Origin of the sequence: Nocardia noduli, assembly GCF_019038455.1 — a bacterium.
In the GTDB taxonomy this organism is placed as follows: domain Bacteria; phylum Actinomycetota; class Actinomycetes; order Mycobacteriales; family Mycobacteriaceae; genus Nocardia; species Nocardia noduli.
Genome location: NZ_JAFMPL010000056.1, coordinates 1 through 48805, shown reverse-complemented (window position 1 = coordinate 48805; position 48805 = coordinate 1). Strand labels below are relative to the sequence as shown.

General features: G+C 67.1%; 44 protein-coding genes, 2 tRNA genes and 2 pseudogenes. 27 read left to right on the top strand and 21 right to left on the bottom strand.

The genetic code is table 11. The features are described 5' to 3' along the window. The first annotated feature begins 13 nt into the window (after positions 1-13). The 3 genes from JZ792_RS25350 to JZ792_RS25345 are packed head-to-tail and all read left to right on the top strand — an operon-like array spanning position 14 to position 1274. The gene (locus JZ792_RS25350) at positions 14-160 is read left to right on the top strand and encodes a hypothetical protein (RefSeq protein ID WP_438804381.1); all 147 of its coding nucleotides are present in this window, start codon (positions 14-16) and stop codon (positions 158-160) included. Continuing rightward, a complete protein-coding gene (locus tag JZ792_RS43250) occupies positions 145-456 on the top strand; it encodes a DUF5919 domain-containing protein (protein ID WP_368858166.1) in 312 nt (103 codons plus the stop codon). Before JZ792_RS25350 ends, JZ792_RS43250 begins: the two co-directional genes overlap by 16 nt. After that, positions 453-1274, top strand: a complete 822-nt coding sequence (locus tag JZ792_RS25345) for an inositol monophosphatase family protein (protein WP_216914099.1) — start codon at positions 453-455, stop codon at positions 1272-1274. Before JZ792_RS43250 ends, JZ792_RS25345 begins: the two co-directional genes overlap by 4 nt. A 221-nt stretch (positions 1275-1495) precedes the next feature. On the opposite strand, the gene JZ792_RS25340 is transcribed toward JZ792_RS25345, so the two are convergent. After that, positions 1496-1888, bottom strand: a complete 393-nt coding sequence (locus tag JZ792_RS25340; RefSeq protein WP_216914097.1) for a PPOX class F420-dependent oxidoreductase — start codon at positions 1886-1888, stop codon at positions 1496-1498. Between the two features lie 525 nt (positions 1889-2413). On the opposite strand from JZ792_RS25340, the gene JZ792_RS25335 reads away from it, so the two are divergent. The 3 genes from JZ792_RS25335 to JZ792_RS25325 are packed head-to-tail and all read left to right on the top strand — an operon-like array spanning position 2414 to position 4649. After that, the gene (locus JZ792_RS25335) at positions 2414-3046 is read left to right on the top strand and encodes a sigma-70 family RNA polymerase sigma factor (protein ID WP_216914095.1); all 633 of its coding nucleotides are present in this window, start codon (positions 2414-2416) and stop codon (positions 3044-3046) included. A gap of 23 nt (positions 3047-3069) precedes the next feature. Further along, entirely contained in the window at positions 3070-3783 is a 714-nt protein-coding gene (locus JZ792_RS25330; RefSeq protein WP_216914093.1) for a FadR/GntR family transcriptional regulator, read from the top strand. Between the two features lie 2 nt (positions 3784-3785). Beyond that, entirely contained in the window at positions 3786-4649 is an 864-nt protein-coding gene (locus tag JZ792_RS25325) for a sterol desaturase family protein (RefSeq protein WP_216914091.1), read from the top strand. An 11-nt stretch (positions 4650-4660) separates the two neighbouring features. Here the strand turns inward: JZ792_RS25325 and JZ792_RS25320 are convergent, their stop codons facing one another. Next, positions 4661-4888, bottom strand: coding sequence for a hypothetical protein (locus JZ792_RS25320; RefSeq protein WP_216914089.1), 228 nt, complete (start codon positions 4886-4888; stop codon positions 4661-4663). 230 nt (positions 4889-5118) lie between these two features. On the opposite strand from JZ792_RS25320, the gene JZ792_RS25315 reads away from it, so the two are divergent. From JZ792_RS25315 to JZ792_RS25300, 4 genes are all read left to right on the top strand, one after another. After that, complete coding sequence (locus JZ792_RS25315; RefSeq protein WP_216914087.1) at positions 5119-7188, top strand: acyltransferase family protein; 2070 nt, start codon at positions 5119-5121, stop codon at positions 7186-7188. A 68-nt stretch (positions 7189-7256) separates the two neighbouring features. After that, positions 7257-8843 (top strand): bifunctional phosphatase PAP2/diacylglycerol kinase family protein, encoded by a 1587-nt coding sequence (locus tag JZ792_RS25310; RefSeq protein ID WP_308165451.1) that lies wholly within the window; start codon positions 7257-7259, stop codon positions 8841-8843. A gap of 105 nt (positions 8844-8948) precedes the next feature. Continuing rightward, positions 8949-9623, top strand: coding sequence for a L,D-transpeptidase family protein (locus tag JZ792_RS25305; RefSeq protein WP_216914083.1), 675 nt, complete (start codon positions 8949-8951; stop codon positions 9621-9623). Between the two features lie 70 nt (positions 9624-9693). Next, positions 9694-10038: a hypothetical protein gene (locus JZ792_RS25300; protein WP_216914081.1), complete on the top strand. Its 345-nt coding sequence runs from the start codon at positions 9694-9696 to the stop codon at positions 10036-10038. On the opposite strand, the gene JZ792_RS25295 is transcribed toward JZ792_RS25300, so the two are convergent. From JZ792_RS25295 to JZ792_RS25280, 4 genes are all read right to left on the bottom strand, one after another. Continuing rightward, positions 10039-11232, bottom strand: coding sequence for an AI-2E family transporter (locus JZ792_RS25295; RefSeq protein ID WP_308165450.1), 1194 nt, complete (start codon positions 11230-11232; stop codon positions 10039-10041). It lies immediately after the preceding gene. An 80-nt stretch (positions 11233-11312) separates the two neighbouring features. Beyond that, positions 11313-13148: a TerD family protein gene (locus tag JZ792_RS25290; protein ID WP_254190318.1), complete on the bottom strand. Its 1836-nt coding sequence runs from the start codon at positions 13146-13148 to the stop codon at positions 11313-11315. 72 nt (positions 13149-13220) lie between these two features. Continuing rightward, positions 13221-14396, bottom strand: coding sequence for an ABC transporter permease (locus tag JZ792_RS25285; protein ID WP_216914079.1), 1176 nt, complete (start codon positions 14394-14396; stop codon positions 13221-13223). Beyond that, the gene (locus JZ792_RS25280; RefSeq protein WP_216914077.1) at positions 14393-15271 is read right to left on the bottom strand and encodes an ABC transporter ATP-binding protein; all 879 of its coding nucleotides are present in this window, start codon (positions 15269-15271) and stop codon (positions 14393-14395) included. The genes JZ792_RS25285 and JZ792_RS25280 overlap by 4 nt, the downstream gene beginning before the upstream one ends. A gap of 143 nt (positions 15272-15414) precedes the next feature. On the opposite strand from JZ792_RS25280, the gene JZ792_RS25275 reads away from it, so the two are divergent. From JZ792_RS25275 to JZ792_RS25265, 3 genes are all read left to right on the top strand, one after another. Beyond that, on the top strand, positions 15415-15897 hold the full coding sequence (locus JZ792_RS25275; RefSeq protein ID WP_216914075.1) for a cation:proton antiporter regulatory subunit: 483 nt from the start codon (positions 15415-15417) through the stop codon (positions 15895-15897). 13 nt (positions 15898-15910) lie between these two features. Beyond that, positions 15911-17104 (top strand): cation:proton antiporter, encoded by a 1194-nt coding sequence (locus JZ792_RS25270; protein WP_216914105.1) that lies wholly within the window; start codon positions 15911-15913, stop codon positions 17102-17104. Between the two features lie 104 nt (positions 17105-17208). Then, positions 17209-18066, top strand: coding sequence for an alpha/beta fold hydrolase (locus tag JZ792_RS25265; RefSeq protein ID WP_216914073.1), 858 nt, complete (start codon positions 17209-17211; stop codon positions 18064-18066). 51 nt (positions 18067-18117) lie between these two features. Here the strand turns inward: JZ792_RS25265 and JZ792_RS25260 are convergent, their stop codons facing one another. From JZ792_RS25260 to JZ792_RS25240, 5 genes are all read right to left on the bottom strand, one after another. Beyond that, entirely contained in the window at positions 18118-18759 is a 642-nt protein-coding gene (locus JZ792_RS25260; RefSeq protein ID WP_216914071.1) for a CatB-related O-acetyltransferase, read from the bottom strand. Between the two features lie 70 nt (positions 18760-18829). Beyond that, positions 18830-19837 (bottom strand): DUF8176 domain-containing protein, encoded by a 1008-nt coding sequence (locus JZ792_RS25255; protein WP_216914069.1) that lies wholly within the window; start codon positions 19835-19837, stop codon positions 18830-18832. Continuing rightward, complete coding sequence (locus JZ792_RS25250; RefSeq protein ID WP_216914067.1) at positions 19824-21176, bottom strand: hypothetical protein; 1353 nt, start codon at positions 21174-21176, stop codon at positions 19824-19826. Before JZ792_RS25250 ends, JZ792_RS25255 begins: the two co-directional genes overlap by 14 nt. Beyond that, on the bottom strand, positions 21173-21496 hold the full coding sequence (locus JZ792_RS25245; RefSeq protein ID WP_216914065.1) for a hypothetical protein: 324 nt from the start codon (positions 21494-21496) through the stop codon (positions 21173-21175). The genes JZ792_RS25250 and JZ792_RS25245 overlap by 4 nt, the downstream gene beginning before the upstream one ends. Positions 21497-21946: 450 nt before the next feature. Next, positions 21947-22846, bottom strand: a complete 900-nt coding sequence (locus JZ792_RS25240) for an NAD-dependent protein deacetylase (RefSeq protein WP_216914063.1) — start codon at positions 22844-22846, stop codon at positions 21947-21949. 287 nt (positions 22847-23133) lie between these two features. On the opposite strand from JZ792_RS25240, the gene JZ792_RS25235 reads away from it, so the two are divergent. Beyond that, positions 23134-26601 (top strand): indolepyruvate ferredoxin oxidoreductase family protein, encoded by a 3468-nt coding sequence (locus JZ792_RS25235; RefSeq protein WP_216914061.1) that lies wholly within the window; start codon positions 23134-23136, stop codon positions 26599-26601. Positions 26602-26613: 12 nt separating this feature from the next. On the opposite strand, the gene ectB is transcribed toward JZ792_RS25235, so the two are convergent. Further along, a complete protein-coding gene (gene ectB / locus JZ792_RS25230) occupies positions 26614-27873 on the bottom strand; it encodes a diaminobutyrate--2-oxoglutarate transaminase (protein WP_216914059.1) in 1260 nt (419 codons plus the stop codon). A 190-nt stretch (positions 27874-28063) separates the two neighbouring features. On the opposite strand from ectB, the gene JZ792_RS25225 reads away from it, so the two are divergent. The 3 genes from JZ792_RS25225 to JZ792_RS25215 all read left to right on the top strand — a co-directional run bounded on the left by JZ792_RS25225 (position 28064) and on the right by JZ792_RS25215 (position 30718). Further along, positions 28064-28897, top strand: coding sequence for an ABC transporter permease (locus JZ792_RS25225; RefSeq protein WP_308165449.1), 834 nt, complete (start codon positions 28064-28066; stop codon positions 28895-28897). Between the two features lie 67 nt (positions 28898-28964). Next, complete coding sequence (locus JZ792_RS25220; protein WP_216914101.1) at positions 28965-29723, top strand: ABC transporter permease; 759 nt, start codon at positions 28965-28967, stop codon at positions 29721-29723. A gap of 2 nt (positions 29724-29725) precedes the next feature. Further along, positions 29726-30718, top strand: a complete 993-nt coding sequence (locus JZ792_RS25215) for an ABC transporter ATP-binding protein (RefSeq protein WP_232839570.1) — start codon at positions 29726-29728, stop codon at positions 30716-30718. 44 nt (positions 30719-30762) lie between these two features. On the opposite strand, the pseudogene JZ792_RS25210 reads toward JZ792_RS25215, so the two are convergent. Together JZ792_RS25210 and JZ792_RS25205 are read right to left on the bottom strand one after the other, a co-directional pair. Further along, positions 30763-30861: pseudogene (locus JZ792_RS25210) on the bottom strand (DUF4389 domain-containing protein); the annotation flags it as partial. Between the two features lie 209 nt (positions 30862-31070). Then, positions 31071-31391 (bottom strand): hypothetical protein, encoded by a 321-nt coding sequence (locus JZ792_RS25205; protein ID WP_216914057.1) that lies wholly within the window; start codon positions 31389-31391, stop codon positions 31071-31073. 405 nt (positions 31392-31796) lie between these two features. Between JZ792_RS25205 and JZ792_RS25200 the strand changes: the two genes are divergently transcribed. Beyond that, entirely contained in the window at positions 31797-32333 is a 537-nt protein-coding gene (locus tag JZ792_RS25200; protein ID WP_216914055.1) for a DUF4254 domain-containing protein, read from the top strand. Between the two features lie 19 nt (positions 32334-32352). On the opposite strand, the gene JZ792_RS42195 is transcribed toward JZ792_RS25200, so the two are convergent. The 3 genes from JZ792_RS42195 to JZ792_RS25185 are packed head-to-tail and all read right to left on the bottom strand — an operon-like array spanning position 32353 to position 35032. Beyond that, positions 32353-32709 (bottom strand): hypothetical protein, encoded by a 357-nt coding sequence (locus JZ792_RS42195; protein WP_254190317.1) that lies wholly within the window; start codon positions 32707-32709, stop codon positions 32353-32355. Beyond that, entirely contained in the window at positions 32710-33894 is a 1185-nt protein-coding gene (locus tag JZ792_RS25190; protein WP_216914053.1) for a fatty acid desaturase family protein, read from the bottom strand. 25 nt (positions 33895-33919) lie between these two features. Next, a complete protein-coding gene (locus JZ792_RS25185) occupies positions 33920-35032 on the bottom strand; it encodes a ferredoxin reductase (RefSeq protein WP_216914052.1) in 1113 nt (370 codons plus the stop codon). Between the two features lie 171 nt (positions 35033-35203). Between JZ792_RS25185 and JZ792_RS25180 the strand changes: the two genes are divergently transcribed. Continuing rightward, positions 35204-35824 carry a TetR family transcriptional regulator gene (locus JZ792_RS25180; RefSeq protein ID WP_254190316.1) on the top strand — a complete coding sequence of 207 codons (621 nt, stop codon included), beginning with the start codon at positions 35204-35206 and terminating at the stop codon, positions 35822-35824. A gap of 157 nt (positions 35825-35981) precedes the next feature. On the opposite strand, the gene JZ792_RS25175 is transcribed toward JZ792_RS25180, so the two are convergent. Further along, positions 35982-37328 carry an MFS transporter gene (locus JZ792_RS25175; protein WP_216914048.1) on the bottom strand — a complete coding sequence of 449 codons (1347 nt, stop codon included), beginning with the start codon at positions 37326-37328 and terminating at the stop codon, positions 35982-35984. Between the two features lie 111 nt (positions 37329-37439). On the opposite strand from JZ792_RS25175, the gene JZ792_RS25170 reads away from it, so the two are divergent. From JZ792_RS25170 to cmrA, 3 genes are all read left to right on the top strand, one after another. Beyond that, positions 37440-37997 (top strand): PadR family transcriptional regulator, encoded by a 558-nt coding sequence (locus JZ792_RS25170; protein WP_216914045.1) that lies wholly within the window; start codon positions 37440-37442, stop codon positions 37995-37997. A gap of 15 nt (positions 37998-38012) precedes the next feature. After that, entirely contained in the window at positions 38013-40043 is a 2031-nt protein-coding gene (locus JZ792_RS25165) for an NADPH-dependent 2,4-dienoyl-CoA reductase (RefSeq protein ID WP_216914044.1), read from the top strand. Between the two features lie 73 nt (positions 40044-40116). Then, on the top strand, positions 40117-40920 hold the full coding sequence (gene cmrA, locus JZ792_RS25160; RefSeq protein WP_109523926.1) for a mycolate reductase: 804 nt from the start codon (positions 40117-40119) through the stop codon (positions 40918-40920). Positions 40921-40956: 36 nt separating this feature from the next. Here the strand turns inward: cmrA and JZ792_RS25155 are convergent, their stop codons facing one another. Both JZ792_RS25155 and JZ792_RS25150 read right to left on the bottom strand, forming a co-directional pair. After that, positions 40957-42609: a S8 family peptidase gene (locus JZ792_RS25155; protein WP_216914042.1), complete on the bottom strand. Its 1653-nt coding sequence runs from the start codon at positions 42607-42609 to the stop codon at positions 40957-40959. Between the two features lie 90 nt (positions 42610-42699). Continuing rightward, complete coding sequence (locus JZ792_RS25150) at positions 42700-44523, bottom strand: helicase HerA-like domain-containing protein (protein WP_216914040.1); 1824 nt, start codon at positions 44521-44523, stop codon at positions 42700-42702. Between the two features lie 189 nt (positions 44524-44712). Here JZ792_RS25150 and orn point away from each other — a divergent pair, with 189 nt between their 5' ends. The 3 genes from orn (at position 44713) to JZ792_RS25135 (ending at position 46031) form a co-directional block, all read left to right on the top strand. Next, positions 44713-45360: an oligoribonuclease gene (gene orn / locus JZ792_RS25145; RefSeq protein ID WP_216914038.1), complete on the top strand. Its 648-nt coding sequence runs from the start codon at positions 44713-44715 to the stop codon at positions 45358-45360. Between the two features lie 55 nt (positions 45361-45415). After that, positions 45416-45488, top strand: a tRNA-His gene (locus JZ792_RS25140). Positions 45489-45746: 258 nt separating this feature from the next. After that, positions 45747-46031, top strand: a complete 285-nt coding sequence (locus JZ792_RS25135) for a hypothetical protein (RefSeq protein ID WP_216914036.1) — start codon at positions 45747-45749, stop codon at positions 46029-46031. 87 nt (positions 46032-46118) lie between these two features. Here the strand turns inward: JZ792_RS25135 and JZ792_RS25130 are convergent, their stop codons facing one another. Next, a complete protein-coding gene (locus JZ792_RS25130) occupies positions 46119-47336 on the bottom strand; it encodes a L,D-transpeptidase (protein WP_216914034.1) in 1218 nt (405 codons plus the stop codon). A gap of 309 nt (positions 47337-47645) precedes the next feature. Between JZ792_RS25130 and JZ792_RS25125 the strand changes: the two genes are divergently transcribed. Both JZ792_RS25125 and JZ792_RS25120 read left to right on the top strand, forming a co-directional pair. After that, positions 47646-47718, top strand: a tRNA-Lys gene (locus JZ792_RS25125). 855 nt (positions 47719-48573) lie between these two features. After that, positions 48574-48805 (top strand): annotated as a pseudogene (locus JZ792_RS25120) (transglycosylase SLT domain-containing protein); the annotation flags it as partial.

Below are 48805 nucleotides of genomic sequence, written 5' to 3'. Positions count from 1 at the left end.
CCACTGGACCAGCCTGCTCGAGGCCCGGGTGGTGATCGGAGATTTCAAGACCGACCACAACCGGCGGCACCGGCATTCGGCGCTGGGCTACCGGACACCGGCCGAGTACGCTGCGGCCTGCACCCACTCCCACCACCCGGTGGGATGCGGAACCAACTGAACACCGCACCAATATCACCTGACTCTATTCCCGGGTGGTCGCGTTATCGGGGACTGCTCACTACCTCTGATATGCCGGGCACGATCGAGATTCGGACCTACGACGCGCCGGTTCGGTTCAACATCACGATCGTGGATAGCGACCTGTGTGTAATGCAGCCTTACCTTCCGCAGGCCCGCGGAGTCGAGTCACCGACCTTCGTAGCACGCCGATCAAACGAGGCAGGTATCTTCGAGACATTCGCAACTGTTTTCGAGAGCATGTGGGCCGACGGAAGAGAGAGAGCATCCGAGTGACCGACAATGCCGCGCTACTCGATATCGCTCGCGCGGCAGCAGCACAAGGCGCAGACCTGCTCGCTACCGCCGACCCCGGCGCAGTCCACACCAAGGGCGAACGCGACTTCGTGACCGAACTCGACATAAAAATAGAGACCCTGCTGCGCGGACGTCTCAAGGAGGAAACGCCTGACGTCGGCTTCTTGGGTGAAGAGTCGACATCACCAGCCACCGCCGAAGGGCACGGCCTCGAGTGGGTGCTCGACCCTATCGACGGCACCTCGAACTTCATCCATGGGCTTCCTCTGTGTGCCGTGTCCCTCGCACTTGTTCGTGGCGGGACGCCGGTAATCGGCGTCGTTCACGCGCCACTGCTGGGACTGGAGTACTACGCCGCCGAAGGACAAGGCGCATTCGTAAACGGCGCTCCGATCGCGGCCGGACGTGCGTCACGGCTTCAGGACGCCATCATCTCGATAGGCGACTACGCGGTAGGGCATGACGCGTCGGCGAAGAACACCGAGCGACTCGCGATCACAGCCGCACTCGCGGCGACCGTCGAGCGAGTCCGGATGTTCGGGTCCGCGGCACTCGATCTGGTCTGGGTTGCTGATGGTCGGACCGACGGATGCGTCATCATGTCGAACAAGCCATGGGATACAGCCGCTGGTGTACTGATCGCCCGCGAGGGCGGCGCCATCGTCACAGATTCGGATGGCAGCCCCCACAGTCTCGACGCCGGCCACACCATCGCCGCGAATCCGGCAATCGCGCGGGAGATGGTGCAGTTGCTCACTAACGCCACTTCCAACACCAAGATCAACAGCGCACGCTAGTCGCAGCTAGGGATTTTCACCGTTCGCTTCGCGCTGAGCTGCAAACATGCAGGTTAGCACAGCGATTGAGGCTCGGGAACTTCTAATCCCTAGGTCGCAGGTTCGATTCCTGCCGGGGGCGCAACACCGGGTTGACCTGGACCTATTCCAGGTCAACCCGGGATTACCCACACAGCACAACGCTCAAACAGCCGGAAATCCCGACGTCGAATTCCGGAGCGTCAGGTTCCGAAGCCGGTGATCCGTTCCGGAACGACACGCACGATCCACCGTCGAACGTTCGCGGGCTCCGGCGGCGGTAACTCCCCCACGTATTTCAGGGACAACCGCGCCGGAAGTCGCTTGTCCGGATCCGGCAGCAGCTCGGCGGTTCCCGCGATATCGATCGTCCGGTAGGGATTCTCGGAGTCGAGCACGGTCACGCTGACCCGGGGGTCGCGGGCGAGATTGCGCCCTTTCCGACGTCGCGCGGTCGTCGTGAACACCAGGGCGTCGTCATCCCTGTCCACCCACACCACCGACGTGTGCGGTGAGCCGTCCTCGTTCACCGTGGCGACCACCGCAAAGTTGTTGTCGTCCAGCATGTTTCGTATGTGATCAGGAAGTTCGGTCATCACACGAAAACTACCCGTGTGGGGTATCCGGGAACATGGCCGGACGACTCATCCCCATATCCCGATCGCTCATCGAGCCCGCGACGGCGTCCGGAGTGAGGTTCGTCACCGAACGGTCGCCCGCTCCCTACTCTCAGGCGTCCGGACCACGCCCGCGATCACACGGAACGTGGCCGAAGCGTGATATTTCCGCAGGTCGGCTCCATTTTCGTACCGAAAGTCGGTATACGCAGACTTCGCAGGTTGCGAATCCCCCAATCTGGCGCAAATCGGGTGCGGGTGGGGGCGATACGTCATACAGTGCGCAGTATCTCGATCGCAGCAACATTCGAGCGGCGCTCATCGGCGAGCGGATCGCTCGGTCGATCGACTGACTGCGGTACGCGACATAGCGTGCCGCATTCGGGGCCGAAATGCGGGGGAACAGGGATTTCATAGCGTATGGCCGCGTCCCGGCCCCTGCCGATCCGACTGATCTCGGCACCGTACAGCGATCTCTCAGCCTTACCGGATGTGGAGCAAGCGATGACAGTCACCACACAGCAACGGGACGAAGCGGCGTCTTCTCTCGAGCTGGAATTTCCTCGCCATCACCTCGGCGACCTGCTGACCGCCACCGCCGCGGGGGACGAAAACGCCTTCGCCGAGTTCTATCGGGCGACCAACCGGCGGGTGTTCGGACTCGCGGTGCGCATCGTGCGGAGCCCGACCATGGCCGAGGAGATCATGCAGGAGGTCTACCTCCAGGCATGGAACAGCGCGGATCGATACGATCGCTCCCGCTCGGCCCCGCTGACCTGGTTGATGATGCTCACGCACCGGCGCGCGGTGGATCTGGTCCGGGCCGAACAGGCCAGTACGGACCGCGACAACGCTTACGGCAGTGCCGATTTCCGTCCGGGGCACGACACGGTCACCGAACAGGTCGATCTGCGTTTCGACCATCAGTCGGTGCGCGACCATCTCGGTCGACTGACCGCGCTGGAACGTGAGTCGATCGCACTCGCCTTCTACGGCGACCGCACCTATCGGGAGGTCGCGGAATTGCTCGGCATCCCGTTGCCGACCGTCAAGAGCCGCATCCGCTGCGGCCTGAAGCAGTTGGAAGTGCGGCTGAACAGCGAATGGAATGACTGGTCCAACCAGTTGACCAATTGACCTGAGGGTTGCACACTGGTCACGTGGAATTCATCGTTGTCACGCGCACCGCCGTCTCCGACGAGGTCTTCGGTCAACTCGTCGACGCGATCCTGGCCGGACGTATCGCCCCGGAAGACGCGCTGCCGGGCGAACGGGAACTGGCCGAGAACTTCCAGGTGAATCGGCACGCGGTGCGCGAGGCGGTGAAGCGGCTCCAGCAGAGCGGGCTGGTCCGGGTGACGCAGGGCGGAAAGACGCGAGTACTGGACTGGCGCACGAACGCCGGGCTCGACATCCTGTCGTCGCTCGCGCGCTCGGGCGCGGTCCCCGCGCAGCGGATTCTGCGCGATATCGCGGTGATGCGACGCTCGATCGCGGCCGACGCGGCGCGGCTGTGCGCGCAGCGCGCCGATGACGTCCAACTCGAAGCGGTGCGGGCCGCCGCCGACGCCTACCCCGATCCGACCGAGGAATTCGACACCGTCGTCGCCGCCGATATCGCGTTCTGGGTGGCGATCCTGGACGGCTCGGGCAACCTGGCCTACCGGCTCGGGCTGAATACCCTGGTCGCCGGTTATTTCGGCATCGGCATGGAACGGATCGCCGAACTAGGACTCGGCAAGGAATACGTCGATCGCGACGCCCATCAGCGGTTGGCCGGACACATCACCGCCCGCGCGGCGGACGCGGCCTACGACCTCGCGTACACGTTGCTGAGCGGTTTGGTTGACGCCCAGGAAGAACCGAGCGAGTAGCCGTGTTCGACCTGATCGCCCACGCCATACCGGTTTTCGTGCTCTGTCTCGCGCTGGAGGCGATCTCGTTCGCGGTGCGGCCCGACGACGAGAAACTCGGCTACCGGTTCGACGACGCGCGCACCAGCGTGCTGATGGGCCTCGGCAACGTGGTGATCAATCTCGGGTGGAAACTCGTGGTGGTCGCGGTCTATGCCGCGGTGTATCTGGCCTCGCCCCTGCACCTGCCGACGAACAACCCGCTGACCTGGATCGCCCTGTTCTTCGCCGACGAGATCGCCTTCTACTGGTATCACCGCACGCACCACACGATCCGGGTGCTGTGGGCCAGTCACGTCGTGCATCACAGCAGCCGGTTCTACAACCTCTCCACCGCGTTGCGACAGCCGTGGACGCCGTTCACCGCCCTGCCCTACTGGCTGCCGCTGGCCCTGCTGGGATTCCCGCCGTGGATGATCCTGCTCCAGCAGTCGATCAGCCTGCTCTACCAGTTCTTCATCCATACCGAACGGGTCTCGACGCTGTGGCGGCCCATCGAATTCGTGTTCAACACGCCGTCGCACCATCGCGTCCATCACGGGTCCAACGAGCAGTACCTCGACACCAACTACGGCGGGATACTGATCGTCTGGGACCGGATCTTCGGCAGCTTCCGACCGGAACGCGAGAAGGTCCGCTACGGGCTCACGAAGAATATCGACACCTTCAACCCGGTACGGGTCGCCACCCACGAATTCGCGGCGATCCTGCGTGATCTACACACCGCGCGCGGCTGGCGCGAACGGGCGGGATACGTGTTGCGCGGGCCCGGCTGGAAACCGGCCGACACCTCCGCGCCAGGACCGGGCCTCGCGGAACCGGCCTGATGTCGGCTTCGTCACGTCGAACCGCGTCTGCGCGTCAATAATCCGGCGGCCCAGCCGATCAGGAACATCACCAGCAGGATGAGCCACATCGGCGCCGTGATGTCGACGAGCAGGATCTCGATGGACACCTTCGCGCGGTTCTCCACCACGAAAATCACAGCGAGCACGGTGAGTCCGAGCGCCAGCCACTGGGTCGGCGAGATCCGGGAGAACAACGAGCGTTTCTTCGTCTCGGCCATATCCGCTCCCTTCGTCGCCACGGGTCCGACCTCCAGGTTCGTCGCGGGCGAAGTGGGGTACCTCACCCGCGAGGGGTGATCCGTGCCGCGTCGGCAACCTCGCGTACGCTCCCGATATATCTGCGGTTTGCCTGAAGTGTGCCCGGTACGGCATCGTTTTCTTGGTTCGTCGGAAATTCGGCAAACCCGGCTCCGGAATCGGGTCGGGTGCTTACGGCGGGGAGTCCTGGGTGTTCACACAGACATCGACGGTGACGCGGCGGTCCGACGCGACCCACCGACACGATCTGGATGGGCTGCGCGGTGTCGCGATCGCGCTGGTCGTGGGTTTCCACATCTGGATGGGCCGGGTCTCCGGCGGCGTCGACATCTTCCTCGTCCTGTCGGGCTTCTTCTTCACCGGCATGCTGTTGCGCCGGGTCGACGCCTCCGACCGGGTCGCGGTGTGGCAGACGCTGCGCCGTACCGCGCGCAGGTTGTTGCCGACGCTGGTGGTGGTACTCGCGGCCGTCATCGCGGGCACGGTCTTGGCGCGGCCCTACACCCAGTGGGGTGACATTTCCGCGCAGACGCTGGCTTCGGTCTTCTACTACCAGAATTGGTATCTCGCGCACGCCGAATTGAGCTACGCCGCCGCGGACCCGTCGGTGAGTCCGCTGCAACATCTGTGGTCGATGGCGATCCAGGGCCAGTTCTACCTCGCCATGGCGCTGCTGGCCGCGGTGTGGGCGTGGCTGAGCCGGGGACGCGGGCCCGGACCGCGTCGGGCGAGCCTGCTCCTGGTGATCACGGCGCTCGGCGCGGTGTCGTTCTGGTACGCGGCACAGGGGTCGGGACGTCACCAGGCCTGGAACTACTACGATTCCGGCGCGCGCGCCTGGGAGTTGCTCGTCGGCGCGGCGCTGGCGGTGGCCCTGCCGTGGATCCGGCTCTCGATGCCGATCCGCGTGCTGGCGGCCGCGCTCGGCGCGGCCGCGGTCCTGTCGTGCGGACTGTTGATCGACGGCGCCGACCTGTTCCCCGGTCCCGCCGCGCTCTTCCCGGTGGGGGCGGCGGTCGCGCTGATCCTAGCGGGCGCCGGTCTGCCGCCGGGCGAGCAGCCCTGGCCCAACCGGCTGCTGGCGAGCCGGGCCTGTGTCGAACTCGGCAGCCTCGCCTACGCGCTGTATCTGTGGCACTGGCCGCTGCTCATCTTCTATCTCGTCGAAAACGGCAAGGCGACACCGGGTCCCGGCGGCGGACTGTTGATCCTCGCCTGTTCGGTGATCCTCGCGGTCCTCACCCAGCGACTGGTGGAGTCGCCGCTGCGGACGCGCGCGAACAGCGAGGTGAAGACCGAAGGGTCGCCGAGGTACCGCCGCGCGGTCGGCGTCACCGTCGTCGTCACCGGCGTGGCCGTTTTCGCGGGCGCCGTCGGCTGGCAGATGATGTTGCGCGCCAACCCGGCCCATCCGCCGCAGGCACTCGACGCGATCAGTTATCCCGGCGCCGCGACCCTGCTCAGCGACAGCGTCGAGCAGAAGCCAGCGGCCATGCGCCCGACCGTCTTCGAAGCGGAGGCGGACGCGCCCGCGCCCACCTATGACGGCTGCATCACCCCGAATCGTGAAGTCCGCGTGTGCACCTACGGCGACCCCGATGCCGCGCGCGCCATCGCCATCGTCGGCGGTTCGCATTCCGAACATTGGCTGCCCGCCTTCGAAATGCTCGGTAGCGAACACGGTTTCCGCGTGGTGACCTATCTGAAGGAGGGTTGTCCGCTGACGCTGTCGGATCAACCGTCCTACGCCGAATTCCCCTTCCCCGAATGCCGGGAATGGACCGAGGAAGTCCTCGACCGGCTCGCCGAGACCCGACCGGAATGGGTTTTCGCCCCGGGCACCCGCTATCGCATGCACGCCGACGGCGACGAGGTTCCCCCGGAATTCCTCGACATCTGGACGGCGCTGTCGGACCGGGGACTGCGGGTACTCGCGATCAGGGACACCCCTCGGTTGCGCCGCGACGGCATCATGTACCGGGCCATCGACTGTCTCGCGCATCGCGGGACCGCGTTCAGTTGCGGTGTCGAACGCACGACGGCCCTGGATCCGCAGAATCCCGCGGAACAACCCGCCTCGGCCTATCCCAATGTCTTCCCCTTCGACCTGTCCGACTCGATATGCAGACCCGACCGTTGCCAGGTGGTCGAGGGCAATATCCTCATCTATCGCGACGAGCACCACCTGACCGCCAGTTACTCGCGATCGCTCGCACCCGAACTCGGCAGGCAACTCGGCGCGCTGACCCAATGGTGGTGACCGTGCGCGGCATCGTGACTTCGGTCGCCGGGCGAATACCCGGCGCCTCGCTGGGTACTGTCGATCCCGTGAATGTGTGGTTGGGCCGGAAGTTCCACCGGGTGGGTCGATTCGACAGGGCGGTGAGCCGGGCGGTGGCCGGGATCCCGGTTTCCGCCGTCGACAGCGGCCTGCTGCGCCTGACCCGATCGGCGAACTACAGCCTGCTGTGGACCGGTGTCGCGGCCGCGCTCGCCGTCCAGCCGGGCGCCACGCGCCGGGCCGCGTTGCGCGGCATGGTGTCGGTGGGCGGCGCGAGTTTCGTCGTCAACGTGGTGCTCAAATCACTTGTCGCGCGACGCAGGCCCGCCGCCGAACTGCTGCCGCTGCCGCGCAGGCTGATCAACGCACCGACCTCGTCCTCGTTCCCGTCCGGGCACAGCGCGGCCGCCGCCGCCTTCGCGACCGCGGTCGCGCTGGAGAGTCCGCGCACCGCGCTCGCGGTGGCTCCGCTGGCCGCCACCGTCGCGTATTCACGGGTGCACACGGGGGTGCACTGGAGTTCCGATGTGGTCGTCGGCGCCGCGGTCGGCAGCCTGGTTGCCCTCGCCACCAGGCGCTGGTGGCCGGTGCGCGAATCCGATGAGGCGCAGGCCCGCATCGTCGCCGAGGTGCCGCGGCTCACCGAAGGCAAAGGTCTTGTGCTGCTTGTCAATCCGGTCTCCGGCGCACCGGGCTACGATCCCACCGAGGATGTGAAGGCCGCCCTGCCCGCGGCGACGGTACTGCGCACCGAGATCGGCCGCGATTGCGTCGAGCAGTTGGAGGAGGCGCTCGGCGCGCAGCCGGACAAGGCGCTGGCCGTGGGCGCGGCGGGCGGTGACGGCACCATCGCCGCCGCAGCCACCGTCGCCTTGCGCCACGCCCTGCCGCTGGTGGTGATCCCGACCGGAACACTGAATCATTTCGCCCGCGATCTGGGCGTCTACGACCTGCTCGAGGTCGTGGACGCGACGGGCGCGGGTGAGGCCGTCGGCGTCGATATCGCCGGGGTCGAACTGGAGACGGACGAGGGGACTCGCACGTTCCACTGGATCAACACCGCCAGTCTCGGCGCGTATCCGGATCTGGTGCGGCGGCGCGAACAGTGGCAGGACCGGTGGGGCAAGTGGCCCGCTTTCACCGCGGCGCTCATCGTCACCTTGCGCAAGTCCGAACCGATCCGCGTGCGCCTGAACGGGCAGTGGCACGACCTGTGGTTCGTCTTCGTCGGCAACAGCGCCTACCACCCGCACGGCGCGGTCCCCGCCTTCCGCTCACGCCTCGACGACGGATTGCTCGATGTGCGCTGGCTGCGCGCCGATCTGAAATTCTCTCGCACCCGCGCGGTGCTCGCGCTCATGCTCGCCGCCATCGGCCGCAGCAAGGTCTACAGCGAGAAACAGGTGAACGAACTGATCGTGCACCTGAATGCCCCCGAGTCCGTCGCCGCCGACGGCGAGGTCCTCGGCGAGGCGAGCCGACTGCGATTCACCGTGGCGGGGCAGGTCGCGACCTATCGACGTGACGAGGACAATCCGCGCTGGGCGACGCGCGCGCGTCCGCATCATCGCAGGCCGCTGGCTCGGCTCTGGGATTTCCGACGCGGAAGGCCGCAGAACCGGGACCTCGATTAGGCGGCGGATCGCCGCCCCGACCTCTCCGCCCTTGCGCGGGTGCTTACATCATGATCAGCTATCTTTCAGCTATCGGCAGATCCACCCGACGCGGGGAGTTGCCAGATGTCCAAACGGAAGATCCTGATCATCGCGGCGCTGGCCGCCACCACGCTGGGCGCGAGGGAGAACGTGGCGGCCGATCTGCCACTGCCCTATTTCGGCACCGCGGGCCAGGTCATCACCGTGGTCGCCGACTCGCCCGGTGCCACGACCGCGACACTGACCGCCTGGCAGCGACGTCCGGACGGCTGGCATACCGAGATCGGCCCGGTCCGGGCCTTCGTCGGTAGCGCCGGGGTCGGACTGACCGCCGACAACATCCCGCGCACACCGGTCGGGGTGTGGTCGCTGACCGAAGCCTTCGGCATCGAACCCGATCCCGGCACCGCGTTGCCCTACCGGCATGTCGACACCTCGGACTGGTGGGTTTCCGACGCACGCGCCCCGCAGTACAACAAGCACGCGCGCTGCTCGGCGGGTGGCTGCCCCTTCGACGAGGCCATCGGCGAGAACCTGGGCGAGATGGGACCGGTCTACGACTACGCCGTGGTGATGGACTACAACCGCAACCCCGTCGTCCCGGGTCTCGGCTCCGCGTTCTTCCTGCACGTCACCGACGGAACGCCGACCCTGGGATGTGTGGCGATCGGCGTGGACGAACTGCGCGACATCATGCGATGGCTGGATCCGGCCCAGCGTCCGGTCATCGACATCGGGATCGCGCGACGTCTATGGTGAGCGGACCGCGGGCGCATCGGTCCCGCGCAGCGCGTTTCCCGAGGCCCCGCCCCGCTCTACACTGAGCGGCGTGCGTTGTCGAAGACTGATCACCCTCGCCCTGTTCGCCCTGCTCGCCGTCTCGGGAGGGGCCGCGTGCACCGTCGAGGGACCGGGAAGCAGCGCCGACTGTCATGTCAGCGGGTGCACCGTCACCTTCACCCGCGGTGTGGACGCCAAGGCCAGTGTGCTCGGCATCGACGCCGAACTCGTTGCGGTGAACGGTAATACGGTCACCTTGAAGATCGCGGGCCAGCAGGTTCTCGTCCCGGTCGGCGAGACACAGCCCGCGCAGGGGCTCGATGTCACCGTGCAGGAAGTCACCGACGAGAAGGTCGTGATCAAGCTGTCGACGGGTATCACCACCACCGGCTGATCACCGCGCGGGGATATCGTCTTCTCCCGCGTCGGCGCTCTTGTCGGACAACGCTTCCCGCGCGGTGTGGTCGATGCGCGGATCGTCGGGCACGTCGTAGCGACGGATGTAGAGACTCAGGAACGCTTGGACGGTGGCCGTCGCCGGAATCGCGAGCAGCGCGCCGACCGCGCCCAACAGCGCGCCGCCGCCGAGTACCGCGAGCAGCGCGACCGCCGGGTTGACGTCCACCGTGCGGGCGGTCAGGCGCGGTTGCAGGATGTAATCCTGGAACAGCTGGTAGACCACGACGAAGATCAGGATCCATACCGCGTCGATCGGGGATACGGTGAGCGCGACCAGCACCGGCAGGATTCCGGCGATATAGGTGCCGACGGTGGGGACGAACGAGGCGATCACCCCGAACCAGATGCCCAGCGCGACGGCGTCGGGAATGCCGAGTAGCGCCAGGAAGAACCCGTGCGCGATCGCCGAGATCGCGGCGAGCAGCGCGCGGCTGTACAGGTAGCCGCCGGTCTTCTCGATGGCCAGATCCCAGGCGCGCAGCACCGCGTCGTGACGCCGGGGAGGCAGCAGCGAACAGATCGCGCGGCGCATCCGGGGACCGTAGGCGGTCAGGTAGATGCTGAACAGCGCGATCATCAGGAATCGGACGAGTCCGCCGAGAATCGTATTCGACAGTCCCCAGGCATTGTTCGCCGCGCGTTCGGCATACGCGCTGATGACATCGGAATCCTTCAGCAGCCGTTCCCGCAATTGGGTCACGGTGAAATCCTGATCGAAGGTCCTGTTGATCCATTCGACCGATTCGTTGAGCAACCGCGGCGTTTCCCCGACCACATTGTCGACGGTCTCCACGAGCAGGATGCCCAACGCGGCGCTGAATCCCACCAGGCAGGCGAACAGCACCACGAAAACCAGTCCGGTCGCGAGACCGCGCGGCATGCCACGCGCCGCCAGACCGTCCACCGCGGGTTCCATCGCCAGCGAGACGAAGAAGGCGACGAGCACGACGACGAACAATCCCAGCAGCCGGTGCACGGCCCAGGTACCGAGTTCGTAGGCACCGAGCAGTACGAAGGCCAGCGCCATCGCCCTCGGCAACCAGGGCGGCATCCGACGCGCTCGATCCGCCGTCCGGGACGCGGACGGGCTAACGACGACGGATTCCTCGTCGGCAGGCGGATCGACCACGCAGCCCAGTGTCGTCCAGTGACCTGCGAATTCCCGGTTACGACTCGCGTCGGACCGCTATCGCCGACCTACGCCCGCGGTCACTGCGCCACGTCGACGCCGTACCCGCGTGCCAGTGCCGCCAAGCCGTCGGCGTAGCCCTGCCCGAAGGCGCGCAGCCGCCAGCTGTCACCTCGCACGTAGATCTCCGCGAGCAGCAGCGTGCGTTCCTCGGTGGCCGCGTCGAGGGTCGCCCGCGCCACCGTGCCGACGTCGGCACCGGGGGCGAACTCGATCTCGATCGCACCGATATCGCCGAAGGTGACCCCGGCACCGTCGAGCGCGGCGGCGAGAACGACCCGCACACAATGCTCGGGCAGGCGATCCAGCGACACGTCGACGGATTGTTCACTCGGCCCGTCGGCGTTGAGGCGGATGCCCACGGCCTCGGGTTGGTTGTAGAAGACGAAATCATCGTCACCCGATACCTTTTCGTGGCCGTCGAGCAGAAAGGCGACCACATCCACCTCCCAGTTCCGGCCCTGGATCCACGACGCGCGCACCGTCCAGGTGTCACCGTGCACGACTGTCGGAAGATCCATCACATGTCCGGGCCCGAGTACCACCGGCGGAGGCGAATCGGATACGGCGGACCGTCGCGGCGGTTCGAACGGCATCGCGCCGGAGAGCTCTCCATCCTCTCCGGGCGGTGGCGACGGTTCGGGCAGCTGCGGGGTCGGAGCCAGCGCGAGCAGTTCGGGGCCGTGCACGGGCAGGCCGAGTTCGACAGCCTTCGCCAGCCGGTGATCGGATTCCGCACCGGGCAGGGTCAGCACATCGGTGACCCGGGCGGACATATTCACCGCGGCCGAACCACCCAGCTCGCCTATGCGCGCGCGGATCGCCGCCGCCTGCGTATGGGATCCGCCCAGGACCAGGAAACGGCGGCCCGATAACGGTGCGTCCGCTCGGTCCTCCCGGCCGCGCCGTGAGGCCGCGGCGGGATCGTCCTTGCCCCGACCGGGCCGGACCTTCTCCAGCAGCGTGCGGAATTGTCGTTCGGTCAGCACCGGCGTCGCGTATTCGACGGCTCGGCGTGCCTTGCCGGTCCCGGAATGTGGCGTGTTCGTGACGAGCGCGCTCGTCTGTCTGCTGACCGCGCCGGTGACGTCGAGTCCCGCCGCTTCCGCCTCGGCGACGAGGATTTCGCGATCGACGCTCGTCTCACCGGTGAACGCGATCTTCATGCCCTGCACCAGAGGTTCACCGGCACCCAGTCGACCCGGATAGGTGTAGAGGCAGGGTTGTTTCGGCCCGGTGCGCGATGTTCGGCGGCTCCAACTGTCCCGGTAGTTCTCCTTGGGCGGGCAGGCCAACAGGGGCGGCGCGACACCCAATCGCGCGGCGTCGGCCACCAGTGCGCGCAGCACACCCGCCAGCACGCGGGTGTCGTCGAGGGCGTCGTGCGCCCGTGTCTGCGCGATGCCGTAATAGGACGCGAGTGTCGCGAGTTTGCAGTCCGGGACGGGCAGACAGACTCGCCGTGCGAGCGCCAGGGTGCACAGCCGACGACCCACCGGCAGGACGTCGCCCGTGAGATCGAATTCCCTGGCGAGGAATCCGTAGTCGAACCGGGCATTGTGCGCCACCATGACCCGGCCGGTGAGCAGTTCCGAGAGTTCTTCACGCACTTCGGCGAACGCGGGCGCGCCGCGTAAGACCTCGCGGGTGAGGCCGTGTATGTGCACGGGTCCCGGATCGCATCCAGGATCGAGCAGGGTGTGGAATTCGCGGGTCACCCGTCCCGCGGTGTCGAGGGTCAACGCCGCGACCGAGAGGACGCGGTGCTGCGCGGCCCGCAATCCGCTGGTCTCCACATCGACCACGGTGAAAGACCCGAATCCCGCGTCGAGGGACACCTCACCAACATTCGCCATCGGCTGCATGAGCATCGCATCGCGCGGGCACCCGAAAATGTTGCACCGCACGGTGTGTCACTCGACCGATGGTCAATCCTGTATCGCGAGCGCCTGTCTGATCGTCAGCCTGCCCTGGGTCTGCATGAGTGAGCGGCGGTAGATCTTCTCCGCGACGACGACGATGCCGTAGGCCGCGACAGCCATCAACGCCAAGGCCACCAACGGTTCCCACCACGCGGCGGTGCCGTCGGCGAGCCTGCTCGGCATGGCGACGATCGACACGACCGGGACGTAGGAGGCGACCACTCGGCCGGTGCCGGTGAGGAATATGCCCGCGAACAACACAATCATGATCAGGATCGACAGCGGTGTCGCGGTGGAGTTGAGGTCCTCGCTGCGCGTCGCGAGTGATCCGGCCACGGCCCACATTCCGGCCAGTGCCAGGAATCCGACGACGAAGAAGACGATGAACCAGCCCGCGGCGCCGCCGATCCGGCCTACCTGGTCGGCGCGTCCGGTGGCGGCCAGGCCGACGAGTCCCGCGCCGACGAACAGCGTCAGCTGCGCGAACGCCATCGCGGTATTGCCCGCGACCTTGCCGATGAGCAACTGCCGCAGCGGAATCGCGCTGGCGAGGATTTCCACGATGCGATTCTGCTTCTCCTCGATGACGCTCTGCGCGATCGACATGCCGAACAGCACCGACGCCATGTAGAACAGCAGGGCGAAGACGAAGGCGACGATGCGTGCCAGCGCCGGGTCGACCGCGCTCTCGTCCAGCAGGTCGTAGGTCACCCCGCCGCCGCGGCCGAGTTGTTCGAGCGAGGTGCCGGAGGCCTCGGCATTGCGCTGCAACGCGATCTGCTGTGCGGCCGCGCCGAGATAGGTGGCGGCATTGTCGTCCTCGGCGGATTTCCCGATGAGCCGCCAGCCCGAATCCGTCGGCACCAGCCCGACGTCGACCTGCTCGTCGCGTACCTGTTGTTCGGCCGCGGCGATATCGGCGACCGGGCGGGCGGTGAAGGCGACGTTCTTGTCGGCGCGATCGGCGAGCGTGTCGGCGGTGCGCAGCACCTGCTCGGTGTCGGCGCCGACCACCGCGACCTCGATCGTGTCGGTACGTCCGGTCACCAGGGTGCTGATCACCAGCGAGGCGACGATCGCCGCGATCGTGACGAGCGTGGAGATCAGGAAATTCCGATCGCGCAGTTTCACCGCGATCTCCCGCGCGGCGACGATCCGCCACACTCCGCGCGGGGCGCTCACGCGGTCACCTCGCGGTAGATATCGGAGACCGATTGGCGCACCTCGGCCAGTTCGCGCACCGAACCGCGGGCGAGCGCCGCGGTGAGCAGGTCGTCGGTACTCGCTCCGGTCAGTTCGAGCAGCGCGGTCGCACCGTCGACCTCGAGCACCCGCACCCCGGCGAAATCCTCCAGCCAGCCCGCGTCACCACCGAGCGCGAGCCGATACCTGGTCGTGCCACGCGCGCGCAGATCCGCCACCGATCCCCGCCCGACCACCCGGCCCGAGGCGAGAATCACCAGCTGATCGCACAGCCGCTCGACCAGATCGAGCTGATGCGACGAGAACAGCACCGGAACCCCCTGCCGCGCATAATCTCTCAGCAGCTCGGCCATGGCGTCGACGGCGCCGGGATCGAGACCGGAGAACGGTTCGTCCAGGATCAACAGGCTCGGCTCGGCCATGACGGAAGCGGCGATCTGCACTCGTTGCTGATTGCCGAGCGACAGGGATTCGAGTTTGTCCCCGCCCCGGTCGCCGAGGGCGAAACGTCGCAACAGCTCATCGGCCCGGCGTCCGGCATCGTCGGCGCGGACGCCGCGCAACCGAGCCAGGTACACCAGTTGATCGCGGACGGGCTGCTTCGGATACAGACCGCGCTCCTCCGGCATGTAGCCGAACGAGCGACGATCATCGACGGTCACCGGCCTTCCCCGCCACCGCACCTCACCCCCGTGGGTGGCGAGTACGCCCATGATCATCCGCATGGTGGTCGTCTTACCCGCCCCGTTGCCGCCGACGAATCCGGTGAGCGCTCCCCCCGGCACCTCGAACGACACATCATCGACCGCCACCTGTTCGCCGAACCGGCGAACCAGGTTCGCGACTTCCAGCATCGAGTCCCCTATCCGCGTCGATACACTCCACCCTACCGAGCGTCGGCGTCGTCGCGGCCCGCTGCCACGGGCCCCTCACAGGCGACGCGTCGAGAAAGTAAGGTAAAGTAAAGGTAATGTGGAGTTAAGCGTTAGGGCGTGGGGTGAACGTTGAAGTGACACCGCTGCCGGGAATCGGTGTGCGTAAAGACTTTTCATTGAAGGGCGTTCGTCGCCGGGTCGGGGTGGTCGACCACAAGGACGGCACCATAGATCTGATCTTCACCACCGAAGCGGATCCGGATACGACGGTGCAGATCCCGCTGTCGGGCAACGAGGCCAGGGTGCTCGCCAATCTGCTCGGCGCACCCCAGCTGGTCGCCCAGCTCCGCGAGGAACACCGGGATATCGAAGGCGTGAACACCAGGACGCTGCCGGTCCTCCAGGGTTCGCCCTACGACGGGCGCACGCTCGGTGAGACCGAGATGCGGACCAGGACCAGCGTCTCCATCGTCGCGGTGATGCGCGCCGGTCAGGTACATCCCTCCCCCGGACCCGATTTCGTGTTCACCGCCGGTGATCTGCTGATCGCCGTCGGCACCGCGTCGGGCCTGGACGCCGCCGCCGAACTCCTCGCGGACGGCTGAGCCGCCGATGGTACTGGAAGGAACCACGCTGGCACTGATCCAGTTGGGCGCGGTCTTCTTCGGGTTGGGCGTTCTGGGCCGCGTCGCGGCGAAAATCGGGTTGTCGCCGATTCCGTTGTATCTGGTCGGCGGACTCGTGTTCGGCACCGGCGGCCTGATCGAACTGCACGAAGTCGACGAATTCATCCATATCGCCAGCGAAATCGGCGTCGTCCTCCTTCTGTTACTCCTCGGCCTGGAATACACCGCGGCCGAATTGGTCACGGGGATGCGAAGATCGTGGCCGGCCGGTCTGCTCGATATCGCGTTGAACGCCACGCCGGGCGTCATCGTGGCCCTGATGCTCGGGCTCGGATTCACCGGCGCGATCGCCCTCGCCGGGGTCACCTACATCTCCTCCTCCGGCATCGTCGCGAAGGTGCTCAACGATCTCGGCAGACTGGGCAACCGCGAAACCCCGGTCATCCTGTCCATCCTGGTCTTCGAGGACCTCGCGATGGCCGCGTATCTGCCCGCGCTCACGGCCGTGCTCGCCGGGGTCGGTTTCGTCGCGGGACTCACCACGCTCGGTATCGCGCTGGTCGCGGTGACCGTGGTGCTCGTGGTCGCGTTGCGCTACGGCAAATACGTCTCGGCCGTCGTCGCCAGTGACGACCGCGAGATCTTCCTGCTCAAACTGCTCGGCGCGGCGTTGCTCGTCGCGGGTCTGGCATCGGCGGTGCAGGTGTCGGCGGCGGTCGGCGCGTTCCTGCTCGGTATCGCCATCTCCGATTCCACCGCGCACAACGCGACGAAAATCCTCGAACCGCTGCGCGACCTGTTCGCCGCGATGTTCTTCGTACTGTTCGGGCTCAGTACCGATCCGTCCAGTATCCCGCCGGTGCTCGGCTGGGCGATCCTGCTCGCGGTCGTCACGACGGCGACCAAGATCGGCACCGGGTGGTGGGCCGCCAAACGCACGGGCGCGAGTCCGCTGGGCCGGGCCCGCGCGGGCACGGCGCTGGTCGCGCGTGGCGAATTCTCCATCGTCATCGCGGGTCTCGCCGTCACCGCGGGCGCGCTGCCCGCCGAATTCGCCGCGCTGGCGACCACGTATGTGCTGCTCATGGCGATTCTCGGACCGATCGCGGCGAGGGTGGTCGAACCGATCACACGGTGGCTGCTCGACCTGGCCGCGCGACGTCGGACCGACCCCGTTCCGGACTGACCGAACACCGTGCCGCCCGGCCCCGATGAATATCGGGTCCGGGGTCCGTCTTCACCTGCGACCCCACCGGATACCGGTGGCGCACGCAGTGAGAGGCGGCAAGCATGGAGACGATCACCACCCCGGCCGGAATCGAGATCGCGTTCGATCGGTACCCCGGCGACGACGCGGGAACGGTCATCATGATCGGCGGCGCGTTCAGCTTCCGGAAGTTCCCGAAGATGGAAGAGATCTCGCGCGCGCTCGCCGACGAACACGGGCTGACCGTCCTCAACTACGACCGTCGCGGTCGCGGTGACAGCACCGACTCGCCGGGGGTGTACGACGTCGACAACGAGATCGACGATCTCGCCGCACTCGTCGAGGCGGCCGGTGGCTCGGCATCGCTGTTCGGATGGTCGTCGGGGGCGGGCCTGGCATTGCGCGCGGCGGCATCGGGGCGGGTGCCAGGTATCACGCACGTGGTCGCCTTCGAGCCGCCGTTCGTCGTCGATCACGACAATTTCGTGCCGGGGGCCGAGGTCGGCGCGCGCTTGCGCGAGTTGATCGCCGACGGCCGTCGCGCCGAGGTCGTGCGCTTTTTCATGACCCGGGCCATGGGGATGCCGCGCTGGGTCGTGGCGCTGATGCGGGTCACGCCGATGTGGAAGGATCTGCTCGCCACGTCGGGCGCGACCGCGCACGATTGGGCGATCATGGAGCCCTTCATGCGGGGTGAGGCGCTGGTGGCCGCCGACTGGGCGGGAGTCACCGTACCGACGCTGGTCATCTCCGGCGCGAAGAGCGACGCGCTGCTGCGCACCGCCGCCCGCGCGATCACCGCGGCGCTCCCGAATGCCACCCACCTGGAAATCGCCGGGTTGAGCCACAACCCGAAGGTGAAGCTCATCGCGCCACACGCGGGCGCTTTCCTGACGGGGACGACAGCACACGGGGATTCGGTCGCCCCCGAGCACGCCTGACCGACCGATCGGCCACAACGACGATGCCAAGGTCCACCTCGAGCAACAGGGCTAGGACCGTTGCGGCGCCGCGGCGGCCAGCTCGTCGACGGTCCCGGACATGATCGTGCGGATGTGGGCGGTCAGGTGCTCGAGGGGCCAGTCCCACCAGGCCAGCGCGAGCAGGCGGTCCACCTCGGCATCGCTGTAGCGGCGGCGCAGCAGCCGCGCCGGATTGCCGCCGACGATCCCGTAATCGGGTACGTCGTCGACGACGACCGCGCCGGACGCGACGATCGCGCCGGAGCCGATGCGCACTCCCGGCATGACGGTGGTCCCGTTGCCGAACCACACGTCGTGGCCGACGACGGTGTCCCCGCGCACCGGGAGATCCACCAGCAGGTCGGTGTGTTCGGCCCACGATCCGCCCATGATGGGGAACGGGAAGGTCGACGGACCGTCCATCCGATGGTTGGCACCGTTCATGATGAAACGGGTGCCGGTCCCCAGCGCACAGAATCTGCCGATGACCAGCCGCTCGGGTCCGTAGTGGTACAGCACGTTGCGCGCTTCGAACGCTGCCGGATCGTCCGGGTCGTCGTAGTAGGTGAACTCCCCCACCTCGATCAACGGCGAGGTGATCAGTGGCCGCAACAGGATGACGCGCGGCTGGTCCGGGATCGGGTGCAGGACGGTCGGATCGGCGGATGGCACCGGGCGGCTCCTCACTTCACGTGCGACGACTGTCGGGTCATCATGGCCGATCGCGGCCGCGCACCCCGTCTCAGCCCGGCGCGATCGCCGTGATCAGCGTGCGGTTGGCGGAGGTGCGGGTGGTGATCAGCTGGGTGAAGGTGTTCGCCTCCTCGCCGGGAACCTGCTGCGTGAGGCGGACCCGCCACCGGGTCTGACCTTCGGTCCCCTCGGCGGGGGTGATCTCCACGCAGTACAGGGTGCCCATCGGCACCTGGTTGATACCGCGCTGGATCTGTTCGGCGAGCGGGACGAGGGAATTCTCCGCCACCACCGCGCGCGCGGCGAAACCGGAACGCTGGACGTAGTAGGCACGTTCGAAGGCGAGGATCGCCGAGGGTCCGTCGGTGGTGCCGCCGGGATCGGTGCCGGAGACGATGCCGGGGGCGCGGCGCTGTTCGCATCCGGGGGTCGCGATGACGGCGGGTTCGCCCGGCGCCGGGCCGGTTCTGGCGGCGACCGTCGACGACGGCCGCGCGCGAGCACTTTCGGTTGCGGCCGGTCGCTTCTTGTCCGAACCGTGCAGCGCGATCAGGACAACGGCGCCCAGCGCGACGACGATGCCGACCCCGATCAACGCACCGAGCCATCGACTGCCGCCGCTACCCTGCTCCTGAGTGGTGCGACGCGGACGGCGCAGGGCGACACCGGGATTGCCCCCGGTGCGATCGACGATCGACGGGACGCGAATCTCCGGATCGTCGTCGGGCGGCGGTTCGACGTCCTCGTGACGGGCGCGCGGTGGCGGCTCGACGATCGGTTCCGGCACGGGCCTGGTCCGCGCGACGGGTTCGAGCCATTGCTCCCAATCCCCCGAACGCCCCGTGTGATCGGAGGCCGGACCGGGATCGGGCAGCGGCGGTTCCGCCGGATAGTCGGGCGTTTCCGCGAGCGGATCCGCGGCCGCCGGACCGGTGCGAACCGGCGGCCTGCGTCGCTTCTTGGGCTGTTTCTTCACCGGCTGGCGCAGCATGGGCAAGCCGGTGTCGAACGGGTTGTCCGGACCGGGGCCCGGACTGCCGGAATCAGACGAAGTCATCGCCGAAATCGCCGATGACGGCGGCCGGGACCGTCACGGGTTCGAGATCGAGCCCGCCGGCCGGAACCGTCACGCCGAGCTGGCCGTCCTTCGGTTTGTGTTCCTGGTCGTTGCCGCCGGATTGCGGCGGCATGGCGACACCGCCGGTCGGCCCGTGCTGTTGCGTGGGTTCGGGCACGGACGGGCGCGGCGTCGCGCCGCCGTTGTTCTGCGGACTGTTCGCGCCGAAAGGCGCCTGCGACAACGGCGCGGGCCTCGGATCGTCGGCGACGGAGGGATCGTCGCGGCCCGGCTGGACCAGGGTGCTGCGATTGTTCGGGGTGCCCGCCGGACCCGTTCCGCCGAAATCGAATTGGCCACCACCGGGTTTTGACCCGGTTCCGGTTCCGGTCCCCGCACCGTTGCCATCACCAGTGGTGCTGCCGGGATGGATCAGCTCGGGAATCGCCTTGTCGATGACCTTGTCCACCGAGGCCGCGACGGTATCCATCGCGTGGGTACCGACCTCGACGATCTTGTCGATGAGGTGGGTGCCGATATCCACGCCCGCGCTGATGCCCGCGGTCCCCAACTGCACGCCCGCCGAGATCAGCTGCTGCTGCAATTGCAGCCGCGCCGCGAGCACCGGATCCATCTGCTGCACATTGACGTTCTGCGTGCTGCCGCCGGTGGCGCCGCCGGGGACGTATTGCAGCGTGCCCTGGGTCTGGGACCGGTTGTCGTAGGTGGTCTGGTTCGTGTCGAAACCTGCGGGCGCCGACACCGTGACCGGCCCGGTACTGCCGAGCTGCCCGGTGAGATTGTCCATCTGCGAACGGGTGGACTGCACGGTCTCGATGGCATCGCGCAACGCCTGCGCACCGCGCTCGACCACCGCGTCGGTATCCGGCGACGCCGTGGCGACGCTGAGGATGCGGCGGGCGTCCCTGCGGAAATCGGCGATGATCTCGTCGACCTTCGCCGCCCCGCGCGAGGTGGTGGTCTGCGCGTCGGAAAGCACCGCGAGATAGGCCGGTCCGCGATCGGAGATCTCACCGAGTTCGGTCTGGGTCGTCCGCAGATTCGGGATCGCGGCGTCGGCGGCTTTGGAGGTCCACGTCGATTCCAGCGCGTGCAGACCTTCGCGATGCGGAGTCTCGGTATCGGCGGTCGTCGTCGACGCCGCGGACAGCGCGCCGGTGATGGCCTGGTTCGGGGTGCCGACACCGGTGCCGAGTGAGGCCCGCAGTTTCAGGATGGGCTCGACGAGCACGGCGACCAGCGGCGGATCGACGGAGGGATCGAGGGTTCTCAGCGAACTCGCGTCGCTGTCGGAACCGCGTTTGCGTAACCGCCTCATGCCCATTCCTCTCCGGTCCTGGCCAACCCGCCCGCGGTGTCGGCATCCAGGTCCTGCATATCGGCGCTGTAGGCGCGCAGCACCTGGCCGTAGGTCGCGACCAACTGGCCCGCCGTCGACAAGGCCCGCGAATGTTCCGCGACGGCTTCGGTGAACCGCGCGGCGAATTCGGCGCCGACCAATCCGAGATCGGCGGCGAGTTGTTCCGGGCGCACGGCCTCGGCCGCCACGGCCGCCGCCGAGGCGAGCTGCTGCGACACCCTGTCCGCGGTGGTGGTGTAGGCGGCCACCGCCGCCGGGTCGAGATTCAGCGCGTCCACTGTTCCCCCTTCACCGAAACCGGCAATTCCGAAACCCCATATCCGAGAATCGACAACTCGGCGTCATCAACAGCGCGGTGTCATCGATAGCGCAGTGTCATCAATAGCTCGGCGTCGCGGCATGATTCGACACAGCGAGCGTACCCGTGAACGCCCCTCCCGTGCGCCCGATCCCCGGAGTCCGGGCAAGTTCCGGCCCGCTCACGCGCCCCCGGGCCGCCCGGTTTCACCCGGCTCCACAAGGCACGACGCCGATTGCCCGGCGCATGCCGGACAGGTACGCCGGTACCGAACGAGACCGGAGAGTCCGGGTCGGGCCGACGGGGCCCGGTGGTGGCGACGGATTTGCCGATGGTCGGGAACTCTTGCGCCACAGCGTCGTCGGCATCGACTTCCGGTCCGGAGTTCCGGCATTGTGGCGTGCGCCACGGCCGGATCATCCCGCGACAGTCAGATCGCGGATCTCGCTTCGAGGTCCGGACGCTCGACCGCCGAGGACGCGGCATCGACACGGCGGTTGTCGAAATGATCTGCCACGGCGGTCAGCACGGCCGAACAACTCGCGTCGAGGACGAGGGTGGCGAGATCGTCGGCGCGGGTATGGCCGCGATTCAGGATGACCACGGGTTTGGCCTGTTTGGCGGCGTGGCGGGCGAAGCGCAGGCCCGACATCACGGTGAGCGAGGAACCGGCGACGAGCAGCAGGTCGGCGTCATCGAGGAGGGCGAACGCGGCGGCGACCCGCTCGCGCGGGACGTTCTCGCCGAAGTAGACGATGTCGGGTTTGAGCATGCCGCCGCAGTGTTCGCAGTCGACCATCCGGAAATCGGCGGTGTCGGCGATGATCGCGTCCGCGTCCGGGGCGACCTCGACACCGGTGACCGCCATCCGCTCCCCGAACCCGGGATTGGCGGCATCGAGCCGGTCGGCCAGTGACATGCGGGAGATGAGCGCCCGGCAGCCGAGGCAGCACACGCGGGCGTAACTGCCGTGCAGGTCGAGCACCGTGCGGTGCCCGGCCTTGGTGTGCAGCAGGTCGACGTTCTGGGTGATCAGACCGGTCACCACACCCTGACGTTCCAGTCGGGCCAGTGCTCGATGCCCCTGATTCGGTCGCGCGGCGTCCATGTGCCGCCAGCCGATGTGGTTGCGTGCCCAATAGCGCTGCCGGAACACCGGGTCGCCGACGAACTGCTGATACGTCATCGGGGTGCGCGGCGGCGAGTCGGGGCCGCGATAGTCGGGGATTCCACTGTCGGTCGACACGCCGGCACCGGTCAGCACCGCGATCCGGCGGCCGTCGACCAGCGCGAGCAGCCGCGCGATCTCCGGTTCGGCGAATTCCGACATGGAATTCAGGGTACGGCGACCCGACGAATCCGCCGCTCGCGCGGCCACGGACCTGCCGACCCCGGGTGGGCGGATCTCGCGACGGCGACCTCGTTCGGCGCGGTCGGGATCACCTCCACCTCCCATCCTGCCTATGCAATGCACATCTGAAGGCTCAGTAATCGTGCAGATTGCTCAGTCATTCTGCTATCGGTTGTTCACCTGGCGCTTTGTGGGCAAGATGGCCGTCACGAGTGATCAACCACGTGATGCGCCCGACCGGCGCCCGAGCGAATGGGTGGATCCGCATGACCGACCTCACCGATCGCGCACCGATTCCCACCACCGACGACCTGGCCGACCGCTACCGCGTCGGTGCGAGCACGACCGTGCTCACCGGCGTCCAGGCGATCGCCAGGCAGTTGGTCGAACAGCATGTGCGCGATCTGCGTGCCGGGCGGCGCACCGGTACCTTCGTGTCCGGCTATCAGGGCAGCCCGCTCGGCGGTGTGGACAAACTGTTGTTCGGCATGCCCGAGGTGCTCGCCGAACACGACATCGCCTTCACCCCAGGGCTCAACGAGGAACTGGCCGCGACGTCGGTTTTCGGCAGCCAGGCCGTGCTGCCGGGCGACGCCGCGACACACGACGGCGTGGTCGGCGTCTGGTATGGGAAGGGACCGGGGCTCGACCGCGCCACCGACGCCCTGCGCCACGCGAACATCTACGGCGCGAACCCCCACGGCGGCATGCTGCTGCTGGTCGGTGACGATCCCGCGGCGAAATCCTCGACGGTGCCGGTGGCCAGCGAACGCTCACTGGCCGCGATGCATATCCCGGTGCTGTTCCCGCGCAATGCCCGCGAGGTGATCACCATGGGATTGCACGGCGTCGCGCTCTCGCGCGCGAGCGGCTGTGCCGTCGCGCTGAAGATCGTGGCCGATGTCGCCGACGGCGCGTGGACCGTGGACGGGTCGGTGGGCGATATCGACATCGTCGTCCCGGCCATCACCCGCGACGGACACCCGTTCACCTACCTCCAGCGTCCGATGGCGGCCCCCGCGGCCAGTGTCGCCGCAGAGGCCGATCTGCTCGGCCCGCGCTGGGACCTGGTCAAGGCCTACGGCGCGCGCAACGATCTGGACGTCATCGAGGTCGATCCGGTCGACGCCACGGTCGGGATCGCCGCGGCGGGAACCACCTTCGACGCGGTACGCCAGGCCCTGCTCGATCTCGGCGCCGACGACGCGGCGCTGCGCCGCGCGGGCATCCGGTTGCTCCGCATCGGCATGCCCTATCCCCTCGGCCCGCAACGCGTCAGGGAATTCGCGACCGGGTTGAGCTGCCTGATCGTGGTCGAGGAGAAGTCCGCCTTCCTCGAGTCCCAGATCCGCGACATCCTCTACGGCACCGTGGCGCCGCCGCGCGTCCTCGGCAAATACGACGACGACCTCCCGCTGTTCCCCCTCGACGGCGAACTCACCGCGGCCCGCGTCATCGCGCCACTGCGCCGGGCGCTGGCCGGTCGGCTGGAGATGAAACGTCCACTGCCGCCGCCGCTCACCCTGTCGGTCCTGCCCGCCCAGCGCACCGCCTACTTCTGTAGCGGTTGCCCGCACAACCGGTCCACCGTGGTCCCGGACGGCTCGCTGGCCGGTGGCGGGATCGGCTGTCACACGCTGGTGACGATGTCGGGCCGCGCCGACAACCAGGTGCTCGGACTGACGCAGATGGGTGGCGAGGGCGCGCAGTGGATCGGGCAGGCCCCGTTCACCGGTATCTCGCACCTGTTCCAGAACCTCGGCGACGGAACGTATTTCCACTCCGGGCAACTCGCCGTGCAGGCGTGTATCGCCGCAGGGGTGAACATCACCTTCAAATTGCTGCACAACGAGGTCGTCGCGATGACCGGCGCGCAGCACGCGCAGGGCGCGCTCACCGTCCCCGCGCTGACGCACCGGCTCGCCGTCGACGGCGTCCGCCGGATCGTCGTCTGCACCGACGACCCGTCCAAATACCGCGCGCGCGATCTGGCGCCGGGAACGCTGCTGCGACACCGCGATCAGCTCGACGAAGTCCAGCGGACGCTGCGCGAGATCCCGGGTGTCACGGTGCTGATCTACGACCAGCACTGCGCCGCCGACGCGCGCCGCGGCCGCAAGCGGGGCACCATGCCGGCCCGGCGGACCAGGGTCGTCATCAACGAGGCGGTGTGCGAGGGCTGCGGTGATTGCGGCGTCAAGAGCAACTGCCTGTCGGTCCAGCCGGTCGACACCGAATTCGGCCGCAAGACGCGGATCGACCAGACCGCCTGCAATACCGACTACAGCTGTATGGACGGCGATTGCCCGTCCTTCGTCACGGTGGAGCTGCCCGAACCCGGGCGCGCGACGCGGCGACGCCGCCACCGGCAGGAACCGCCGATGCTGCCGGAGGCGGTGCGTGAGGCACCCGCCGCCACCCAGAACGTCTTCCTCGCCGGGATCGGCGGCACCGGCATCGTCACCGTGAATCAGGTGCTCGCGACCGCGGCCCTGCGCGCCGGATACGAGGTGGCGAGCCTCGACCAGACCGGGCTGAGTCAGAAGGCCGGACCGGTCGTCGCCCATCTGCGATTCGCGGCGGGACCGCTGGAACCGGCGAATCGGCTCACCCCCGGTTCGGCGGATTGCGTGCTCGCTTTCGACCTGCTCGCCGCCGCGGACCCGAGGAATGTGGTCTACGGGTCGGCGACGACGACCGTGTCGGTAGCCTCCACCAGTCGCACGCCGACCGGGCCGATGATCTACGACACCGGCGTCACGTATCCCGACACCGGTGAACTGCTCGCCCGGCTCGGCACGGCCTCGCTGGCGCTGCGCTCCTTCGACGCGCTCGCCGCCGCCGAGACGCTGTTCGGCGACACCGCCGCCGCCAATTTCCTGCTCGTCGGCGCGGCGTACCAGCTCGGTGGACTTCGGTTGCCCGCCACCGCGATCGAGGAGGCCATCGGCATCAACGGCGTCGCGGTGAGCACCAATATCGCCGCGTTCCGCTGGGGCCGCGTGGCGGTGCAACGGCCGGAGGATTTCTCGGCGGCGACGGCCACTCGACCGTCGCGGCGCACCGAGATCACCGTCCCCGCGCCGCTGCTCGACGGGCTCACCGCGACCGGGGAGACCCGCCGCCGGGCCGAGTTGCGCGCCGGAGAGCTGATCGGATTCCAGAATATCCGCGTCGCGCGGCGATACCTGAGTGTCGTCGAACACGCCTGGCGGGCGCAGCGGTCGGTCACCGAGCGCACCGAATTCAGCGAGGCGGTGGCGGCGGGCCTGTACCGGTTCAGCGCGTACAAGGACGAATACGAGGTGGCCCGCCGCCTCATCGATCCGGAATTCCGGGCCGAGGTCGGCGAGCGTATTCCCGACGGCGCGAAACTCACCTATCGCCTGCATCCGCCGATCCTGCGCGCGATGGGCAGACGCACCAAGATCGGCATCGGGCCGCGCGGGCACTTCGCCCTGCGGGTGCTGGCCGGAGGGAAGAGGTTGCGCGGCACCCCGTTCGATCCGTTCGGCTACGCGCGGGTGCGCCGGGTGGAACGGGAACTGCTCGCGCACTACACCGCCATGGTGACCGCACTCGCCGACGAACTCACCCCGGCGAACTACGACCGCGCGGTACGCGCCGCGGTACTGGCCGAGACCGTCCGCGGATACGAGGACGTCAAACTCGCCGCGGTCGCCCGGTACCGCGACGGTCTGCTCGAACTCGGGATCGACCCGCCGCGGATCTGATCCGCGGCGGGGTCAGCCCGCGCAGATGGACCCGACCGCCTCGGTGAGCACGGTCAGCCCGTGGTCGATCTCGTCGTCGGAGATGGTCAGCGGCGGCATCAGTTTGATGACCTCGTCCTCCGACCCCGAGGTCTCGACCAGCAGTCCGCGTTCGAAGGCGATCCTGCACACCTTCGCGGCCCGCGACGCGTCCTCGAAGACGAGACCGTGTACCAGTCCGCGCCCCCTGGTGGACAGACCGCTGTGCGCGCCCGCCACGTCGGCCAATGCGGCACGCACCCGTTCCCCTTTCGCCAGGGTCGAGGATTCCAGCGCACCGTCGGACCAGTAGTGCTCCAATGCGACCCGCGCGGTGACGAAGGCCGCGTTGTTGCCGCGGAAGGTGCCGTTGTGCTCGCCGGGGGTCCACTGGTCCAGTTCCGGCCGGAACAGCACCAGCGCCATCGGCAACCCGTAGCCACCGATCGACTTGGACAGCGTGACGATATCCGGGGTGATACCGGCGACCTCGAACGAGAAGAACGGCCCGGTTCGCCCGCATCCCATCTGCACGTCGTCGACGATCAGCAGAATGCCGCGCGCCGAGCACAGTTCGGCGAGGCTGCGCAGCCAGTCGGCGCGCGCGACGTTCACCCCGCCCTCGCCCTGCACCGTCTCCACGATGACCGCCGCGGGTTTGTCCAGGCCGGAGGAAGAGTCGTCCAGGGCACGGCGCATCCATCGCAATTCGGACTCGTCGCCGAGGTATCCGTCGTAGGGCATCGACGCCACGTGGACCAGCGGCACCCCCGCGCCCGCGCGTTTGGCCGCGTTGCCGGTCACCGCGAGCGCGCCGAGGGACATGCCGTGGAAGGCATTGGTGAAATTGAGAACCGACTGCCGCCCGGTGATCTTGCGCGCCAGTTTGAGCGCGGCCTCGACGGCGTTGGCGCCGGTCGGGCCGGGGAATTGGACCTTGTAGTCCAGACCGCGCGGCGCGAGGACCAGGTCGCGCAGCGATTCGAGCAGGGCGCGTTTGGCGACGGTCGACATGTCGAGCGCGTGCGTGATGCCGTCGCCCATGATGTAGTCGATCAGCGCCCGCTTCATGACCGGGTTGTTGTGCCCGTAGTTCAGCGAGCCCGCTCCCGCGAAGAAATCCAGGTAGTCGCGACCCTGTTCGTCACGCAACCAACTGCCGCTGGCGGTGTCGAAAACGGTGGGCCAGGATCTGCAGTAGCCGCGAACATTCGATTCGAGTGTTTCGAAAACGGCCATCTCGGCGACAGTCATCGGCGACCCTTCCTGTCGTGACGAGCGGTTGTGCCTTGTCAGAGCGGCGATTGCGCCAATCTGAAGTGACTGTGTTTCTAACACTGACGCGTCAGGTGTGCAGCAGTTTTCGAAAAGACGCGCGGAATCCTTCCGCGTGTCCGCGTCGCCGCACTAGAGTTGACTCCTTGTGCGCGGCGGTGCTGAGGGGGTGGAATGGCTTGCCGTGGCCATGCGCGCCCGGCGAACGGCGCGGGTGTACCAACAACTCGCCGTCGCCGGATTCCGCCGCCAGTCCCAATACAAGTTGGCGATGTTCGCCGGCCTGTTCACCAATTGCGTGTTCGGGCTGGTCCGTGCTGCGGTGATGGTGGCGGCCGTACGGGCCGCGGGCGATTTCGGCGGTTACGACGAAGGCTCGATCGGCGCCTACGTCTGGCTGTCACAAGCCCTGCTCGGCGCGATGCAATTCATGGGCCCGCCACTGGAATTGGTGGACCGGGTCAAGAACGGCGATATCGCGGTCGACTTCCTGCGCCCGGTCGACGTTCAACTGTCCTATCTCGCCACCGATCTCGGACGGGCCGCATGCACATTGATCCCCCGAGGTATACCGAGCGTCGTCTTCGGCTATCTCACTTTCGGACTCGCGATGCCGCATTCGCCATGGCCGTATCTGGTCGGCGCGATCTCGGTGTTACTCGCGGTGGCCCTGTCGTTCCTGTCGTTATTCGCTGTTGGCCTGATCGGTTTCTGGGTGGTGGAGACCCGTGGCATACGGGTGCTATACCAGATTTGCGGCACGTTTCTGGCCGGGCTGTTCGTGCCGGTCCACATGTTCCCGGAATGGCTGCGCACCCTCGCGCACGCCACCCCGTTCCCCTCGATCCTGCAGGCGCCGATCGATATCCTCTCCGGTCGCGTACTCGGTTCGGAGGCGATCGGGGTCGTTGCCACGCAGATGGTTTGGGTGGTGCTGATCGGCATCGTGGGTCGGATACTACTGGCGGCGGGCCGCCGCAGGCTGGAGGTGCAGGGTGGCTGAGCTTCCGCTGGTGAGTACACCGGCAGGCACCTGCCTCACCCCGTACATCGCGGTGCTGCGCTCACGCATGCGCGCCCAGCAGTCCTACAGATTGTCCTTCGCCAGTGAGGTTTTCAGCGCCTTCCTGATCGGGCTGATCGAATTCGCCGAAGTCTGGGTCATCTTCCACACCGTGAAGGTGCTCGGCGGCCTCGATCTCGACGCCGCGCTGCTGCTTTTCGGCCTGAGCAACACCACCTTCGCGCTGGCACAGGTCATGGTCGGCCACCTCGATTCCCTGCCGACACTGATTCGGCTCGGCACCCTCGACGCCTTCCACCTGCGCCCGCAACCGCTGCTGCTGCAACTCATCACCAGCGATATCTCCTTGCGCCGCCTCGCGCGCGCCGCCGTCGCGATCGCGGTGCTGACACTCGGGCTGACGCGCAACGATATCGACTGGGGGCCACCCACCGTCGTCCTGCTCGCGATCACTCTGATCGGCGGGATCCTGATCTTCGGCGGGATCTTCGTCTGCGCGGCCGGACTGCAATTCTTCCTGATCGACGGCGCCGAACTGACGAACAGTTTCACCTACGGTGGCTCGTTCGCCGCGATGCAGCCCGCCTCGGTCTTCCCCCCGCCGCTGAAAATCCTGTTCGGGTTCGCGATCCCGGTGTCGTTCACGGCGTATCTGCCGACCATCTGCCTGCTCGGACTACCCGGTCCACCACTGTTGCCGTCCTGGCTGGCCTGGTGGACCCCGGTCGCGGCGATATGGGTTTGGCTGCTCGCACTCTGCTTGTGGCGAATCGGTACTCGGCACTACCAGGGAGGCGGCGGGTAAGCGTGGCGGCCAGCGACTTATCGGACACGATCATCGATATCGAGAATCTGACAAGGGAATTCACCCTCTATCGCCGGAACGGCAAGAAATGGCGCCGTACCCGCGACACCCTCACCGCCGTCGACGGCATGACCTTCCGGATCGAACGCGGCGCCGCCGTCGGCTACATCGGAGCCAACGGCGCGGGGAAATCCACCACCATCAAGATGCTGACCGGCATCCTGGTGCCGACATCGGGCAGCGTGCGCACCTGCGGACTGGAACCGGTGCGTCAGCGGCGCAGACTCGCCTCGCGGATCGGCGTCGTGTTCGGGCAGCGGTCCCAGCTGTGGTGGGATCTGCCGCTGCGCGAATCCTTTTCGATTCTGGCCGCCATCCACCGACTCGACCCGGATATCACGCGCAAACGCACCTACGAACTGGTCGAACAGCTGGAAATGGCCGAGACGCTCGATACGCCGGTACGGCAACTGTCGCTGGGGCAGCGGATGCGGGCCGAGGTCGCCGCGGCCCTGCTGCACTCACCGGAACTGGTGATCCTGGACGAGCCGACCATCGGCCTGGATGTGCTGTCCAAGCAGCGACTACGTGAATTCCTGCGCGCGGAACGGGTGGACCGGGGCACCACGCTGCTGCTCACCACCCACGATATGGGCGATATCGAGCGACTGTGCGATCGCGTACTCGTGGTCGACCACGGCAGCCTGGTCTACGACGGTTCACTGCCCGGTCTCGGCGCGACGGTCGGCGCGCGCCGAGTGCTCGTCGTCGACCTGGCCGAGCCGACCCCCGACCTGCTCGACCTACCGTGCGACGCGGAACTGCTCACCAGCGAAGGCGACGGGATGCGGCAGCGATTGGCCTTCGACGCGGAGAAGACGACGGCCGCGCGATTACTCGCCGCGGTCTCGGACCGGGCCCAGGTACGGGATCTGTCCATCGAAGAACCCGAAATCGAGGATATCGTCCGGCGGATATACGAATCCGCCCGCTGACAGCGTCAGCGGGCGGATCAGCACTATTCCTCCGGGGGCGGGAATCAGGGTTCGCGCGGCCCCTGGTCGAGCCGGAACGGCGGATATTCGTCGCGCAGCAGCCCGGCGTAGACCGATACGCGCAGCAGCCATCGGTTGGCGCCCATCGAGAAATCGAATGGCAAGCAACCACGACTTGACCAGTACCGATCCGCGATGCAGCCGCTCGGGATAATAGGGGAAATGTCCCGACCACGATCCGATACCGACATGCCAACGATCGAAACGTCGTCATCGATATTTCCGCGGACTCCGGTCACGCGCGAGGAACCACCGCCCCCGCCGAGTGCACGGATGTACGCCGCGCGACCGGTCAGTCGGGAGCCTGATCGGTCGTCGAATACAGGCTCACCTCACCGCTTTCGCTCAGGAAGGCGTTGACCAGCATCACCCGATTGGCCAGGAGCTGTTCGCGATCCGGCGCGGCGGTGGTGATGTCGATCTGCGGAATCGTCGCCCAGTTCACCACGTACCGCTCGGGCGGGCCGTCGTCGTCGGACAGCCGCGCCAGCCGGAAGACCGACACCGTCTTGCGTTCGATGAGGGTGCGCACCACCTCGGCGATTCGCTCGGGGTCTTCCAGCGCGAACAAGAAGCCGAACGTCAGCTCGGGTGAGGACACATAGGCGGGCACGAATACCGAGGCTAGCCGATCGCGGACCGGTCCGCAGCCGCCCCGCCGCCGGGATTGCCGCACGTGCGCTGGCATTCGATCCCCCGGAAATTCGCTACCGAAGCTCAGGAAATCGTGCCGACGTATCCGAATCGTGACGGACCATAACGATTTCCGCCATGCGCGAGATTCTTACGGCATATGGTTGCGCGGCCGACGGCCGTCGCGCTTTCCTGAAAGAGTCCCGATATTCGGGCCGCCTTTCTCGTCGCATCGTCGCGGATTTCCCGGTTGCTTCACCGTGCGGTGAACCGTGCGAGAGGCGGCCCGCGCGGGACTACGCCGGAGCCGAGGGATCGCCCCTCCCCGAAATCTCCCTCGGCCCTGGCGTATCCATGCTCGGATCATCACCACAGGGGCTGCGCCATGGCAACCGAACACACCGAGAACCGCATCGTCACAGGCGAACTGCCGACCCGATCGGCGCTGTTGCGCACCTTCCGCGCGCCGGGCGATCCCCGGCTGCGCGGACACCGGGTACTGGAGGCGGCGGGCGAACTGGTGGAATGCCACGAGAGCAGGCAGCGCGCGCTGCGAACCGCGCGCCGCCCCGGCGCGTCGAGCGGACGGGTCGCCGCGTGCGCCCAGCAGGTGGACGATATCGACCACCGCAGGGCCGAACTCGTCGGGCGGATCGATCGGTGGGTCGCGACGAATGTGGCGCACCGCGGCGGCGCGTCGCTGCATACCGAGACACTGGGCTCGGTGATCGACCGACTCGCGGCGAAATGGATTGTGGCACAACAGGCCGTCGGCCCGAAGGCATCGATCGACGCACCGCGTCCACTGCGGACGGACGGTATCGCCCATCTGGAATGGACCAGACTGGCCGAATTGGCGGACGGCTACCAGGATCTGATCACCGACGTGACCGAACACCGTCGTAGGCTGCCGGTCTGGTGACCGGCAGCCTACGGCTGGACTATCGGCGGTCGTCGGTGTCGGGCCGCACGGGTTCCGGTTCCGGATCGACGAGTTCGGTCTCCACGATCTCGGCGTCCACGAACGGGGTCGTGCTCGGCGCCTCGTCGACGGTGTCGTCGATGATCGAGGCGTCACCGGTCGCGTCGATCCCGCTCTCGCGGTCGGCCTCCGCGTCCTTGCGCGCGGCCGCGGCGGCCTCGTTCATCTCGATCGCGTCGGTGATCCACTCGCCGATCTCCCGGGTCACCTCGGCGACGGTACCCGTGATGATGCCGGCGATATTTCCGACATGACGGGCTCCGGAAGACGTCAATTCCTGAATCAAATCCTTGTTGCTCTCGAATTTCCCGATCATTTACACGCCCACTTCGGTCGCCTTCCGCTGACGCATCACGATAACACCGGGTGAGGGGTCCATCCTGAGCGCAGCGGGCAGGAATTCGGCGATTCTGGATTCGAACAGCGCGGGCGGCAGCGCGAGCTTGAAGATCTTCGACCACACCGAGCCGATCTGCTTGCCGAACGAACCGGTGTTGTACGGCAATCCGTACTTCTCGCACAGGTCGCGCACCTCCCCCGCGATCTCCGGGTAGCGGTTCGCGGGCAGATCCGGGAACAGGTGATGCTCGATCTGGTGCGACAGATTGCCGGACATGATGTGGAACAGCCTGCTGCCGGTGATATTGGCCGATCCGAGCATCTGCCGGACATACCACTCGCCCCGGGTCTCCTCGGCGGTCTCGTCCTCGGTGAACGTCTGTACGCCCGAGGGGAAGTGCCCGCAGAAGATGATCGAGTAGGCCCAGACATTGCGCACCAGGTTCGCGGTGACATTGCCCGCCAGCGTGCTCAGGAACAGCGGACCCGACAGCGCGGGGAAGACGACGTAGTCCTTGAGGACCTGACGTCCGGCCTTGCGCCACTGGCCCTTCAGCAGTGATTTGACCTGGTCCCACGACCGATTGCCGCGCACGATGTTCTCGACCTCGAGGTCGTGGGCCATCACGCCCCATTCGAACAGCATCATCAGCGCGAACGCGTAGACGGGATTGCCCAGCCGCGCGATATTCCACTCCTGGGCCTGGTCCATGCGCAGAATGCCGTAGCCGATGTCGCGGTCCATGCCGTGGATATTGGTGAAGGTGTGATGCAGGTAGTTGTGCGAATGCTTCCACTGATCGGCCGGGCAGACCGTATCCCACTCGAACTCGCGGGAATTCAGGTCCGGCTCACGCATCCAATCGTACTGGCCGTGCATGACGTTGTGGCCGATCTCCATATTGTCCAGGATCTTCGACACGCTCAGGGCGGCCACCGCGGCCAGCCAGACCGGCGGCAGGAAGCCCAGGTACATCAGGCCGCGGCCCGCGATCTCGAATCCGCGCTGCGCCTTGATGATCGAGTAGATGTATTCGCGGTCGCGTTCGCCGAGATCGGCGACGACGCGCTCACGCAGTTCGTCGAGCGCCTTGCCCAGTTCTTCGACCTGGTCGGGGCTCAGGACCAGCGGTCCGTCTTTGGTTTCGGTCAGAATGGTCATGTTCGAATCCCCTGTCGATTGATTCTCAGATGTCGATCTCGACGTCGCCCACGGGGGCGTTGATGCACAGCTGGATGGGCTGATCCGGATCACTGTCGGTGTCTCCGGTCCGCAGGTTGCGGGTGCAACCGGTGCGGCGAACCGCCGTGCAGGAGAAGCAGATACCCATCCGGCAGCCGAACTCCGGGCTGAGTCCGGCGCCCTCGGCCTGTTCGAGCAGACTGGCACCGGTGTTGTCGGCGCTGACCCCGCTGCCGGAGAAATTCACCGTGCCGTGCGCCGTCGCACTGTCGACGGGAGCGAGCGCGAGGGTGAACTCCTCGGTGTGCAGCCGGTCGGACACCCGCTCGGCCGCGAAGATCTCGCCCGCCGCGTCCATCAGCCGCTTCGGCCCGCAGACGAAGGTCTGCGCGTCGGCGAACCAGGGCGCTACCCGCACCAGCTCGTCGTAGCCGAAATACCCGCCGCCGCTGACTTCTACACATGCGCCGGTGGCCGCCGAGCCGATCGGATCGGTGGCGCGCCTGCCCGGATAGCGCAGTTCGATGCGGAAGTTGCGGTGCGAGCGCGCGATCGCGTCGAGTTCGTCGCGATGCGGGACGAGAACCGGCGATTTCGCGTAGTGCAGGAAGACCAGCTCGCCCTGATAACCCTCGGCCGCCAGCGTCCGCATCATCGACAGCACCGGCGTGATGCCGCTGCCGCCACTGATCAGCAGGATCCGGTCGGGGCGTGATTCGGGCAGCGCGAACGTGCCGTCGGCCGGGGCCAGATCGACCACCATGCCGACAGCGGCGTTGTGATGCAGATACTGCGACACCAGCCCGCCCCGGTGCGCCTTGACGGTCAACTGGATGTAGCGCCCGCGCCTGCCCTCGGGATTCACCGGCGAATAGCACCTGGTGTGACGCACGCCGTCGATCACCACGCCGATCCGGACGAACTGGCCCGCGGTGTGGCCGCGCCAATGCCGGGTCGGGCGCAGGGTGAGCGTCACCGATCCGGGGGTCGAGCGGCGCACGTGGGTGATCTCGGCCCGCATCTGACGCGCGGTCAGGGTCGGACGGACCAATTCGAGGTAGCGGTCGAGCGGGTGCGGCGTGGTCAGGGTCTGCACCAGGTCGATGAGATCCACCATCAGATTCTCCGTGCCTCTCGGGGGCTGCGGCGTGCTCCCACAATTTCAGTGCACGCCTGTACACTCAACTAGTGTGACTGATGAACGGGGTCAGGTGTCAACCGGCAAGTTGTGTGACCCGAACTACATCCTAGGAACGGACGTATGGTGAACGGATGTATGCTCACCGTGATGACTGAGCAGGCAGCGACCAGAAATGAGCGCAAGGAGCGCACCCGGCAGGCCCTGCTGGAGGGCACACTCGCCCTCGCCTCCGACCGCGGATTCGCCGCGCTCAGCCTGCGCGAGATCGCCCGGTCGGCCGGTATCGTGCCGACGGCTTTCTACCGGCATTTCGAATCACTGGAAGATCTCGGCGCGACCCTGGTCGACGACGGGGTGACCGCGTTGCGGCTGGCCCTGCGTGAGGTACGCCGCAATTCCGACGCGGGCCTGACCGATACGGTGCGGTTCGTCTTCGATCAGGTCGGCCCCAAACGCGACCTGTTCGGCTTCCTGACCAGGGAACGCCACGGCGGGTCCGCGGTACTGCGCCGTGCCATCGCCACGGAATTGCAGTTGATCGTGCGCGAACTCGTCGCGGACCTCTCGCGCGTGCGCGCGCTGGACGAGTGGAGTCCGCGCGATCTGGAGATCGCCGCCGACCTGCTGGTCTCCACGGTGACAGACGGCATCGCCGCCTATATCTCCGCGTCCTCGCGCGAGGCCCAGCACATCATCGACCGGACCGTCCAGCAGGTCCGCCTGATCTCCCTCGGCATGGGAGCCTGGTCACCGCCCAAACCGCGGTAGCGGGCCGGCGTTTCCCGGGAGCCGTGCGGCGGGTACCGTCGGCGAGCGCGCCGACCGTTCCACGATCGCGCGTCCGATTCCCATCGCAGCCGGAAATCACGCGGCCGCGCGCCACGACTGGATGCGGGTATGCCGCTTGCGCGTAGAACCGACGAGGTCAGGCGGGCCGGGACTCCGAGTCTGCGAGGCGGTCCGGTCCGCGTACCGGGAGCAGGACAACCAGTCCGACCGCGAGGACGATCAGTAGTCCGATGATGCCCGCCCGGTCGGCGTCGAAGATCCAGACGAAGAGGCCGAACAGCGCGGGCGCGAGAAACGAGGCGGCGCGACCGGTCGTGGTGTAGAGACCGAACAGCTGTCCCTCACGTCCCGGCGGCGCGATTCTGGCGAGGAAGGAGCGGGCCGAGGCCTGCGCGGGACCGACCGAGACCGTGAGCAGCAGGCCGAAGACCCAGAACAGCACCGGGCCCGAGACGACGAGCAGCACGGTCCCCCAGACCAGCATCGACGCCAACGAGACCACGATCACCACCTTGGGTCCGACCCGATCGTCGAAACGGCCCGCGACCAGCGCGCCGATCGCGGCGACCACATTGGCGGCGATGCCGAACAGCAGCACATCGGCGTCCGCGATGCCGTACACCCGCACGGCCAGTACCGCACCGAAGGTGAAGACGCCCGCCAAACCGTCCCGGAAGACCGCGCTGGCCAGCAGGAAGCCGACCGTGCGCCGGTCCACGGACCACAGTTCGCGCAGATCCCGCCACAGCACCCGGTAGGAGCCGAACAATCCGGCCTTGTCCGCACCGGGATCGGCTGTCGTATGCGGTATCTCGGGGACCGAGAGCAGTACGGGCAGGGCGAACACGGCGAACCAGACCGCCGCGAGGATCGCGACGAGGCGGATATTCAATCCGTCGTCGGTGGGCATCCCGAGCAGTCCCCGGTTGTCGCCGTCGCCGGAGATGAATCCGAAGTAGCAGATCAGCAGCAGGAAGATGCCGCCGAAATAGCCCATGGCCCAGCCGAATCCGGAGACCCGGCCGACGGTGGCCGGGGTGGAGACCTGGCGCAGCATGGCGTTGTACGGCACACCGGCCAGTTCGAACACCGTGGAGCCGAAGGCGAGCAGTACCAGGCCGAGCCACAGGTCGTTGTAGTCGTCGTGCACGAAGAACAGCCCGGTCATCGACAGGATCGTCAGCGCGGTGAGCACGGCGAGCGCGCGTTTGCGGCGCGCGGCGGCGTCGAAATACTGGCCGCTGATCGGTGCGGTGAGCGCGACGATGACGCCCGCGATGGCGATCGCCCAGCCGAGCCACGAGCTGGCGCTGATCCCGCCGGGCAGATCGTCGCCCACCGTGTCGGTGAGATAGACCGAGAAGACGAAGGTCAGGATGACCGCCTGGAAGGCGGACGATCCCCAATCCCACAGCCCCCACGCCACGATCTGCCCGCGCCCGGCGGCCTGCCCAATGGTCGCCTCGGCGTTCACCTCGGTCATGTCGCGCAGCCTAACGGGGATCGGGGCCCCGTACGGCGGCAACAACCGAGGACCATGTCGCGCTATGCACCTAATTGCATAGTACCGAGTGTTACGGCTATCCTGTCCGACATGGCCCTCGAGCACGCGTTGCTGGTATCGCTGACCGAGCGCGCCGGCTCGGGTTACGAGTTGGCGCGGCGCTTCGACAAATCGATCGGCTTCTTCTGGAACGCCACCCACCAGCAGATCTATCGCGTCCTCAAGCGCATGGAGGAATCCGGCTGGCTCGACGGTGTGACGGTGGCCCAGGAGGGCAAACCCGACAAGAAGGTGTATTCGGTGAACGAGGAGGGCCGCGCCGAATTGTCGCGCTGGATCGCCGAACCCACCGATACCGATCTGCCGCGCAGCGAACTCGGGGTGAAGATCCGTGCCGCCGCCCACGGCGATATCGCCGCTCTGCGCACCGAGGTCAACCGGCACCGCGACCAGCACGCCCAGCGACTCGAGGTGTATCTGCGCATCGAGAAGAACGACTTTCCCGCGCCGGAACAGCTCACCGGCACCACCCTGCACCAATACCTGGTCCTGCGCGGTGGGATTCGCGTGGAATCCGGATTCGTCGAATGGTGCGACGAAGTCCTGCAAGCCCTACGACCGAGTGCGTCAGCCCCGCACCCGGAGTGACGGAGAAAGAGTGAGATGACCTCCTTCCCCCACCTGTTCGAACCGCTCGACCTCGGCTTCACCACGCTGCGCAATCGCGTGGTGATGGGGTCGATGCATACCGGCCTGGAGGACCGCGCCTGGGATACCGGCAAATTGGCGGCCTATTTCGCCGAACGCGCGAAAGGCGGTGTCGGACTCATCATCACCGGTGGTTACGCGCCCAATCGCACCGGCTGGCTGCTGCCCTTCGCCGCGAAGCTGACCAGCAGGAACGAGGCCTACCGGCATCGCAGGATCACCCGGGCCGTGCACGACGCGGGCGGCAAGATCGCCATCCAGATCCTGCACGCGGGCCGCTACTCGTATATGCCGGGCAGCGTGTCGGCGTCCTCGATCAAGGCGCCGATCAATCCGCTGCGGCCGCGCGCGCTCTCGAGCCGAGGCGTCGAGCGAACCATCGACGATTACGCGCGCTGCGCCGCGCTGGCGAAATTCGCCGGATACGACGGCTGCGAGATCATGGGCGGTGAAGGCTATTTCATCAACCAGTTCCTCGCCCCGCGCACCAACAAACGCACCGACAAGTGGGGCGGGTCGCCGGAGAATCGACGTCGCCTCGCTGTGGAGATCGTGCGCAGGACCCGCGCGGCGGTCGGCCCGGAATTCATCATCGTGTTCCGGCTGTCCATGGCGGAATTGGTGGAGAACGGCCAGACATTCGAGGAGATCGTCGCCCTCGCCCAGGAACTCGAAGCCGCGGGCGCGAATATCCTCAACACCGATATCGGCTGGCACGAGGCCAGGGTGCCGACGATCGTGACCTCGGTGCCGCGCGCGGCCTTCGTGGAGTTCACGGCCAAGATCGCCCAGCGGGTGAACATCCCGGTCTGCGCCTCCAACCGCATCAATATGCCCGAAGTCGCCGAGGAGATCCTGACCAGGGGTGACGCCCAACTCGTGTCCATGGCCCGACCGTTGCTCACCGACCCGGAATGGGCGAACAAGGCGGCGGGCGACCGCGTCGACGAGATCAACACCTGCATCGCCTGCAACCAGGCCTGCCTGGATCACGCGTTCGGCCGCAAGACCGTCTCCTGCCTGCTCAATCCGCGCGCCGGACACGAAACCGAACTCGTCCTGCTGCCCACCCGGCGCACCAAACGCGTCGCCGTCGTCGGCGCGGGACCGGCCGGACTCTCGGCGGCGGTCAACCTCGCCGAACGGGGTCATCGGGTCGACCTCTTCGAAGCCGACGACAAGATCGGCGGCCAATTCGATATCGCCCGCCGCATCCCCGGCAAGGAGGAATTCTCCGAGTCGATCCGGTACTACCAACGGATGCTCGAGATCACCGGCGTGCACGTCCACCTCGGGAAACGGGTCAGCGCCGAGGAACTCCTCGCGGGCGGCTACGACGACATCGTGCTCGCCACCGGTGTGCGACCGCGTATCCCGGATATCCCCGGCATCGAGCACCCGATGGTGCTGTCCTACGCCGAACTGGTGCGCGACGGCCGTCCGGTCGGCACACGGGTCGCGGTCATCGGCGCGGGCGGCATCGGATACGACGTGAGCGAATTCCTCACCGTCGAAGGACATCCGACGCTCAAACTCGACGAGTGGAAAGAGGAATGGGGCGTCACCTCCGACGACGAGCAGGTCCGCGGCCAGCTCACCACCCCCAAACCCGCCCCCGCCGCGCGCGAAGTCGTTCTGCTGCAACGCAAATCGACCCCGTTCGGCAAGGATCTCGGTAAGACGTCGGGCTGGGTGCACCGGGCCGCGCTGAAGGCCAAGGGCGTCGAGCACGTCGGCGACGTCAACTACGAACGCATCGACGACAGCGGACTGCACATCAGTTTCGGTGAGAAACGCGCACGCCCGCAGCTCATCCCGGTCGACAACGTGATCGTCTGCGCGGGCCAGGAATCGGTGCGCGACCTCGAGGAACCGCTGCGCGCGGCCGGTGTCGCCATCCATCTGATCGGCGGCGCGGACCTGGCGGCCGAACTCGACGCCAAACGCGCGATCGATCAGGGCACCCGGTTGGCGGCACGTTTGTAGCGGGACCACACGGCCACGATGGCGTCCCGTTGCCTGCGCACGGGCCCGCGACGGCATCGCCTAGGCTCGCAGCGTGAGCCTGCCTTCCCCCTCTTCCGAGAACCGCGCGGTCGTCACCGGCGCGTCGTCCGGTATCGGCACCGCCCTCGCCACCGAACTCGCGGCGCGCGGATATTCGCTGATCCTCGTCGCCCGGCGAGGTGAGCTGCTGGACAAGCTGGCGCAGCGGCTCACCTCGGCGCACGGAATCACCGCCGAGGTGCGCGCGGTCGACCTCTCGGACCGGGCCCAGCGCGGGCCGCTCGCCGAGGAACTCGCGGCGCGCGATATCGCCGTGCTGTGCAACAACGCGGGTGTGGCGACCTTCGGCGCGGTCGCCGACCTCGATCCGGCGTTCGAGCGTTCGGTGATGGAACTCAACGCGGTCGCGGTGCACGATCTCACCCTCGCCGTCCTGCCCGGCATGATCGAACGCGGTGGTGGTGGCATCCTCATCACCGGCTCGGCGGCCGGGAACATGCCGATCCCGAACAACACGACCTACGCGGCGAGCAAGGCCTTCGCCAACAGTTTCTCCGAATCGCTGCGCGGTGAACTGCGCGGCAGCGGCGTCAACGTCACTTTGCTCGCACCGGGCCCGGTGCGCACCGACAACCCCGAGCAGACCGAGGCCTTCGTCTCCGACAACAAGGTGCCCGAATTCATCTGGGTCTCGGCCGAGTACACCGCGAAACTGTCGCTGGACGCCCTGGCGCGCAACAAGATGCGCGTCGTCCCGGGACTGCTCGGCAAGGGGATGAGCGTCGCGGGGCAATTCGCTCCGCGCGCGCTGTCCGCCCCGATCGCGGGCGCGCTCTACAAGCGCCTCGGCAACTGACCGAGCACGGGACCGACATCCCTCTCGCCTCCCGGCTCAGACGACCGGGGTCACCTGCACCGACGTCTGAGCCACCCGGACCGCCGCGAGCGCGTCGAGCCTGCCGAATCCGTATCTGTCGCTGCGCCCGTCCGGTCCGTAGGCCCCACCCTGCGGATCGATCTTCTCGCAGGAATCGCGGAGCAGATCCTTCACCCGATCCGAGGTGAGATCCGGCTGCACCGACAGCATCAGCGCCACCACGCCCGCCGCGCCGGGGCAGGCGCTGGATGTCCCACCGAAACTGTTCGTGAAATCACCGGTCGCGTCTCCGTCGGCGACACGACCGGAGTTGTAACCGTCGCGCCCGTGCCGATCGACGGTCCAGATCCCCGTGGTCAGCGGTTCCGGGTGGCCGAACGGCCGGTGACCGAAATCGCTGCTGGGGAACGCGCACCACACGGCTTTGCCGAAATCGCTGTATACGCTGCGCTTTCCGGTGTCGTTGCAGGCCGCGACGGCGATCGCCTTCGGGAAACTCGCGTAGCCGTCGTTGTCGACCGATTCGTTGCCGTTACCCGCCGCGAACAGGATGACGCAGCCACGCCCGCCCCGGCCCGTGGTGAGGGCGTGTTCCATCGCCAGCCGCGTGCTGGCGGGCAGGGCGACGACCCGGCTGTGTACCGGGTCGTTCGGCTGGAACCACGCGCCGTCGGCCGGACCCCAGCTGCACGAGATGACATCGGCCCCGTGGTCGGCCGCCCACTGGAACGCCTTCGCCTCCGCCTGTGAACCCAGCCCCGAGGCGAGGCGGACCGGCATGAGCTTCGCCTCCGGCGCGACTCCGGAGGCCCCGACCGTGCCGTTCGCGCAGGCGACCCCGGCGCAGGCGGTGCCGTGATTGTCCCCCGCGTCCGGACCGGTGCCGAAGCTGTCCTTCGGGCGCGGATCGTCGGTACCGGTGGTGACATCGCGTGGCGCGACCACCTTCCCCGCACCGGCGAACTCGGGATGATCGATGTCGACTCCGTCGTCGACGACGGCGATCGTCACCCCCGCCCCGCGCGTGACCGCGTGGGCCGCGGCTACATTCGCGTGCGCGTCGACCGATTTCCCGCCGATCACGGCGGCCTGGAGATGCCACTGCTGGGGAAAGATCGCCTTGCGCGAACTGCGCCGGATGAGTTCGGGATGGCAGTACAGCACGTCCGCGCGGGCGAGCAGGGCATTCGCGATATCGAATACCCGCTGGCCCGTCCCCTCGGGCGCGGCCACGAAGAACGCGTTCGCCGCGTAACCCACCTGCTCTCGGATCCGCAGCCCCGCCTCGTCCAGGACGGCGCGGCATCCCCGCGGATCCGCGTCGTCGACGAACTTCACGAAGATGTTCTCGGTGTACAGCACCGGCTCCCCGGTACCGGGATCGACGAGGACATGTCCGGCGAAACGCACCTCCGGGGCCGCGTCGAGCACCCGTTTGCGTTCCGCGACCGACGGCGAGTCCGCGGGCAGCCGATACACCTCGACACCGGCGTCCGGATAACGCACGACCAGGCGCGCGTCGTCGAGTTCCGCACTCAGCGGTGTACGCACCGATCCCGACCGGTGCGGTATCCCCGGTCCGCTGTGCGTCCTGACCACGATCAGGTCCGCACTCTGTTCCAACTCGAAACCGGGTTCGTCCTTCGTCCCGAAATTCGCGGTAGGCACCATGACTCCCTTCGTCGCATGGTCCGAACACCGTGAATCTATCGCCGGTTCGCGTCCGGGGCACGGGTACCCGGTTCCACCGCGGTGGCGTCAGCGCTTGCGGGTGCCGAACAGGCTGCGACTGATCTCGCGGCCCGCCGCACTCGCGGCCGAACGCAGGAAACTCTTCACCGCGGGGTTCTTCATGATGCGCTCGGCGGCCGAATCCTGATCCGCACCCGCCGCCGGACGGCCGGGCGGGGGCGGCGCCTGCGGATCGTTAGCGGCGGCGGCTTCTATTTTGGCCGTGAGGATTTCGTAGGCCGACTCCCGGTCCACGGTCGCCCCGTATTTCGCCGACAGTGCGCTGGACAACGCCCTCGACCTGATCGCGTCCGCACCGATGGTGTCCATCAGCGATCGCGGTGGCCGGATCCTGGTCCACGCCACCGGGGTCGGCGCGCCGCGTTCGGAAAGCACCGTCACGATCGCCTCACCGGTGCCGAGCGAGGTCAGCGCCTTCTCCAGGTCGTAGGCGCCGGTTTTCGGATAGGTGCGCACGGTTTTCGACAGGGCCTTCTGATCATCCGGGGTGAAGGCGCGCAGGGCGTGCTGGACGCGCGCACCCAATTGGGAGAGAACGGGATTCGGGATATCGGTGGGCAACTGGGTGCAGAAGAAAACGCCCACCCCCTTGGACCTGATGAGTTTGACCGTCTGTTCGACCTGTTCCAGAAATGCCTTGGAGGCATCGGAGAACAGCAGATGCGCTTCGTCGAAGATGAAGACCAGTTTCGGCGCGTCGACGTCGCCGACCTCGGGCAGCGTCTGGAACAGATCGGCGAGCACCCACATCAGGAAGGTGGAGAACATCACCGGCCGCGCCGCCTGGGCGCCCAGTTCGAACAGGGTGATGACGCCTTGGCCGTTCTCGGTGCGCAGCAGGTCGGCCGGATCGAGTTCCGGCTCGCCGAAGAAGGTCTCACCGCCCTCGGCCTCCAGATTCACCAGCGCGCGCAGGATCACCCCCGCCGTCGCCGCCGACACCCCGCCGATGCCCTTCAGATCGGCCTTGCCCTCGGGGCTGGTGAGATGGGTGATGACGGCGCGCAGATCCTTCAGGTCCAGCAGCGCGAGTCCCTGTTTGTCCGCCCAGTGGAAGATCAGCCCGAGCGTGGATTCCTGGGTGTCGTTGAGCCCGAGCACTTTACTGAGCAGCACCGGCCCGAACGCGGTCACCGTGGCGCGGATCGGGATACCGATGCCGCCGGTGCCGAGCGAGACGAACTCGACCGGGAATCCGCTCGGTGTCCAATCCCGCGCGCCGGTCTCGGCGGCGCGCGCGGTGAACTTCTCGCCCGCCTCGCCCGGCTGCGCCAGCCCGGACAGATCACCTTTGATATCGGCGAGCACGACGGGAACACCCGCGCGCGAGAGTTGTTCGGCGATGCCCTGGAGTGTCTTGGTCTTGCCGGTGCCGGTCGCACCGGCGACGAGTCCGTGTCTGTTCAGTGTGCGCAGCGGAATACGCACCGCCGCAGCGGGATCCACCTGTCCGTCGACCACGACGGTGCCGAGTTCGAGGGCGGCGCCGTCGAACGCGTAGCCCGCGGCGATCTCCCGGGCCACCGACAGATCGGCGGCTTCGGCGGCGGCCTCGGCCGATACCTGTCGCCGGTCCGCCACCGTCGCGGCCTCGGCGGCGCTTTCGGCGCGCGCCGCGGCCCCCGACGCCCCGAATCCGACATCGGCCCCCGAGGCGACGGCGGCCTCCTGTTCGATCAGTTCACGTTCGGCGGCCTCGGCGGCGGCCTGCGCCCGCGCCGCCACCCGGGCGGCTTCCTCGGCCGCCTTGCGAGCCGCCGCCGCCTTCTCCTGCGGGCTCGGTCCGCCCGCGGCCGCGTCGCCGGGTGGATCATTCCGCGGTACGTCCATGGCACGTTCTCCGTCCGGATCCGACCCGCCGTGGCGGGTTTGCTGTCGCACCGAAACATCTGTCGAACTCTGCTGGCGAACTCCGAGGGAAAGCCTATCGCCGCAGCTCACGTTCGCCGGGATAACCGCCCGGTGACGGCGGGACCGACCTGCGCCGCCGCGCGAATCGGGCACAGTAAGGTTGCCCGGGTGTCCGACAAACTAGTGGTGTGGATGGATTGCGAGATGACGGGGCTTCGCCTCGACAGCGACAAGCTGATCGAGGTGGCCGCGCTCGTGACCGACAGTGACCTCAATATTCTCGGTGACGGCGTGGATATCGTGATCCACGCCGACGACGAGGCGCTGGCCGCCATGCCCGCGGTGGTCGCCGATATGCACGCGCGATCCGGGCTCACCGAAGAGGTGCGGCGTTCCACCGTCACCCTCGCCGAGGCCGAACAGCAGGTGCTCGACTACGTCAAGCAGTTCGCGCCGACCGCGGGAACCGTTCCGCTGGCCGGTAATTCGATCTCCACCGATCGCGGCTTCATCGCCAGGGATATGCCCGCCCTCGACGGTCATCTGCACTACCGGATGATCGACGTGAGTTCCATCAAGGAACTGTGCAGGCGCTGGTATCCGCGCATCTACTTCGGCCAGCCGGAGAAAGGGCTGACCCACCGCGCGCTGGCCGACATCAAGGAATCCATCCGCGAACTCCAGTACTACCGCCGCACCGCGTTCGTGACGCCTCCCGGCCCCTCCACGACCGAGATCTCCGCCATCGCGACCGAGCTGAGCGGCGGGCCCGCCGCCGGATCGCCGCAGCACAACGGCTCGCCGGACGCCGATTAGGGACTAGCGGGGGTGACACGCTAGTATCGAGCGCGCCGATGATTCATCGGCGATGGTGAGTGTAGTTCAGTTGGTAGAGCACCAGGTTGTGATCCTGGCTGTCGCGGGTTCGAGTCCCGTCACTCACCCCGAGAGGGCCCGGTCGAGATGCGAATCCCGACCGGGCCCTCCCTCGTTTCCGACCGGGCCGTCACCGGCTGTCCGACCGGGCACACATGCCGGTCCGGTCGAACCATTTGTCCGCGAACACCGTAGTGCCCCTGCGAAACTATGATGTGAAACGCAAACCCTCCTGATCGTGATACATATCCCCTCGAGGTCCGTAGACTTCCCTCACCGAGGCGCAGGCATCGGACACCGGTCGACCAGAAAGACAACAGTTCGTGATGCGTTCCGCGGTTATCGCAGCCTTCGTCGGGGCCTCCCTGCTCACCGGCACCACCGCCACGGCGGCCGTTTCCTCCACCGCCGGTACCGGTTCGGGTACGGCGACCACCGGATCGTCCAGTGGATCCGCCGGTGGAGCCACCACCACCGGATCCGGCAATTCCGGGTCGGCGACAGGATTGGAATCCCTGCTCTTCGGGGGTCCGTTGCTGTGCGCCGCGATCGGCAGCGCCATCAACGCCAATCTGACCTGCCCCGGCACCGCGGGCCCCAATATCCCCTGATTCACACCCCCGGGACATACCCCCGGGTCCAGAGACGGAAAAGGCTCCCCGCGGTGCGCGGGGAGCCTTTTCGCCGTCCGAGGCGGATCAGCGGATGTCGGCGTTACCCGCTCTCCACTCCGCCCACGGGATATTCCAGTCACCGAGACCGTCGGTTCCCGACAGCGTGCCGCCGCGGGTGTTCTTGACGATGGTGATGTCACCGCGCTTGGCGGTCTGGAACACCCACTGCGCGTCGGTGGGGCTGAGGTTGAGGCAGCCGTGGCTGGTATTGGAATTGCCCTGCGCGCCCACCGACCACGGGGCCGAATGGAAGAAGATGCCGCTGTAGGAGAGCCTGGTCGCGAAGTCCACCGGCGTCTTGTACCCGTCCGGCGAATTCACCGCCACACCGTAGGTCGAGGAATCCATGATGATCTTCTCGTGCTTGTCGGCCACGATGTAGACACCGTTGTCGGTCGGCGTGCTGTCCTTACCCATGGACGTGTCCATGGTGCGGATCACCTGACCGTTCTGTTCCACCACCACCTGCTTGGTGTTGTCGTCGGCGGTGAACACCATCGCGTCGCCGACGGTGAAGAACGAATGCAGATTGTCCTGGCCGAACAGGCCGTTGCCGAGATCCCTGCCGTAGACGTTGACGTCGATGGTGACCTTGGTGCCCGGCGCCCAGAAATGCTCGGGCCGCCACCGCACCTCGCGATTGTTCACCCAGTAGAACGCGCCCTCGACGGGCGGCTCGGTGGTGATCTTGATGGCGTCCTGGGCCGCCTTGCGGTCCGGGATGTTCTCGTCGAACTGCACCGCGACCGGCTGGCCGATGCCGACGATCTCGCCCTCGCCCGGGAGCAGGTAGGGATGGGTCTGGTTGTTCGGCGAACTGGTGGTGAAGCGCAGCGCGGTCGTGTTGCCACCGCCGAGACCGACCGCGTTGGCGGTCAACGTGTAGGACTTGCCGTAGCCGAGGACCTCGGTCGTCTCCCAGCTGCGACCGTCGGCGGCGAGCCTGCCGCTGACCGGATCGTTCTGCGCGTTGAACAACTTCACGTCGGTGAACTGACCGTCGTCGACCTTGAACGTCATCGGGACGCCCGGCGAGACACCGACATCGCCGTCCTTGACCGGAGACATCAGCTTCGGCTTGATCAACTCGGTGATCGGATTGCGATCGATCGCGACCACGCCACCGGTGCTGCCCGACGACGACGCGCACGCCGAAGCCCCCAGTGCGAGCACCGCGAGGACGGCAACCGGTCCAGCTAGCTTCCGCATCGACCAACGATGTCGACCTCGACCAATGCTCATATCCAACCCCGTTTCAAGTCCCGGCGCCCCTGTAGAGCACGCCGATGGCTTCGGATCCAAACCGATTGCTGCGCTCAACTCACCGCGCGGGCGGGATCGGTCGAGACCACGTCCAGCTATTGTGCCAGCCCGACGGGACCCTTCCAATGTGAAGATCGCCGCGCCGCGACCGGGTCCACCGGATTGATATGTCGCGGGGCCCTCGGTGTTAACACCGCCCGGCGACACGACATCCCCCCGCTCAACTGGCGATTTCACTTCTGCCACCTCCGCCTGTTAATGTTTGTCCCGCACCGGAACACGGGGCAGGCGCCATTAGCTCAATTGGCAGAGCAGCTGACTCTTAATCAGCGGGTTCGGGGTTCGAGTCCCTGATGGCGCACAATTAATTCTTCCCTCTACCAGCGATTTCGCTGATGAAGAGAACCGCGGGGCGATCGAACGATAGCGGGATCTGTAGCTTACGGCGACTCCCTCCGATCCCTCCCGAGAGCGCGGCCAGCGTTCCGAATCTGTGATCTACCACACGAACCGACCGGCACGTCCGGGTTCGTTCCGCCCGTGTAGGGCACGACTCCCCCGATTCTCCGCGAGCGAAAGTATCGCGCAGATCACGATGACGTCACCGACCGCTCGGCGGCAACCCCAGGGCGGGTCCTCACGTCACCGCACCGTGACCTTCACACCTCGCCGATCACGGTTGAGACACGAGACAGGCTCGGAACGGGCAAATTCCTGGCTTACTCGACAAAAAGTTCTGTGACCTACAGCACATGACGTTTAGGGGCAAACCCCCAGCATATGAGCATGGTTTCGGCGTCAACCTGGGCTTTCCAAGATCGCCAGCACCTCTGATTCACTTTCCGTTTACCTTGCGTTCATGTCTCGTGACCATTCTGCAATCAGGTCACAAACGACCTGGAGTTCGGTTCGACCGAGATTTCGTTATCAGCATTCGGAAACGACCGCAGAGTCCGATCCACGGCTCACGAACTTCAGCCTCGCGCTTCACCTTCCAGTGTGAAGCCATGCGCATCAGCGCGGGCCGGGACCGCGCACAGCGCACCGATGCCGAGACGAGATCGGCGCCCGGCCCGGGGACGCATCGTCCCCACAACCAAATCCCATAACAGCACACCAGCTCTAACGGTGAGCGATCGGTACGGCGCTCGCCCTGGATTCGCACTGCCTCATGGCGTCCGAATCGGTCCTGTCCCCGAAGAAGGAATACCTCGTAATGCCTGTTGATAGACGCTTCTCTCGCATCCGCCGCACCACGCTTCGCGAAGGCTTCACCTTCGCCGTCGCCGCGGCAGGCATCGTGGCCGTCGCGGCCTCGTCGGCGGTCTCGGTGGCCGATGACAACGTCGCCACTCGCATTGCCATCGTCGCGGACGAGCAGCCCGCCGCTGCCGCTGCCGCGCCGGCTCCGGCCGGACAGGTCATCGCCCAGGACGCCGCCGCGGTGG

Bases quoted from the DNA above. Each gene is read 5' to 3' on its own strand.
- JZ792_RS43250 (WP_368858166.1), top strand. From the start codon at position 145: ATGCGGAACCAACTGAACACCGCACCAATATCACCTGACTCTATTCCC.
- JZ792_RS25340 (WP_216914097.1), bottom strand. From the start codon at position 1,888: ATGACCGAACTTCCTGATCACATACGAAACATGCTGGACGACAACAAC.
- JZ792_RS25335 (WP_216914095.1), top strand. From the start codon at position 2,414: ATGACAGTCACCACACAGCAACGGGACGAAGCGGCGTCTTCTCTCGAG.
- JZ792_RS25320 (WP_216914089.1), bottom strand. From the start codon at position 4,888: ATGGCCGAGACGAAGAAACGCTCGTTGTTCTCCCGGATCTCGCCGACC.
- JZ792_RS25305 (WP_216914083.1), top strand. From the start codon at position 8,949: ATGTCCAAACGGAAGATCCTGATCATCGCGGCGCTGGCCGCCACCACG.
- JZ792_RS25290 (WP_254190318.1), bottom strand. From the start codon at position 13,148: ATGGCGAATGTTGGTGAGGTGTCCCTCGACGCGGGATTCGGGTCTTTC.
- JZ792_RS25280 (WP_216914077.1), bottom strand. From the start codon at position 15,271: ATGCTGGAAGTCGCGAACCTGGTTCGCCGGTTCGGCGAACAGGTGGCG.
- JZ792_RS25265 (WP_216914073.1), top strand. From the start codon at position 17,209: ATGGAGACGATCACCACCCCGGCCGGAATCGAGATCGCGTTCGATCGG.
- JZ792_RS25255 (WP_216914069.1), bottom strand. From the start codon at position 19,837: ATGACTTCGTCTGATTCCGGCAGTCCGGGCCCCGGTCCGGACAACCCG.
- JZ792_RS25250 (WP_216914067.1), bottom strand. From the start codon at position 21,176: ATGAGGCGGTTACGCAAACGCGGTTCCGACAGCGACGCGAGTTCGCTG.
- JZ792_RS25240 (WP_216914063.1), bottom strand. From the start codon at position 22,846: ATGTCGGAATTCGCCGAACCGGAGATCGCGCGGCTGCTCGCGCTGGTC.
- JZ792_RS25235 (WP_216914061.1), top strand. From the start codon at position 23,134: ATGACCGACCTCACCGATCGCGCACCGATTCCCACCACCGACGACCTG.
- ectB (WP_216914059.1), bottom strand. From the start codon at position 27,873: ATGACTGTCGCCGAGATGGCCGTTTTCGAAACACTCGAATCGAATGTT.
- JZ792_RS25220 (WP_216914101.1), top strand. From the start codon at position 28,965: ATGCGCGCCCAGCAGTCCTACAGATTGTCCTTCGCCAGTGAGGTTTTC.
- JZ792_RS25200 (WP_216914055.1), top strand. From the start codon at position 31,797: ATGGCAACCGAACACACCGAGAACCGCATCGTCACAGGCGAACTGCCG.
- JZ792_RS42195 (WP_254190317.1), bottom strand. From the start codon at position 32,709: ATGATCGGGAAATTCGAGAGCAACAAGGATTTGATTCAGGAATTGACG.
- JZ792_RS25190 (WP_216914053.1), bottom strand. From the start codon at position 33,894: ATGACCATTCTGACCGAAACCAAAGACGGACCGCTGGTCCTGAGCCCC.
- JZ792_RS25185 (WP_216914052.1), bottom strand. From the start codon at position 35,032: ATGGTGGATCTCATCGACCTGGTGCAGACCCTGACCACGCCGCACCCG.
- JZ792_RS25180 (WP_254190316.1), top strand. From the start codon at position 35,204: ATGACTGAGCAGGCAGCGACCAGAAATGAGCGCAAGGAGCGCACCCGG.
- JZ792_RS25175 (WP_216914048.1), bottom strand. From the start codon at position 37,328: ATGACCGAGGTGAACGCCGAGGCGACCATTGGGCAGGCCGCCGGGCGC.
- JZ792_RS25170 (WP_216914045.1), top strand. From the start codon at position 37,440: ATGGCCCTCGAGCACGCGTTGCTGGTATCGCTGACCGAGCGCGCCGGC.
- JZ792_RS25165 (WP_216914044.1), top strand. From the start codon at position 38,013: ATGACCTCCTTCCCCCACCTGTTCGAACCGCTCGACCTCGGCTTCACC.
- JZ792_RS25150 (WP_216914040.1), bottom strand. From the start codon at position 44,523: ATGGACGTACCGCGGAATGATCCACCCGGCGACGCGGCCGCGGGCGGA.
- JZ792_RS25135 (WP_216914036.1), top strand. From the start codon at position 45,747: ATGCGTTCCGCGGTTATCGCAGCCTTCGTCGGGGCCTCCCTGCTCACC.
- JZ792_RS25130 (WP_216914034.1), bottom strand. From the start codon at position 47,336: ATGAGCATTGGTCGAGGTCGACATCGTTGGTCGATGCGGAAGCTAGCT.